The sequence below is a fragment of the Streptomyces sp. Edi2 genome, from assembly GCF_040253635.1.
GTDB lineage: Bacteria > Actinomycetota > Actinomycetes > Streptomycetales > Streptomycetaceae > Streptomyces.
This window is the reverse complement of record NZ_JBEJGX010000002.1, coordinates 1-54,983: the sequence shown is the minus strand read 5'-3', so window position 1 is coordinate 54,983 and position 54,983 is coordinate 1. Positions and strand designations below refer to the sequence as shown.

The 54,983-nt window shown below is 72.2% G+C and carries 64 protein-coding genes; 5 read left to right on the top strand and 59 right to left on the bottom strand.

The features are described from left to right. Nucleotides 1-190 precede the first annotated feature (190 nt). Together ABR737_RS02115 and ABR737_RS02110 are read left to right on the top strand one after the other, a co-directional pair. Nucleotides 191-868, top strand: a complete 678-nt coding sequence (locus ABR737_RS02115) for a RapZ C-terminal domain-containing protein (protein ID WP_350248448.1) — start codon at nt 191-193, stop codon at nt 866-868. Nucleotides 869-1,057: 189 nt separating this feature from the next. Then, the gene (locus tag ABR737_RS02110) at nt 1,058-3,826 is read left to right on the top strand and encodes a protein kinase domain-containing protein (protein ID WP_350248447.1); all 2,769 of its coding nucleotides are present in this window, start codon (nt 1,058-1,060) and stop codon (nt 3,824-3,826) included. A 154-nt stretch (nt 3,827-3,980) separates the two neighbouring features. Here the strand turns inward: ABR737_RS02110 and ABR737_RS02105 are convergent, their stop codons facing one another. The 13 genes from ABR737_RS02105 to ABR737_RS02045 form a co-directional block, all read right to left on the bottom strand. Beyond that, a complete protein-coding gene (locus ABR737_RS02105; RefSeq protein ID WP_350248446.1) occupies nt 3,981-4,484 on the bottom strand; it encodes a hypothetical protein in 504 nt (167 codons plus the stop codon). A gap of 142 nt (nt 4,485-4,626) precedes the next feature. Next, complete coding sequence (locus tag ABR737_RS02100; RefSeq protein WP_350248445.1) at nt 4,627-6,120, bottom strand: nuclease-related domain-containing protein; 1,494 nt, start codon at nt 6,118-6,120, stop codon at nt 4,627-4,629. A 161-nt stretch (nt 6,121-6,281) separates the two neighbouring features. Continuing rightward, on the bottom strand, nt 6,282-7,340 hold the full coding sequence (locus tag ABR737_RS02095; protein ID WP_350248444.1) for a hypothetical protein: 1,059 nt from the start codon (nt 7,338-7,340) through the stop codon (nt 6,282-6,284). Beyond that, nucleotides 7,337-7,876, bottom strand: a complete 540-nt coding sequence (locus ABR737_RS02090; protein ID WP_350248443.1) for an HD domain-containing protein — start codon at nt 7,874-7,876, stop codon at nt 7,337-7,339. Before ABR737_RS02090 ends, ABR737_RS02095 begins: the two co-directional genes overlap by 4 nt. Nucleotides 7,877-7,997: 121 nt before the next feature. Then, nucleotides 7,998-8,393, bottom strand: coding sequence for a DUF3307 domain-containing protein (locus ABR737_RS02085; protein ID WP_350248442.1), 396 nt, complete (start codon nt 8,391-8,393; stop codon nt 7,998-8,000). A 221-nt stretch (nt 8,394-8,614) separates the two neighbouring features. Further along, nucleotides 8,615-8,851, bottom strand: a complete 237-nt coding sequence (locus ABR737_RS02080) for a hypothetical protein (RefSeq protein ID WP_350248441.1) — start codon at nt 8,849-8,851, stop codon at nt 8,615-8,617. 85 nt (nt 8,852-8,936) lie between these two features. Further along, nucleotides 8,937-9,899, bottom strand: a complete 963-nt coding sequence (locus ABR737_RS02075) for a hypothetical protein (protein WP_350248440.1) — start codon at nt 9,897-9,899, stop codon at nt 8,937-8,939. A 36-nt stretch (nt 9,900-9,935) separates the two neighbouring features. Next, nucleotides 9,936-10,376 (bottom strand): hypothetical protein, encoded by a 441-nt coding sequence (locus ABR737_RS02070; RefSeq protein ID WP_328973575.1) that lies wholly within the window; start codon nt 10,374-10,376, stop codon nt 9,936-9,938. Beyond that, complete coding sequence (locus ABR737_RS02065; RefSeq protein ID WP_350248439.1) at nt 10,373-10,762, bottom strand: hypothetical protein; 390 nt, start codon at nt 10,760-10,762, stop codon at nt 10,373-10,375. Before ABR737_RS02065 ends, ABR737_RS02070 begins: the two co-directional genes overlap by 4 nt. Nucleotides 10,763-10,842: 80 nt before the next feature. Then, nucleotides 10,843-11,709 (bottom strand): hypothetical protein, encoded by an 867-nt coding sequence (locus tag ABR737_RS02060; protein WP_350248438.1) that lies wholly within the window; start codon nt 11,707-11,709, stop codon nt 10,843-10,845. A gap of 42 nt (nt 11,710-11,751) precedes the next feature. Continuing rightward, entirely contained in the window at nt 11,752-12,591 is an 840-nt protein-coding gene (locus ABR737_RS02055) for a hypothetical protein (protein ID WP_350248437.1), read from the bottom strand. After that, nucleotides 12,588-13,445, bottom strand: coding sequence for a hypothetical protein (locus ABR737_RS02050; RefSeq protein ID WP_350248436.1), 858 nt, complete (start codon nt 13,443-13,445; stop codon nt 12,588-12,590). The genes ABR737_RS02055 and ABR737_RS02050 overlap by 4 nt, the downstream gene beginning before the upstream one ends. Nucleotides 13,446-13,523: 78 nt before the next feature. Further along, nucleotides 13,524-13,796, bottom strand: a complete 273-nt coding sequence (locus tag ABR737_RS02045; RefSeq protein ID WP_350248435.1) for a hypothetical protein — start codon at nt 13,794-13,796, stop codon at nt 13,524-13,526. Between the two features lie 408 nt (nt 13,797-14,204). On the opposite strand from ABR737_RS02045, the gene ABR737_RS02040 reads away from it, so the two are divergent. Then, nucleotides 14,205-16,217 carry a hypothetical protein gene (locus ABR737_RS02040; RefSeq protein ID WP_350248434.1) on the top strand — a complete coding sequence of 671 codons (2,013 nt, stop codon included), beginning with the start codon at nt 14,205-14,207 and terminating at the stop codon, nt 16,215-16,217. Between the two features lie 54 nt (nt 16,218-16,271). Here the strand turns inward: ABR737_RS02040 and ABR737_RS02035 are convergent, their stop codons facing one another. From ABR737_RS02035 to ABR737_RS01975, 13 genes are all read right to left on the bottom strand, one after another. Continuing rightward, the gene (locus tag ABR737_RS02035) at nt 16,272-16,700 is read right to left on the bottom strand and encodes a DUF3592 domain-containing protein (RefSeq protein WP_350248433.1); all 429 of its coding nucleotides are present in this window, start codon (nt 16,698-16,700) and stop codon (nt 16,272-16,274) included. A 105-nt stretch (nt 16,701-16,805) separates the two neighbouring features. Then, nucleotides 16,806-19,343 carry a CpaE/TadZ family protein gene (locus ABR737_RS02030; RefSeq protein ID WP_350248432.1) on the bottom strand — a complete coding sequence of 846 codons (2,538 nt, stop codon included), beginning with the start codon at nt 19,341-19,343 and terminating at the stop codon, nt 16,806-16,808. 477 nt (nt 19,344-19,820) lie between these two features. Then, on the bottom strand, nt 19,821-20,051 hold the full coding sequence (locus ABR737_RS02025; RefSeq protein ID WP_350248431.1) for a hypothetical protein: 231 nt from the start codon (nt 20,049-20,051) through the stop codon (nt 19,821-19,823). A 58-nt stretch (nt 20,052-20,109) separates the two neighbouring features. Next, a complete protein-coding gene (locus ABR737_RS02020; RefSeq protein WP_350248430.1) occupies nt 20,110-20,427 on the bottom strand; it encodes a hypothetical protein in 318 nt (105 codons plus the stop codon). Nucleotides 20,428-20,527: 100 nt separating this feature from the next. Further along, nucleotides 20,528-21,826: a hypothetical protein gene (locus ABR737_RS02015; RefSeq protein WP_350248429.1), complete on the bottom strand. Its 1,299-nt coding sequence runs from the start codon at nt 21,824-21,826 to the stop codon at nt 20,528-20,530. Between the two features lie 513 nt (nt 21,827-22,339). Beyond that, the gene (locus ABR737_RS02010) at nt 22,340-22,633 is read right to left on the bottom strand and encodes a hypothetical protein (RefSeq protein ID WP_350248428.1); all 294 of its coding nucleotides are present in this window, start codon (nt 22,631-22,633) and stop codon (nt 22,340-22,342) included. A gap of 92 nt (nt 22,634-22,725) precedes the next feature. Next, complete coding sequence (locus tag ABR737_RS02005) at nt 22,726-23,544, bottom strand: toxin glutamine deamidase domain-containing protein (protein WP_350248427.1); 819 nt, start codon at nt 23,542-23,544, stop codon at nt 22,726-22,728. 204 nt (nt 23,545-23,748) lie between these two features. Continuing rightward, nucleotides 23,749-25,800 carry an NAD-dependent DNA ligase LigA gene (gene ligA, locus ABR737_RS02000; RefSeq protein ID WP_350248426.1) on the bottom strand — a complete coding sequence of 684 codons (2,052 nt, stop codon included), beginning with the start codon at nt 25,798-25,800 and terminating at the stop codon, nt 23,749-23,751. A 139-nt stretch (nt 25,801-25,939) separates the two neighbouring features. Further along, nucleotides 25,940-26,311, bottom strand: a complete 372-nt coding sequence (locus ABR737_RS01995; RefSeq protein WP_350248425.1) for a hypothetical protein — start codon at nt 26,309-26,311, stop codon at nt 25,940-25,942. Between the two features lie 95 nt (nt 26,312-26,406). Continuing rightward, nucleotides 26,407-26,859: a hypothetical protein gene (locus tag ABR737_RS01990; protein ID WP_350248424.1), complete on the bottom strand. Its 453-nt coding sequence runs from the start codon at nt 26,857-26,859 to the stop codon at nt 26,407-26,409. A gap of 100 nt (nt 26,860-26,959) precedes the next feature. Beyond that, nucleotides 26,960-27,646: a hypothetical protein gene (locus ABR737_RS01985; protein ID WP_350248423.1), complete on the bottom strand. Its 687-nt coding sequence runs from the start codon at nt 27,644-27,646 to the stop codon at nt 26,960-26,962. A gap of 26 nt (nt 27,647-27,672) precedes the next feature. Further along, on the bottom strand, nt 27,673-27,969 hold the full coding sequence (locus tag ABR737_RS01980; protein ID WP_350248422.1) for a hypothetical protein: 297 nt from the start codon (nt 27,967-27,969) through the stop codon (nt 27,673-27,675). A 93-nt stretch (nt 27,970-28,062) separates the two neighbouring features. After that, on the bottom strand, nt 28,063-29,082 hold the full coding sequence (locus tag ABR737_RS01975; protein ID WP_350248421.1) for a DUF932 domain-containing protein: 1,020 nt from the start codon (nt 29,080-29,082) through the stop codon (nt 28,063-28,065). A 228-nt stretch (nt 29,083-29,310) separates the two neighbouring features. Between ABR737_RS01975 and ABR737_RS01970 the strand changes: the two genes are divergently transcribed. After that, complete coding sequence (locus tag ABR737_RS01970; RefSeq protein WP_350248420.1) at nt 29,311-29,538, top strand: hypothetical protein; 228 nt, start codon at nt 29,311-29,313, stop codon at nt 29,536-29,538. A 325-nt stretch (nt 29,539-29,863) separates the two neighbouring features. Here ABR737_RS01970 and ABR737_RS01965 read toward each other — a convergent pair whose 3' ends face one another. From ABR737_RS01965 to ABR737_RS01805, 33 genes are all read right to left on the bottom strand, one after another. Beyond that, the gene (locus ABR737_RS01965) at nt 29,864-30,163 is read right to left on the bottom strand and encodes a hypothetical protein (protein WP_350248419.1); all 300 of its coding nucleotides are present in this window, start codon (nt 30,161-30,163) and stop codon (nt 29,864-29,866) included. Between the two features lie 198 nt (nt 30,164-30,361). Beyond that, nucleotides 30,362-30,670 (bottom strand): hypothetical protein, encoded by a 309-nt coding sequence (locus ABR737_RS01960; RefSeq protein WP_350248418.1) that lies wholly within the window; start codon nt 30,668-30,670, stop codon nt 30,362-30,364. A 63-nt stretch (nt 30,671-30,733) separates the two neighbouring features. Beyond that, a complete protein-coding gene (locus tag ABR737_RS01955) occupies nt 30,734-31,720 on the bottom strand; it encodes a hypothetical protein (protein ID WP_350248417.1) in 987 nt (328 codons plus the stop codon). 101 nt (nt 31,721-31,821) lie between these two features. Then, nucleotides 31,822-32,136: a hypothetical protein gene (locus ABR737_RS01950; RefSeq protein WP_350248416.1), complete on the bottom strand. Its 315-nt coding sequence runs from the start codon at nt 32,134-32,136 to the stop codon at nt 31,822-31,824. Nucleotides 32,137-32,141: 5 nt separating this feature from the next. Then, nucleotides 32,142-32,732, bottom strand: coding sequence for a hypothetical protein (locus tag ABR737_RS01945; RefSeq protein ID WP_350248415.1), 591 nt, complete (start codon nt 32,730-32,732; stop codon nt 32,142-32,144). An 84-nt stretch (nt 32,733-32,816) separates the two neighbouring features. Then, nucleotides 32,817-33,323 (bottom strand): hypothetical protein, encoded by a 507-nt coding sequence (locus ABR737_RS01940; protein WP_350248414.1) that lies wholly within the window; start codon nt 33,321-33,323, stop codon nt 32,817-32,819. A gap of 264 nt (nt 33,324-33,587) precedes the next feature. After that, the gene (locus tag ABR737_RS01935) at nt 33,588-34,403 is read right to left on the bottom strand and encodes a hypothetical protein (RefSeq protein ID WP_350248413.1); all 816 of its coding nucleotides are present in this window, start codon (nt 34,401-34,403) and stop codon (nt 33,588-33,590) included. Between the two features lie 94 nt (nt 34,404-34,497). After that, nucleotides 34,498-35,049: a hypothetical protein gene (locus tag ABR737_RS01930; protein WP_350248412.1), complete on the bottom strand. Its 552-nt coding sequence runs from the start codon at nt 35,047-35,049 to the stop codon at nt 34,498-34,500. Nucleotides 35,050-35,194: 145 nt separating this feature from the next. Beyond that, on the bottom strand, nt 35,195-36,388 hold the full coding sequence (locus ABR737_RS01925; RefSeq protein WP_350248411.1) for a hypothetical protein: 1,194 nt from the start codon (nt 36,386-36,388) through the stop codon (nt 35,195-35,197). Nucleotides 36,389-36,448: 60 nt separating this feature from the next. Then, a complete protein-coding gene (locus tag ABR737_RS01920; RefSeq protein ID WP_350248410.1) occupies nt 36,449-37,114 on the bottom strand; it encodes a hypothetical protein in 666 nt (221 codons plus the stop codon). A 58-nt stretch (nt 37,115-37,172) separates the two neighbouring features. Further along, nucleotides 37,173-37,493 (bottom strand): hypothetical protein, encoded by a 321-nt coding sequence (locus ABR737_RS01915; RefSeq protein ID WP_350248409.1) that lies wholly within the window; start codon nt 37,491-37,493, stop codon nt 37,173-37,175. A gap of 93 nt (nt 37,494-37,586) precedes the next feature. Next, a complete protein-coding gene (locus ABR737_RS01910; protein ID WP_350248408.1) occupies nt 37,587-37,976 on the bottom strand; it encodes a hypothetical protein in 390 nt (129 codons plus the stop codon). 477 nt (nt 37,977-38,453) lie between these two features. Continuing rightward, nucleotides 38,454-39,380 (bottom strand): hypothetical protein, encoded by a 927-nt coding sequence (locus tag ABR737_RS01905; RefSeq protein WP_350248407.1) that lies wholly within the window; start codon nt 39,378-39,380, stop codon nt 38,454-38,456. Between the two features lie 96 nt (nt 39,381-39,476). Next, nucleotides 39,477-39,683 carry a hypothetical protein gene (locus ABR737_RS01900; RefSeq protein ID WP_350248406.1) on the bottom strand — a complete coding sequence of 69 codons (207 nt, stop codon included), beginning with the start codon at nt 39,681-39,683 and terminating at the stop codon, nt 39,477-39,479. A gap of 855 nt (nt 39,684-40,538) precedes the next feature. Beyond that, the gene (locus ABR737_RS01895) at nt 40,539-40,892 is read right to left on the bottom strand and encodes a hypothetical protein (RefSeq protein ID WP_350248405.1); all 354 of its coding nucleotides are present in this window, start codon (nt 40,890-40,892) and stop codon (nt 40,539-40,541) included. Nucleotides 40,893-40,946: 54 nt separating this feature from the next. After that, a complete protein-coding gene (locus ABR737_RS01890; protein WP_350248404.1) occupies nt 40,947-41,540 on the bottom strand; it encodes an LPD29 domain-containing protein in 594 nt (197 codons plus the stop codon). 190 nt (nt 41,541-41,730) lie between these two features. Further along, a complete protein-coding gene (locus ABR737_RS01885; RefSeq protein WP_350248403.1) occupies nt 41,731-42,144 on the bottom strand; it encodes a hypothetical protein in 414 nt (137 codons plus the stop codon). A gap of 193 nt (nt 42,145-42,337) precedes the next feature. Then, a complete protein-coding gene (locus ABR737_RS01880; RefSeq protein WP_350248402.1) occupies nt 42,338-42,865 on the bottom strand; it encodes a hypothetical protein in 528 nt (175 codons plus the stop codon). A gap of 300 nt (nt 42,866-43,165) precedes the next feature. After that, complete coding sequence (locus ABR737_RS01875; RefSeq protein ID WP_350248401.1) at nt 43,166-43,567, bottom strand: hypothetical protein; 402 nt, start codon at nt 43,565-43,567, stop codon at nt 43,166-43,168. A gap of 45 nt (nt 43,568-43,612) precedes the next feature. Then, nucleotides 43,613-43,909, bottom strand: a complete 297-nt coding sequence (locus ABR737_RS01870; protein WP_350248400.1) for a hypothetical protein — start codon at nt 43,907-43,909, stop codon at nt 43,613-43,615. A gap of 362 nt (nt 43,910-44,271) precedes the next feature. Further along, entirely contained in the window at nt 44,272-44,805 is a 534-nt protein-coding gene (locus ABR737_RS01865; protein ID WP_350248399.1) for a hypothetical protein, read from the bottom strand. Nucleotides 44,806-44,891: 86 nt separating this feature from the next. Beyond that, nucleotides 44,892-45,317, bottom strand: a complete 426-nt coding sequence (locus tag ABR737_RS01860; protein ID WP_350248398.1) for a hypothetical protein — start codon at nt 45,315-45,317, stop codon at nt 44,892-44,894. 142 nt (nt 45,318-45,459) lie between these two features. After that, nucleotides 45,460-45,669 (bottom strand): hypothetical protein, encoded by a 210-nt coding sequence (locus tag ABR737_RS01855; protein WP_350248397.1) that lies wholly within the window; start codon nt 45,667-45,669, stop codon nt 45,460-45,462. A 73-nt stretch (nt 45,670-45,742) separates the two neighbouring features. Then, nucleotides 45,743-45,937: a hypothetical protein gene (locus tag ABR737_RS01850; RefSeq protein ID WP_350248396.1), complete on the bottom strand. Its 195-nt coding sequence runs from the start codon at nt 45,935-45,937 to the stop codon at nt 45,743-45,745. A gap of 142 nt (nt 45,938-46,079) precedes the next feature. Continuing rightward, complete coding sequence (locus tag ABR737_RS01845; protein WP_350248395.1) at nt 46,080-46,649, bottom strand: LPD29 domain-containing protein; 570 nt, start codon at nt 46,647-46,649, stop codon at nt 46,080-46,082. A gap of 51 nt (nt 46,650-46,700) precedes the next feature. Then, a complete protein-coding gene (locus ABR737_RS01840) occupies nt 46,701-46,964 on the bottom strand; it encodes a hypothetical protein (RefSeq protein ID WP_350248394.1) in 264 nt (87 codons plus the stop codon). Nucleotides 46,965-47,031: 67 nt separating this feature from the next. After that, entirely contained in the window at nt 47,032-47,307 is a 276-nt protein-coding gene (locus ABR737_RS01835) for a hypothetical protein (protein ID WP_350248393.1), read from the bottom strand. Between the two features lie 144 nt (nt 47,308-47,451). Beyond that, a complete protein-coding gene (locus tag ABR737_RS01830) occupies nt 47,452-47,712 on the bottom strand; it encodes a hypothetical protein (protein ID WP_350248392.1) in 261 nt (86 codons plus the stop codon). A 78-nt stretch (nt 47,713-47,790) separates the two neighbouring features. After that, nucleotides 47,791-48,024: a hypothetical protein gene (locus ABR737_RS01825; RefSeq protein WP_350248391.1), complete on the bottom strand. Its 234-nt coding sequence runs from the start codon at nt 48,022-48,024 to the stop codon at nt 47,791-47,793. Nucleotides 48,025-48,493: 469 nt separating this feature from the next. Next, complete coding sequence (locus ABR737_RS01820; RefSeq protein ID WP_350248390.1) at nt 48,494-48,799, bottom strand: hypothetical protein; 306 nt, start codon at nt 48,797-48,799, stop codon at nt 48,494-48,496. A gap of 870 nt (nt 48,800-49,669) precedes the next feature. Then, nucleotides 49,670-49,927, bottom strand: coding sequence for a hypothetical protein (locus ABR737_RS01815; protein ID WP_350248389.1), 258 nt, complete (start codon nt 49,925-49,927; stop codon nt 49,670-49,672). An 89-nt stretch (nt 49,928-50,016) separates the two neighbouring features. After that, nucleotides 50,017-50,679, bottom strand: coding sequence for a hypothetical protein (locus ABR737_RS01810; RefSeq protein WP_350248388.1), 663 nt, complete (start codon nt 50,677-50,679; stop codon nt 50,017-50,019). A gap of 80 nt (nt 50,680-50,759) precedes the next feature. Continuing rightward, nucleotides 50,760-51,455, bottom strand: coding sequence for a hypothetical protein (locus ABR737_RS01805; RefSeq protein WP_350248387.1), 696 nt, complete (start codon nt 51,453-51,455; stop codon nt 50,760-50,762). An 849-nt stretch (nt 51,456-52,304) separates the two neighbouring features. On the opposite strand from ABR737_RS01805, the gene ABR737_RS01800 reads away from it, so the two are divergent. After that, nucleotides 52,305-53,063 (top strand): transcriptional regulator, encoded by a 759-nt coding sequence (locus ABR737_RS01800; RefSeq protein ID WP_350248386.1) that lies wholly within the window; start codon nt 52,305-52,307, stop codon nt 53,061-53,063. Nucleotides 53,064-54,983: the final 1,920 nt, after the last annotated feature.

The window sequence follows — 54,983 nt, the reverse complement described above, 5'->3', positions numbered from 1 at the left end:
CGCAGCGTGCGCGAACTCCTCGAAGTTCGAAGGCGCGGCCGGGACACCGTCGACCCCACCCGCCCCGTAGGGCTCGGCCGCTCCACCCGCGCAGGCGGCATGAGCCCAAGTCGCTGCCCCGCAGAAAGAGGCAACAGGCAACGCGCCCAACACCCTTCACGACCAACCGAGTTGATCCGAGACTGACCGCATGACCAGCGACCTTATGGGCTCCCAGTCCCCGCATGCCCTCATCCAGACCGTGATCATCAGCTACGGAGAAGGCCACCACGACGCACCCCGAGGCGACGCGCTCCGCGTGGATGCCCGCCCGCTGCGCAACCCGCCCGAGGACCCGGCCATGCGCGACCGGATGCTCCACTCCACCGGCCTGGATCCCGAGGTGCGCGCCTACGTCCTCAGCTCGCCCGGAGCGGAGCGCCTCATCGACCGCAGCACCCGCCGCGCGCTCGCGCTCCTTGGTCAGGCGAGGACCGGCCGGCGCGTCGACCTGCACGTGGTGTGCGGGGGCGGCCGCCATCGGTCGGTCGCGGTCGCCGAAGAGGTGGCCGAGCGCCTGCGCGCCGCCGGCTACGGCGTGGAGACCGAACACCCGCACATCGCCCGGCCGATCCTGCGGTGGCATCCGCAGCTCACCGAGCACGAACTGGCCGCGCTCCGACTCCTCGCGAGCGGCCAGCACCATCTGGAGGTCGCCGAGGATCTCAGGGTGCGGCCCGAGACCGCGGGCCGGCTCCTGCATCGCGCGCAGATCCATCTCCGCGCGCGTACCCTCTACGAGGCCGTCGCGCAGGGGTGCGCGCTCGGCATCATCGACCCCGAACCGCCGGGATATCCCCACAGGCGCAGCGCACCCCCGGCACCCTGACGCCGTCACGCTCACCGTCACCGCCCGGCACCAGCGCCAGGGGAGCGGGACGCCGACGGCGAGCAGGGCCCGGAGCGGTCCGCGGGTGGCTGGAGGATCCCGGTGATCGCGCACGTCGCGCCCTGCCGTGCGGGACAATCACCGCGGCGGGCACGAAGCCCGGGGCCGGCACGATGCACGGGCGGGGCGATGGAGGACGTACGGGAGCTGCTGGCCGAGTACGGCCAGGTCCACAGCGACGAACTACCGGCGCAGGACCGCTACCGGCTCCTGGTCGAGGTGGTCGCGGCGCTGATCCGGCGCACCGACCCCGACGCGACCCTCGCCCACCGATCACCCGACGAGCCGGCCGTGTTCTTCGAACTCGCCGGACGCGACTACGCGATCACCGTGTCGGCCGCGGCCGGCGACGACGCGCCCGAGGCGGCCCGCGACGCGGTGCGCGCCCGCGAACGCGACCTCGGGCCGGGGGTGCGATGGATCCTGATCTGCGCGAGGGTCACGGGCCAGGAGATGGACGACGCCGTGAGCAGCGCCCTGTCGACGCAGGGCGTTCTCCTGGACCGTGACCATCTCGAGGCCGCCGTGTGCGACCTCGTATCCCTCGCGTCCCTGATCCGCGCGGCCTTCCGCCCGCCGCGGCCGCCGCACACCCTGCTGCACGAGCTCCTGCTGGAACAGCCTCCAGAACAGGCCCCAGTACTGGCTCTGGCGGCCCGCCCGGCCGGGGCGGCGAGCGTGCCGTCCCGCCCGGCGGCGGGCATCGACCTCTCTGTCGTCATGGCGGGCGAGTCCTGGCCGCTGCGGCCGACCGGGCTGGCCTGGGAGTCCGCGAACCGCGCGCTGATCACCACCGAAACCGGTCTGGCCGAGGTGGACCTGCAGCGGGGAGGGACCAGGTGGCGGCTGCCACTTCCCGGCGTCCACGGTGATGCCGCGGTGCTGCCCGACGGCACGGTGTGGGTGCTGTGCGGGCCGGCGGTGGTGAGGTGGCGCGAGGGCGTACTGCAGGCGGCCGGCGGCGGATTCGAGGCGAACGCCAACCTGCTGCTCGGCCCCGACGCGAGCGTGTGGGTCCTGTCCGGATCCGGCGCAACCCTCGGCGCCGGCACCGGCTCGACCCTGGCCCTCACGCGGCTCGCCCAGCAGGTGGGCGACCAGCAGCGGTTCTCCCTCGACTTCGACGCGTCGGTCCGCTCGGCCGCCTGGCTCGGCGAGCGTCGCTTCCTCCTCGCCGCCGGCGGACACAGCGCCGTCGTCGACCTCGCCGTCAGCACCAGCGCCCGGGGACGCGAGAGCTGGATGCTGACTCCGGTGTCCTACCCGGGACATCTCGCATACAGCGGCGGCGGCACCGTCCTGGTGGCCGGACGCTCCGGCTCGGGGGTCGGCGTGGAAGTGCACGCCCTCGACGCGGCCGGCCGCACCAGCGACGTGGTCGCCGAGGTGCAGCTCGGCGACGTCCACGGGCTCCTCCAGAGCCCGGCGGGCGGCCCCGCGTACCTGCTGGGATCCCTGCCGACCAACGACGTCAACGCCGTCCACCCCGTCCTCATGAAGATCACCGGCCACGTCCCCGCCAACGCACCAACGGCCGGGGACCTCGCGCCACCGCCGGCCGCCGACCCATACGACGCGGTGCGCCGCCAGGCCCGCGGGGTGAAGAAGGACTACGCCCTGCAGAAGTTCCCGCTGCCGGACGGCCAGGGCGGCATGGGCATCGTCCACGAGGCCGTGCACAAGGAGACGGGCACCGTCGTCGCGTTCAAGAAGCCGCGCTCGCTGCGCGAAAACCTGACCGCGAGGATGCTGCGCGAGATCGAGGTGGCGCAGAAGCTCGGCGCCAACCGCCACGTGATGCCCGTCCTCGACTCCAGCCCCCGGGCCGAGTGGTTCGTCATGCCGATGGCCCAGAACACCGCCGAAGGCCTCCAGCCCGAGCTGCAGCGCGACGAGGCGCAACTGCGGGCCCTGGTCGACGCGGTCGCCTCCGCCCTGGCCGACGCCCACCGCCTGGACTACCTGCACCGCGACATCAAGCCCGCCAACATCCTCCTCCTCGACGGCCGGTGGGTCCTCGGCGACTGGGGCATCGTGCGCCGTCCCCGCGGGCAGACAACCAACCCCAAGCGCACCGGCACCACGATCGGGACCGTCGAGTTCGGCGCCCCCGAGCTGTCCGTCGATCCGCACAACGCCACGCCCGCCAGCGACATCTACAGCCTGGGCAAGGTCATCGGCTGGCTGCTCACCGGCCTTCCCCCGGAGGTGAACGTGCCGCTGCTGCCGGCCGGGCCCTGGCGCGGCGTCGTCCGGCGGTGCACCTACCGCGATCCGCTCCAGCGCCCGCAGACGATCGCCGACTTCCTCGACCTGGTCGAGCAGGAGACTGCACCGCAGATCGACCTGCCCGTCGCGCGGGCCCACCAGGTCCTGGCGGCGGCCCAGGAGGGAGACACCGACGCCGCCCGCCGGCTCCTGGCTCTGGCCGCCGACCACGGAGACGACTACGAGCTCTACCTGGACGTCCTGCCCGGCCTGGACATGGACACGGCCGCGCCGCTCCTGCTGGACCACCCCGAGCAGACCCGCACCCTGGTGGAGGCGATGACCGCTCACGTCCGGGGCGACGGCACCGGCTGGCCGCACTGGAACGAGTCCAAGCGGGCCATCGCCTGGCTGCGCGGCGTCGCCCGCCACGCTGCCGAGGCGGAGCAGTGGGACCTCCTGGAGGAGGCCGCCCGCGGCATGTGCACCTGGGACGAGGCGTCCAACGAGTTCGACCAGCAGATCGCGACGCGGGACTGGCTGCGCCGTCTGCACGGCCAGGCAGCCCGGATCCTCGCCGGGGTGCTGCACGAGCATCCCGGCAGCGCCCGCTACTACTACGAACTCGCGGGCGAACGGGCCGTGGACATGGCCATCCGCAACGCCGTCAACCCCTCGACCAGCAACTGACCGCACAGCGCTGAGGCACCCACGCTGCACGGCCGGTGGCGTTCGCGAAATCCGCCTGGCCGGCGGCAACGGATGCCGGCGCGCGTACGCCTCGCGAGGCGGGGCACCCTCGGATGCTGTGCTGGCTCCGAGCCTCGAAGCAGGGCAGCGCCGGCTATGCCTTCATCTGGGCCAGCTCCCCGACGGCCTCCAGGGACGCGGTACTGAGCTGAGCGGCCTCTGCCTCGCCGAGGACACCGCGAGCGAAGCGCAGAGTGGCCTGCCGTGGAAGAACACGCGTGTTGAACGCGCTCCTGGCCTGCAACAGGGAGTTGCCGAAATGGCGTGCGCTGTTCCGTAGGTCCGACGGGTCGCCGGACCGGGCAGCGGCGACCAGGACGAGCGCGTTCTCGGCGACCTCCTGCTGCTCCCTGCGTACGGTGCGCGCCGCGTCGACGGCGAAGTAGAGGGTCACCGGGACGAGCGGGAGGAGGGCCGACGCGGCGAAGTCGGCGGTCAGCATCTCGTCCCAGCTGATGTCCATCCACCACATGAGCAGGGGGGAGACGGCGGCGGTGAGTATCGGCCAGGCGATGGCCGACCCCCACGCCGCAGCGGCGAACCGCCGTCGCACTGCGGCCGGGGTCAGCGCCGGGGCAGGTGCTTCCTCGTCCTTCATGAAGAGCATCATGCCTGCTCACACGGTCAGGCCGTCGACGAGGGGGCGGCCTGACCGCGGGAATCGAGTGGTCGGCACGTTCGACGGCGAGGGCGCCGGACGTGGTGTCCCCCCGGACAGGGCGCCCCATTCGCGCACGGTGTCACCGGGCTGGCCCCCTGCCGGGGCCTCGGGGCCGCGCGAACGGAATGGCCGACCAGCCCTGCTCCAGAACCGCGTTGTGATCCAGGAACTTGTATCCCTGGAAGAGCGGCCGCAGCGCCGCGCCACCGTCGGCGGCGCTCGCGCGCAGCACGTCGGCCAGGCTCGTGCCGGTGATGGTGACCGCGTCCTCCAGTTCCTGGATGGCGGTCACGGTCACTGGCACGCTGGTCGACGGCAGCTCGCTCCGGTGTTCGGGCGTGTTGATCTGGTGGAACTGCTCGGCGGTGACCACCATGCCGACCATCGGACGATCCCGCGGGATGTGGTCGAACTCGGGGTGCGCCCCGGAGCGGATGCGGTCCGCCGAGTTGTCGACCTGTTTGAAGGCCTTGCGGAACTGGCTGTCCAGGATCGTGGTGAAGTTCTCCGCGCCCAGGCGCAGCGCCTCGCCCGGCCTGGTCGACTTGACCTCGACCAGGAGCACCAGGTCCGGGAAGACCACGATCCAGTCGACCGACTTCCCCTTCTGCTTCTTGGGCAGCTTGTACTCCACCTCGGCGTGCACCTCGGCGTCGGCGAGCAGGGCGAGCTGGCGGCCCACGTACCGTTCGAACAGGTGGCCCAGGTCGCGAGTGAAGGCCTTGCCCCGCTCCGAGTTGTTGTCGCCCCCGGTGTAGTACAAGCCGAGCGGTGTGGCCTTGGCGAGCACCGCGGCCGGGACCGGCACGAGGTACCCGCCGGGCATCCCGCTGACCAGGGGGCGGGACCGCAGCGGGTTGTGGGTGTAGCGCCTCACGAGAGGGTCGGCACCAGCGGGGAAGCTCGTACGGAGCCTGAGCTTGGTGGTGGCGAAGTGCCGCCGCAGCACAGCCTTGACCTGGGCAGGAGAGCGCAGATGGTCGAACTCGACGTAGTCCCGGGCCGGGTACCACTCCACGGCGAACCGGCCCCGGCGGCGCGGGTCCGGGTGGTGGGTGGCGCAGGCCCAGACGAGCTCGGCGAGGCCGACGTAGTCGGTCAGCGAGCAGCCGAGCAACTCGTGATCCCATCCGGGGCGGACGACTTCCAGACCGTCGGGCTGAGGCGTCTGCTGGAGCAGGGCGACGGACCGGCTGAGCTGCGCGTAGTCGCTCTCCTGCCAGCCGCCCTGCTGGTGGGTGACGCGCTGGAGGAAGCGCTCCAGCCGGAATCCGTCGTCGGGGTCGTGGGTGACCGGGTCGTCCAGGGCCAGGTAGAGGCCGACGATCTCCGCGAGGTCGTCGCTCGTTGCCGCCGGCCTGGCGTCGCTTCCCAGAGCCAGGGACACCCACGCCGCATCCTGCAGGGCCCACGGACCGTACGGGCCGAGATCCCGCTTCCCGAGGTCACGGACGGCCGGAAGCCCAGGGCTGGTGGCCGCGATCAGCCGGACCAGCGAGTCCGGCGAGTGGCGCAGAACGCGCTCGATGTACCGGTGCTCCGGCACGGGGCGCGAGGGAAGGAGATGCCGCATACCCGGGATTCTTCACCCCGCCTGACCTGCCGCGTACCGAGTTTCCCGCCCCCCAGAACACTACGAAGCCTCCGCCTGCCGGACAAAGCCACCAACTTCCTGCGCACTGCCGCCCTGGAGTCCGCCAACCGCAGCGCTCGATCAGGCGTCACCGGTGGGCGCTACACCGAGCCCTCGGCCTCCAGAGACCGGAGTGCGTCGTCGGCCGCAGCTGCGAGGGGATGCTCCGGGGCCGAAACCTGAACGGTGTGTGCGAGGGCGAGGCGTGCGGTGTCGGCACGGCCGTGCAGGTGCGCGGCGATGCCCAGCGCGTACTGATCGTCGACGTCCGCGAACACCTCCCGCGTCCGCTTCCACGCGCCATCGTCGAGGGGACGGGCCTTATGCCCGTGATCTCCGTTGTCGGCGCCGGCCGCGTAGCCGAGCACCCGCCAGGCGTCCGACTCGCCGCCGCGTGCACGGAAGAGAAGTCCCGTTGTGGCGCCCTCGGGGATGGAGCTGGCCCAGTCCAACGCGCGCCGGAACGCGTGCAAGGAGTCGTCGCAGCGACCCTGTGCCTCCCACAGGCTCTGCAACTCGTCCTCGTGGAGCGGGCGATGGACACCGCAGCGACGTACGTCGACGACGGCCTGGACCAGCCGATGCCCGTCGGGGTTACTCCGCGCTCCGCGCCGGTAGTGCTTGATCAGGTTCTCGCCGCCGACGAGCGACTCGGCGATCCCTTTGCTGACGGGGTAGCCCATTTCCCTGAGCCAGGACCGCTCGCGCGGGGTCAGCGTGAACGGCACCGTGATGCGGTTCGCGTATTCCAGGAGGACCGTCCGGGCAGGGGCGGTGGCTGCCGAGCTGTCCCGCAGTACGCGGTCGGCCCAGAAGGTGTCGATGCTGGCCAGCACCAGGGCGCGGGGGAGGACCTGATCGAGGATTCCGCGGCCGAGCAGGACGAGGTCGGCCGGCGTCAGGCCGTCGAGCCACAGGACGTGCGGGCCGTCCCCGCTGAACAGGCTTGGAAGGTCTGGCCGGGCCGCAAGGTCGGCAGCGGTGAGCCGGTACAGCCGCCCGTGCGGGAGGCAGCTCTGGACCGCCTCGTACATCGACCGCGTGATGCCCGACAGGGGAGGACCGACCAGCAGCACCATGGGGTTCACGGGGCCGGCGGCCGACTTCAGGAGCCGGGTGACTTCCTCGACCGGATCGTTGCGGTCACCGGGCTGGGTCACGCGGGCCCTCCCACAGGAGCCGAGGACGAGCCGAAGACTTCATCCAGCTCGGCGAGCAGCGCAGGATTGACGATCCGCACGATCGCCTCGACGTCGGCGCGGCTCGCTGCCGGCCACAATGCGGCGCGCGCCGTGCGGTACTTCGCCGTCAGGCGCTCCCGCTTCTCCGCCGGGAGCTGGGCGGCTCGGTCGGGGCGGCTGTTGTGGGCGTTGTCGGAGATCTTCAGGAGCGTCGCCGACCGGTCGGCGGTGATGCGCCGGATTTTCTCCTCGTACGTCATGCCCGCCTCGTTGGTCACCGCCTCGACGATCCCGACGACCCGCTCGGGAATCCCGGCGCCCGCCAGCTTCCCGGCGGTCCAGTCGGTGTCCTCCACGACGTCGTGCAGGAGGCCCGCCATGACGAGCTCGTCGCCGAACGGCGCGAGCCCGGCGGCCACCGCGCGGACATGCTCGATGTAGGGGACGCCGATCTTGTCGACCTGGCCGGCATGCGCGCCCTCGGCCAGAAGGTCGACCTCGCTGACGGACAACATGATTGCTCCTTCACCGGGCGGCACCCGGCTTCGATCTCGACCGTCACACGGCCTGGTTGGTTGGAAAACACCCTGCCCTACGCCGAGCGGCGCCGGGCACGGAGTACGGCAGCGATGCGGATCAGGCGGCGGCCGCAAGGGCAGCCAGGACGAGCGCGGTGACGTGACCGGCCTGGTCGACGAAGGCGGCGCCGCCGTTGGCCGCGTACTTCGGCGCCCGGCCGACGTGCTCCATCCACCACAGGACAGGCCACCGGCGGTCCAGAAGAGCGTGCGAGGCGCCGACCCACGCCAGGGAGACGGCCGTGATCGGACCGCTCACCGGCAGGTTCAGCACCGCTGTGCCCAGGGCCAGCAGCACCGCCGAGACGAGTACGTGTGTCGCGGCGTGGGACAGGTTGGCGCACCATCCGGTGATGCCGGGCTCGGCCTTGTGCTCGGCCTGGTGATCGCTCTGCAGGGCGTAGTCGGAGAGCAGATGCGCGGCGTACAACAGAACGAACACGGTGGCGAACATGGGGAAGTGCCTCCATAGCCGGGTGAGTTGCGCGCTTTGGGGTGCGCTGACTCACTGTGCTCGCGCCTTGCCTGTCGCTCTGCTCCCGAAGACCAGACGGGGCGTGACGCCCCTCACAGCGGCGCAGAGGCGAGCGGACGGCGCACGCCGATAGTCCGAGTACGAGGCGGGCGGCGGAGGCGGGGAGCCGGGCACGGGGCGCTCAGTTTCGGTCCAGGTGGTCATCCTGCCGTCGGGTCCTTGGCGCCTTCGGCACCTTTGCGGATCGCGCGGGCCACTCCCTCGAAGGCGTCGAGCGCGCGGGCGTCGAAGCGTCCGTGATGGGTCTGGATGTCCTGGCCGAGTTGGTCGTAGAGGCGGGCAGCATCACGGAACCGGCCCTGCTCTTCGGCCTGCGCGGCGTTGGCCATCCGAAGTTCGACCTCTGCGTCGCTGAGGTCCTGGTCCTGATCGCTCATCCGGTGATCTCCTGACTTCCTGGGGCTGGGAATGCCGTCGCGCGGAGGTGGGCGCCCTGGGCGTAAGCGCCGGGCGGGTTGTTCCTCACGGTGTTTCCGTCCCGCCGGACGGAGCCGCGGGGTGCGTGCTCGTCGCCACCGGTGAGGGCAGCGCCACGGCGGCGGCATCCTGTGCCGACTGCAGCGCTTCGTTGAAGAGGTCGAGGGCTTTGGCGACCTCGTCGCTCATCCCCTCGATCTCGGCGACCGCGAGCTCATCGCGGGCGGTGGATGCGAGGAGGTCGAGGAGTTCCTCGGTCCCCGTGGCCAGTTGCCGCAGCTGCCTGAGCTCGTGATGCCGCCGTTCGGCCTCGGCGATCTGTGCGGCGTAGTGCTCCAAGGCCTCGACGCGGCGCCCGATACTGGCCAGGCTGATCCGCAGGACCTTGTTGCGGGGTTCCAGGGCCTGCGCCACCACCGCGCTCACCGCCTGCGTGGGGCCTTGTCCGGCCACGCGGCTGTAGGTGCGCAGCGAGTCGGCGATTTCCCACACCTGGCTGTCCAGCCGACGGTCGTTGTGCTGCTTGTCAGCCGGGTCCAGCCGCTGCACCGAGGAGCGCTGTACGTGGGAGACGGCCCGTGCGGCACGGGCAAGCAGCTCGCCTGCGTCGGAGTCGAGTTCCTGGTTGAGGACGAAATGGGCGTGCACAGCGGCTATCCGGCGCAGTGCCGACAGGCGCCGTCGGCGCTTCGACACCGCGATCGCGGCGGCCAGCCCGTAGGCGCAGACTCCAGCTTCGGCCATGGGCACGCTGCGGGCGAACGCACTGAGCAACATCCATCCGAACCACCAGGAGGCGCGACGCCCGCCGAGCGGGTCGGCCAGCCCCCACCACTCGCTGGTGAGGTCAGAGCTCAGCGCTGCGCGCAGCTGCGCGGGCTCGGCCTGCCGCAGGAGCTCTTGGACAGGCGCCGGCAGTTCCGGGTCCAGCGTCAGCCGCGGCACCACCATGCCGGTCTTCTCTCCGTCCGCCGGCTGCACGCCCGCGGGCTTCCACCATTCCGTCACCTCGGTGACTCCCCTCCTCGCAGGTGTGGCCGGTCCTCAGCCCTCGTGGTGCGCGTCGGCTACGACGACGGCGGGCGGAGCGAACGAGGCCAGCGCGCGCAACACCTCGTCGTAGACGACCTGCTCGCCGAAGACCTTCAGCTCGAATCCCTGGACACCCCGCGCGAACCTGGCCTCGTGGGCCGGGCCCTGCCGTACGACGAATCCCTTGCCGCCGCGCAGCAGCGCGGCGTCGATCTCGGAGATCCACGTCTGCTCGTCCGCCACTTCGGCGGCGGGCTCGACCCAGATCTGATGCCACTGCGTGGAGGCCTCCGGCCCGTACACGAGATGGAAGCGCCGGCCGAAGTGGCCGCCGTTGACGACCTGCTGCTGGCGGAACTGGCGGCTGAAGACCACCGCGTAGGCGCCGTCGAAGGACTCCACTTCGAGGACGTCGCCGTCCCCCGCCCAGACCTGCCCTGCGCCCGGCCTCACTGGTCCGTCTCCGAGCCAGCCGGAGCGAGGTGCTCCTTCTTGGCGCGGCACGGACCCTGCTCGGGCAGCGCCAGACCGCAGGTGCCCCACCCGGTCTGCGCGGTGCACCGCTCCAGCCGGATGTCGCCGAGCTCGCGCAGCGCCGTGGAGAGAGCGGCCGCGGTGGTCACGACTTCCTGCCAGGTCTGCTCGGTGCGGGTGCGGGGCCACTGTTTGTGCCGCGCCTGGCTGAACGCCTGCTGGGGCTCGGCCAGCTGCGGGTAGCGCGAGGTCCAGCCCAGGCTCGCCTCGTCAAGCATCGACAGCGGACCGGTCAGCTCGGGCGACAGGTCCTTGACGCGTTCCAGAGCATCGGCAAGCTGGCCGGAGGTGAAGTCCTTATACATGTGCGTCCCTTCTTCGGTGCGGGATAACGGGGAGGGCTGTGCGGACGGTGCAGCCGAGGCTGCGGCCGCGGGCTCGGGCGTCATGCGCCGGTGAGCAGCAGGCGAGCTTCCGGCTGCGCCCGCTCGTGGAGGGGTTCACGCGGCTCCAGCTCCCCGGCGATGACGCGCGCCGGGCCGACTGCATGGACCCGGCCGGCGATGACGCCGCACCGGCGCAGGTAGTCGAGGAGATGCAGGGCGAGAGCGGGCGGTACGTGGGTGAGCTTGACCTCCACCTCGCTGGCGTCGTGGTTCAGCGTCACCCGCCCGTCGACGGGCAACGCGACCTGGCCCTCGGGCACATGATCACGGCCGGACCAGAATGAGGTGTCCCGGTCCGGAGCGGAGCGCGGGTCCAGCCCGCCGATGCCGTGAAGGCCCGGCACGAGCTGTTCGATGAGCTCGTTCAGCCCGGCCCGCGCACGGCGCGCCGCTTCCCTGCGGCCGGCGGCTTCCAGCGCCTCGCGGAGGGTGTCCTGGTAGGCGGGCATCAGCCGGCGCAGCACGTCCCCGGCGATGGCATCCGGGTCGCGGTCCATCGACACGGTGATCGGATCGGCGCGCCATCCGCTGTAGCCGTGCGGGTATCCGGTCTCCACGGTGAGGCGGCGGCCGGCGGCGCCCTTGCGGGAACGCCCGTGGTGCCGGAAGGAGAAGTGCATCCCGTCGCGGTGGCCCACCGTCACGTTGCCCCAGTGAGCGGGCGTCATGGTGTGCGTCCAGCCGCCGCCCTCGACGCCACGGGCGTTGAAGGCTGCCGCCACGCCGCGCCCGAGAGCGTCGAAGTGGGTCAGGGTCCGGGCCAGTTCGGCCTTGCTGCGGGCGTCCTGAAGGAAGTCGTCACTGGGGGAGACGACCGCCATGAGGGCCTGGTCGAGTGCGGGGTCGGGTTCCTGGTGGTGGGCCAAGTCGAGATCTCCTTCATGGGACGGGGACGGGGACGGCGAGGGCTAGCGCGGGAGCTGGGCCGCGGCCGCGTGCAGGTCACCGAGCTCGGTGACCGCCGCGGTGAGCTCCGGGAGCTCCTCCCAGGCATCGCGCCGCGGGTCGGGCAGGGCGGCCAGGGCATGACGCTCGGCGAAGGCCCGGCCCTCGGCGGTGAGCTGCAGCTGGGCCTCCTCCTCGGCGAGGCCGCAGGCGATCGCCGCGCGCACATCGGTGTGCAGGGGCGCCTCGAAGGTCGTGTAGCGCCGGAGGTCGCCCTCGGCCAGGCCGAGCAGGACCTTGAGGACGTCGGCAAGATCGAGGTGGTCGTCGGTGTTCGGGCTGGCGAGCACGTGGGTGACCGCGTCCGCGAACGCCGTCTCCACGGCCTGCTGGTCGACTCCGTAGGCCTTGACCTCGATTACGCCGCGGGGGCGGAACTCGATGGCCCGGCGCACTGCCTGGGGGGTGTACCAGCTCTGGAACTCCCAGACGCTGCGGACGTACGGACCGCTGGCCTGCAGCTCGCGCCGGCGGGCGAAGCCGGTGAAGCTCGCACTGCGCGCATGCTGCGTGTGGAACGCCGGCACCCGGGTCCATACCGCGGTCATCCCGCCCGGCCCGTGCCGGCGCCAGTGCTCCTGCGTGCAGGACTCGACGTGTCCCGTGAGCCGGTCCGCGGATTCGGGGTATCCCTCGGCCCGGTCGCGGTCGATCGTGCCGGCGTGGACGCTGTTCCACTGCTCGACGAGCTGCTGCGCGTGGCCGGCGTCGAAGAACGCCTCGCGGTGGCCGTTGAGGACGGCGATGTGGAGATCCGCATCCGGACGCGCTGCGGCTACCTCGCCGGCCGCGGCCGCGCTCACTTGGACCCCTCGCGGCCGGCGGCGCCGGTGGACGGGGCGGTGATGCCGGAGTGGCGCTCTCCCTTGCCCGTGAGGGAGACGACCAGGTCCTCCTCGTGGCCGGCGTCCAGGTCCTGCATCTCCTTCTTGTAGATCCGGCGGGTGCGGACCAGGCCGTGCTCCAGGAGGGTTCCGAGCGCCACGGAGATGTTGGAGTCGTCGGGCTGGGCGTGCAGGTGCAGCTGGTGGCCGTTGCCGACAACGCCTTCAATCGCGCCGGCGGCGACCTGGTGGCCGGCGGCGGGGGAGGGCACCTCGGTGCCGAAGGACGTCGCGGCGAGGGTTTCCAGCAGGGCGCGCTCGAGCGGGCTCAGGGGGATCTCGGTGCGGCGCACCCCGGGCGTGCGGTTGTACTCCTTGTCCGCGAACCTGCGCACACCCTCGGCGAGGTAGACCGGCCCGGAGGCCAGCTCCTGGACGAGGTAGGGCTCCAGCGCGGGGCGCAGCTGGCTGGCGCGCTGCTTGGTGTTGCCGGTGATCTGCGCGACCTCGGCCATGCCGGCCAGTTCCGGCACGAGCGGCAGGGCCTGCTGGCGGTCGAACTCCTCCTCCGTGAGCACTTCGAAGCCGCTCATCTTGTCGGGGTAGATCTCGTGCTTGAGCAGCGCGCCCTGGACGTACTCGACGCCGCGGGTGCCGGCGTCGACGGGGCTGTCCGCGTCGAGGAACAGGCGCACGGTCAGTCCGCCGGCGGGGGAGGAGCCGACGGAGGCGTCGTAGCGGGACAGGTCCTCGTGGACAGCGCTGATGATCGTGTCGGGCGGCAGCTCGCTCACGTCGTACTCGACGCGCACGTTGTAGCTGGTCTGGGTCATGGCTTCCTCATCTCGGGGGCAGGGCAGTGACGGCGCGGTCGGCCGGGCGCCGGGTGTGACCCCGGCGCCCCCGGCCGATCAGTGAGCGCGCTGGGGCTTGGCCTTGCCCTTGCGCTCGGTCTCGTAGACGAAGCCGAAGCGCTTGAGGTCCGCCTTCGCGTTCTTCAGACCGCGGTACTCACTCGGGGTGCTGGGCATCGTGGTGACGAAGGTCAGCTCCTCGTTCTGCTCGTCGGTGGCCTCGGAAACGACGAGGTACACCTTGTAGTGGCTGCTCTTGGTCTCTATGAACCGAAATCCTTGCTTTTCTGCCTTCTTCTTCAGCTGGTTCAGGTCCTTCTTGGTGGCCATGTTCTCCCCTAACACTTAACGCCGTCAAGAAATATGATCTCACACATCACTAAACAACGTCAAGCATTATGAAAATCTAGCTCGGGGGGTGGGGAGAACGACCCCCGGCGGAGCTGCCATGCGGCCCTGACGCGGCCTCGGACACCACCCCTGATCCGGCAGGGCGCAGCGCGGCGGCCACGTCCGCGCACGGCGGTCGCTGTGGCCGGAAACGGGCACAGCCGCTTCGAGGCGAGCGCTATGGTGTCCCCGGGGCAGAGACTGCTGCCTCCGTCCGCACCCGGTGGCCCGGACCCACAGGTGCGCCAGCGGCGGGAAGAGACGAATCGTCACGTCAGTTGCACCGCCACCCCTTGCGTCTGCCGGCGCGCCGGTCCGGGCAGTCGTGCCGCGGAAACGGATCCCTCCATGTCCAGGGACAGCAACACGATCCTGCTGCGCCAGCAGTACACCGGCGAGCCCCGCCAGGCCGCCCACGCCTTCTACCAGGCCCGGGGCCTGTACTTCGGCCTCGTACCCGACGTCACCGACCCCGCCCAGCAGCTCCTCGAAGCCGCCCTCGTCCGCACCCTCGCCCGGCCCCACCCGCAGATCCCCGCGCCCTCCACTGCGGGCACCTTCTTCGGGCTGCGCGGGGTCTCCCCGGACATCGACACGCTCGTGCTGTGGCCCCACCCCGACCATCTGACCCAGCTGCTCGGCCGGATCCTGCCGGTCCGCACCGACAGCGGGATCGCCGGCATCCCGGGACTGCGGGCCCGCCCCCACCCCAGCCGCACCGACACGCTGCTCCTGGCCCGCCCCGGCCACCGCGCCCACCTCACCCTGCGCGCCCGACCGGCCGCCCTGCAGCAGGCCGAGGACCACATCCTGGCCGCCGGCCTCGAACCGCTGTGGCCGGCGCGCACCTCACAGCCCGGCGAGCGGCAGGCATGGGACCGCCTGGCCGGCGCCCTTCCGCCCGAGGAGACGGCACTGTGGAGCCGCGCCCTGCGCCGCGCCGGCCTCCACACCGGCCAGACGCCTAACTGGACCAGGACCGCGCCGGAGCCCGGACAACTGGACGGCCCCAAGCCCCAGCGCATCGCCGCCCGCCCCGTCGGCCCGGCCGGAGACCCCGCCCGCGGCATCATCGCCGTGACCAGCTCCCGCGGACAGGGCGGACTCGGCTGCACCACCACCGCACTCACCCTCGCCGGCGCCCTGGCACGCACCGGCGCCCAGGTCGCCCTGATCGGCGCCGACGACCCCAACGGCCTCCACCGCATCCTGGGTCCGGCGACACCGCAGCCGGGACAGTGGCACGACCTGCTGCCCGACCTGCCGGGGCCGGGCACCCTGCGCGGCATGATCCTCCCGCCGGGGACACCGAACGCCGAAGTGCTGCTCGCCGACGCGGCCCGAGGGCACGACACCGTGGTCCTCGACGCCGGCACCGCCTTCCAGCTCCGGCACCTGGCCGGGCACGCGGACGCGGCCGTCGTCATCACCGACCTCGACCCCGAAGTGTGGGGAGCCACCGAGATCCTCGACCGGCGCCCCGACTGGGCGCAGATGTGGGACTGGCTCAACACCCGCTACCTCACCGCCCGCGCCCGAGCCAGCGACGCCCACTCCCAGCTCCTGCGCTTCCTGGACGAGACCTTCGAGATGTACGTCTGGGACCGGGTCTCGGACAACAACACCGACGTCTACGACGCCGACGACCCCGCGGACACCGACGCCTGGTGGGACGACTTCCAGCCCGACCCCGACCCTGAAGACGACGAGCCGCTGCCGTTGCCGCAGGACGTCGACGCCGAGCTCCTGGACCTCTGGCGTCAGCACTTCCTGACCTTCCTCGGCCGCGAAGGGGCCATCCGCCACCCGCACACCTGGGCCGCCGTCGCCGCCGTGTGGATCGACCACAACCGCAACCTCGACCTTCCGGGCAGCACGGGCGACGAAGCCCTCGTCAAGGAGGTCCTGCGCGAGGCCGCCCCGACCGCCATCGCCCGCTGGGGCGAGCAGACGTGGCAGGAGCACCACCCCCGGTGGGCCGCGGCCAACGCCCACACCCGCAAGGACAGCCTCACCCCCTGGCAGCACCTGATCGAGGAGACGATCCAGCCCGCCGACCCGGCCGCCACCGCGCAGTTCCTCCTCGCCCACCTGGACCGGCCGGACAACATCCCCACCGCACTCGCGATCGCGCACGTCGACAACGCCCTCGACGCCGAGCAGCACCACCTCGCCGCCCTTCGCGACGCCCTGCGCGCGGAGGGCATCCCGGCCCTCACCGTCCTGCCGGACCTGCACGATCAGCCGGCACGAGGAGAAAACCTGCAGTTCCTGGCACGGCCCTCGGGCCAGGAAGCCGCCGCCGCCAACCGCCTGACCCTGGTGGTGGCCGACCTGCTCGCGACCCGGGCACGCCCCTGACCGCGCCCCGTGTCCCACCCGCCGACCCTGCCGGACGGCGGCCGCGACCGCGTGCTACCGGCTGAGCTCGCCCACGCCCAGCCACACGAACAACAGGCCCAACAGGGTGAAACAGCCGCTGACACCGATCCCGAAGAGCTGCCCGAACAGCGGCGACCACGCACCGCCCCGACCCATGACGGTGGCGGTGCGCGCCGGATTCTTCCCGAGCCGGTAGCGGACCATCACCGCCTGGCCCTGGGCCATCAGCAGCGCGTCCTCCTCGAACTCCACGTACCGGCCGTCCGCCATGGTGAACCCGTAGACGTGGTGCCAGTAGGTGTTGCCCTCGCTGCCCTCCGAGGAGTAGCGGCGCACGCACACGCTTTCGGCGACCAGCCCGCCCAACAGCGACCGGAGCCGTCCCACCAACTGCCGCACCAGAAAGCCGCACAGCACGCCGAACGTCGCCAGAAGGAACCCACCCGCAGCCGCCATCTCCATCCGCGCAGGCTAGGCGGCCGACGGGCCGTGCCTCCAGCACGAATGTCGGGCACGGCGGACACCCCGGGGGAGTCCCGGGATCTCCGCAGCTGGCGAAGGCAGCTGTCATCCCCGACCGGGTGAAGCCGAGTCCTTCCGGGCGTCCTTCAAGGCGCTGCTCAGCACCGCCCCGAGTTCCTCCTGGACCGGCCTGACCCGGTCGTCGTTCCAGGTCGAGGGCGCGAAGAGAAGTTCCTCGAAGGCCTGGCGCTGGTGCACCGTGCACAGGGCGACCACGCCGTGGCCGCGCAGAGCGGCAGCCGTCTCGGCGACCGCTTCAGGGCCGCCCATGGGCCGGTACATGTTGGTGATCAGGACCACGGGCATCTGCGGGTCGACGCCCAGGGCACGAACGCCGCGCAGGAGGGCGGCGGCGGTCTCCTCGCCGGTGCCGGGCCGCTGGTGTCGCTCGATGAGGTCGTCGAAGTCACGGACCCGCGCGGCCTCGCTGCGCACCCCGGCCACCCACCGGCCGGTGACCGAGTCCCCGTCCACGCCCGCGCCCGTGATCGGGGCGAGGGCAGCGGCGAACTGCTGCCGAAGTTCGGGAAGTTCATCCTCGGCGGGAGCGAACGGTTCACGCCCGCCCTGCTCCAGGCGCCGGTGGTGCTCCACCCAGTGCCCGCGGACCTCGGACCACACGGCGCCATGGCGCCGGGCCCCCTCGTCCTCGACCGCCGCCAAGAAGGCGGCCCACCCCTGCTCCCGGACGTCCGCGTCCTCGTCACGACCGGGCGGGAGCGGGAAGGCGGTGCCGTCCAGGGACCGGGCGGCCGCGGCCGCATCCCACCAGTCGTCGCCCGTCACCTCATCGGCCAGCGCCGCGAATCCCTCGGCGTGGTGCGGTCCGTACGCGAGGAAGCGGGCGTCCAGAACCGCCATCACCGTCTCCGCCGCAGACCGGGGCAGGTACGCGGCATCGTGGCGCAGGTGTGCGTTGAACCGGGCGTCGAGCCACCGCGTCAGCTTCGCGGTGCGCCAGGTCTCCTGCTCCTCCATGGTGGCCGCGCGCGGCTGTAGGTCGCCCTCGGATGCCAGGGTGGCGAGGAATTCGGAGGCCCGCACGGCCAGGTCCTCGATGGGATCCCCGTCGGCGCTGAGGCGCTGCAGGTTACGCAGCCGGTTGTGCGTGATCCAGGTGTCGCGCACCGCGTCCCAGCTGTCCGGGTGCCGGCGCTGCCCCTCGGCGGTGATGAAGTCCAGGAAGTGGCGGCGCCACAGGTCCAGAGGTGCCCCGTCTTCGGGCGGCAGGATGTCGTCGGGGTGTCCGGGCGACCCGTCGGCCCCCAAGTCCCACCACTCCTCGACGTCTTCGGCATCGTCGACGTCGTACACGTCGACCTCGTCAGGGGCCGACAGCCGGGTCATGGCGTAGTAGAAGAACTCCCGGTCCAGCGCCGTCCGCAGCCGGTCGGCGTCGAGCTGCTCCGACGAGGGGCGCCGCCACCGGGCGAAGCGCTCGTCGAGCGCGGCGAAGACCCGAATCTGCTCGGGCCTGCGGTCGATGACGTCGACCTGGACCCAGTCCCGGGCGCGGTAGTTGTCCGTCAGTACGGTCAGGTCGGCGGCCGGGAGATCGGCGAGCTCGGCGGGCGGGCGACCGCCCACGTCGAGGACCACGATCTCACCGCGGCTCGTCGCCTCCGCGGCGCGCACATCCAGGTGATCCCCGTAGTAGCCGTGCGAGGCGGCCAGCAGCCGGCCGCCGCCTGCCGGGGCGAACGGCTCGTGCCACACCGCCGTATCGTCGGCCGCGTCCTTGGCCACATGCCGCAGCATCGCGCCGTCGGTCACCAGGGCCACGGTGCGCCCGGCGCGGGTCAGCCCGTAGGCGATCTGGACGCTCAGGGTGCTGCAGCCAGTCCCGCCGCGCGTCGAACGGACGTGCACGATCTGCGGGCGCCGGGAGACCGGCCCGTGCGGGCGCGGCATCAGCGCGGACTCGTCACCGGCCAGCTCGGTAAGCGTCGGCTCCCGTGAGACCCAGCTGGAGGCGACCTCGCGGGCGAGGAGCGGGCGGCGCAGCGCGCGGCTCCAGGCGGGCGCCGACTCGGCGAGGGAGATGTCGATGACGCGGCGGGGGGTGTCCTCGAACGCAGTGTCGGCCTGGTCCCACAGCGGCAGCAGATCCGCCGCCGAGCACAGGCGGCCGGCCTCCCGTACATCGCGGGGCTGCGCGGCGAGCAGGACCTGACCCGCGGCGCGCACCCGGGTCAGGGCCAAGTACTTGCCGTCCCGGACCCAGCGCAGCCCGGCAACGCCGGTGACCTTCGAGACGTCGCCGCTCGTGCGGCTGGGCAGCAGGCGGGCCAGGACCTCGGCCTCGTACCCGGTCGCCGGCCACAGCCTCAACTCGTCGCCGGGTCCCGGGCTGGCCTTGGCGATGCCGAACAGGCTCCCGCTCGCGGCGAGGGGGTGAAACGGGCCGACCGGCCGGGCGAGCGCGAAGAGCAGCGCCGCCTCCAGAGCCTGCTGCTCGGCGGACGCGGCGTCGGGGGCCAAACCATGAAGGAGGCCGTGAGCGCGGACCCAGGACAGAGCCTGGGCATGGTTCTCGCCGGTGACAGCGGCGCGGGCGGCAGTGTTGCGATCGGCTTTCGCCATGATGTCCCGATTCTCGGCGTGGCTCCCGGACCGGCACGCCGTGAGTGGGCGCAGCAGAAAGTCAGCTCACTGTGGGGATCTCCCCCTTAGCGCCTGGGATGCACGCGGGTCCGGGCCGCAATGCGAGGCGGGCGGCAGCAGGTCTGCCTGCCCGTCATCGTAACGGCCGCAGACCGCGCGCACAGGCAGACCGCAGGGCTCGGGAACGGGGGAGACGGGGGGATGAGGCTCGCGGCGCACCGCTCAGGGCCGGACGCCGCCTGATCCCGATCGCTCGGCGCCGGTCACACCTCGTGCTCGCACACCCGGGCGGCGAGGCGGGAGGCGACGTTCTCGGCCAGGGCGGTGCGCAGGGGCGACGTGGACTCGCCCTTGGTCAGCACGGCCAGACGCTGCCGGACCGGTCGAGTTCGGCGGCGAACTGCGCCGCTGCCACGGCAAGTTCGAGGGCGTCAGGAGCCGCCGGCTGCGCAGGGGTCATGAACGGGCGGTGTCGCGCTCCGCCTTCTTTGCCTTCGCGGCGTCTTCGGTCGGGGCGGAATTGCCGGCGGAGTCCTGAATCGACAGGTCCAGGTACAGACGCGCCAAGGCGATGTACTCGGCGCGCCGCCGGGAGCTGATGTTCTCCCACGATGCCTGGGCGGCGTACGCCTGGGCCTTGTCCCGGTTGGTCGTGTAGTAGTCGAAGTTCGGCTTCATGTGCCGCATGACGCGGGTTTCCTTCCGAATGCGCAGGCGCTCGAGACTGGTCGGTGCGGCCGGCCGTTCAGAGGTTGATCAGGTCGCGGATCGCGTCGGGCAGTTGGGCGATCTGGTCGGGGCGGTCGAAGTAGTAGTCGCGGATACGGTCGGCGAGCTCGGCGTCCACGGTCACCTGCTGCGGGGCCGCCGGCAGTCCGAGTGCGTCGCGTGCGGCGTCGTCCAGGTGCGCGGCGAGCGGCTGGTAGTTCCGCCCGTCGGCCTGGGCTGTCAGCTCGTCGAAGCTGGGGCGCGGTCCGACCTTCGGGAGCGGTCCGACCGGCCGCAGTACCGGCTGGTCCGCCAGCCGCGAGTCGCGGGGGGTGGGCTGCTGCTGGTCTGTCATGTCGTCCTCCAGAGTCCGGTGGGGAGTTTCGGGTGCTCCTCACCCTTAAATGCATCCTACCCACATTATTAAACTTTGTCAAGCAATACGTAAAAGTAGGTCAGTGGCGGGGAACCTCGTTCATGTCGACGAGCTGGACCACGACGCACTTGCGGCCCCGGATCGTCACGTTCTCCTGGATGCCCACGGAAACCCAGTTCGAGCCGCTCTCCTGCAGCCGCTCCCGCTCCAGATTCCCGTACTGCGACACATGGGCCACCGCGGCCCCGCGGCGCGAGACCATCTCGAACACCACGGCATGGTCGGCCTCGCCGTAGCGGCCGTCATCCTCCCAGTCGGTCCGCGCGAAGTACGGGTCGGCCGCCACGTTCGGGCAGTGCGACGAGGAGAGGAACGACGGGCTGTGATACCGGCTGCCGGCTGGGAAGTTCTCCCTCGCCCACTGCGCGACCCGGTTGCCCTTGCGGACCTCCAGCGGGGGAGTGAACCCCCGGAAGGTGTGGTGTGGGACCTCGGTCGTGCCTGCCGAGCGGATCGCCGAGTTGACGTTCTCGGTGACCACCCGCATCGGCACGTCCATCTTCTCCGCCGGCTCATCGAGGCTGCGCCCGTTGTAGAGGTGGGCGTTGATCTGCCGGTACCTCGAGCCGGTGTAGGTGGCGACCCAGTGGTGCTGCTCGGAGTTGAGGCGGGAGGCCCAGGCAGCCGACTCTGGCTCCAGCGCGCCGGCCCGCTGCTCGTTCAGCTGATCGCGCTGCGCAGCGCGGCCCAGGCCGTGCCGCTCCCAGGGGCGGGCCGCCTGCCGGCTGCGCGCCGCGGCGATGATTTGCTCGGCGTGATCAGCGGGGACGCGGTCGTAGATGACCTGCCCGTTCTCGACCCGGTAGGGCCAGGGCGAGTCGGCCAGCGCCTGGTAGCGGCCCTGGTCGAGCCGGTTGAACACGACCCGGGCGTGCGGCGGCTCATCCCCGTTGGCCGGATACACGGTTGCCGAGCCGGCGAAGTCCTCGCCGCGCCAGGCCACCGTCTGCCCGCCGTCGGCGCGCGGTACGAACGTGGCGGCCCCGCCCGCCCCGCTGGCCCGCGCGAACGCGTCGGCGGCCCGCACGTGCTCGGGGTACTCCGGCAGCTGCGCCGCGCCCCACTCGTCGTCGGCCGGCTCGGGCGCCGGTGCGGGCATCGCCCACGCGACGCGGGGGTCAGCGGCTGCGTTGGGATAACGCGGGGTCTGCTTGCGGTCGCCGAGCATGGTGCGCGTCGCGGCCGCGGACAGCTTCGCGTTCTCCGCATACAGCTTGGCCTGCTCGTCCTCGCCGACCTCGGCGGCCTGACGGGTCTTGGCCTCCCACATCTGGGCCGTGGCGTACGCACCGAGCGCGGGATGCCCGGGGCCGGCCACGGCGACGTCCTTGCGCAGCGCGGTCGAGGCTGCGCGGCGCGCGGCCCGAACGGCCGGGTGGGACGAGCTGCACCTGCGCCCGCCCTTCGAGTGCGACCTGCACACTGGCAGCGCCCTCCCCTCCTCGCCCGCGGTTCGCGGGGCTGCCTCGGCAGGCAGCTACGCGATCTTGGAAGGGGTGGCCTGTGGACAGAGGACAGGCAATGGCGCAGGTGAGAGCCCTCTACACAGCGGCGGGGAGTGGCGCGGGCCGGCTGCTCGAGGGGCTCGCGGGAGCGAGAGCATCAGAGTGCGGGGCGCCGGTTCCCTTCACCGGCTCGCTGCAGTGACTCCCGTCCAGTCGGTCAGACGATCTCGGAGGGGGCTGTGTTCGGACGCCGCCGAGCGCCGTCGTGTCTGGGAGCGAGACGCTGAAGGGGAGGGGGACGCAAAATGGCGGGGTAGCCGCATGCGGCTACCCCGCCACAGCGGGTTGAGGATCGAAGGCCGGAGACGCCCGGAATCCAGCTGGGGTCAGTGGAAGACCGGCGCGGGGTTGGGGCGCCGCTGGACGGACTGATCGAGCGCCACCTGCACGGAGGGGAGACTGTCGACGCGGCCGTCCTTCTTGTAGACCACGGTCACGCCGCCCACGATCTCGAAGGAAGGATCACGGTCCTTCAGGAACTCGCGTGCACCAACCTCGAAGACGTACATCTCGTCGTTCTCCACGATCGTCCGGTCGTCGATGGTGAAGGTGCCGGTACTCCAGGTGGGCTCAAGCTCTGCCCGCACGCGGTCGCGAGCCTGCTCGTAAGTGATGGTCATGGGGTGTCCAATCCTTCGATCCGTTCTAGCTAATGTACTCGACTAGGGGGCGTATGTCAAATTTACGTGTAGCTCATTCGCGGTGTTGAGGTTCAGTCCGCGATGAAGGACTTGAGCGCCTTCTTGGAGGGCGTGGGTTTGTCGTCGAGCCGCAGGAACCCGGACTCCGACGCGAGCGAGAAGTAGTGCGCGGCGTCGGTAACTGGAGGGTTGGGCTGCGCGTCGATGAAGCGGACCTTCCCGCCGACGTTCTCGACGTTGAAGGCGTGACCGCCACCGTTCTTCCAGCGCACCCTGACGATGCCGCGGGAGCCGGGCTCGGAGAACGCGCGCTCCACCTGCGACCGGCCGACATCCGATGCCGAGCCGCAGTGCGTGAACTTCTGCCAGCCTCCCCACGGTTCGCTGTACTCCATGTAGTTGCGGCCGCCCGTCGTATCCGGCGCCGCCTGGACGTCCAGTCCGCGCCTACGCAGCTCATAGGCCTGCGAGACGTGGGTGCAGTTATGCGAGTACGCGCGGACACCTGCCTGGTACTTCGGATTGGCGCCGGCGAGCGCCTTGTCTACTTGCTTGGTCGTCCGCCGCGCCTCGGCGGCCCGCGCCACACGCCCCTGTGTGTGGTGCCGGGCCAGGAAGGCCGCGTGGTTCATCTGGTTCTTCGCGTCGAGCGCGGCGCGCTCCGCCGCCTCGTGATCGCCGGATTCCGCGGCAGCGCGGGCGCGGTCTGCACTGGACCGGGCGCGCTCGTGCGCTCTCCAGGCGTCGCCCCCATAGGCGACGGCGTCGTCGTCGAGGGCCTGCCGAAACTGCTTCGCCGCCGCGGAGGTGACCGTGGCGTACTTCGCGCGCCGCACCGCCAGACTGCTCCCCCGGCAGCGCCGGCCGCCCTGGGCCAGTGATCTGCACACGTCTGCTCCCCTTCTCCGGGCCAGTCGCCTGGCCGTTCACGGAGCAGGCTGGATTGCCCGGCCTGTGGACAGAGACCGACGATCACGGCCGGGGAAGCACAGGCCGATCAGAGCCGGTGGCACCGAACACGTTCGGGTTCGGGTGGATGCAGCGAGGCGGGGCAGCCGCGTACAGCTGCCCCGCTTCACCGGAGAAGAGAAGGGTCAGGAGAGGTAGTTGGCGACGCGCGCCGCGAACTTCTCCTCGTCCAGGACCGTGATGCCCAGCTGCTGGGCCTTGGCGAGCTTGGACCCGGCGTTCTCGCCCGCGACCAGCAGCGTCGTCTTCTTGTTGACGCTGCCCGCGGGTTCGCCGCCCGCGGCCTCGATCAGCTCGTTCATCGCGGTGCGGTTGCGCCCGGCGAGCGGGCCGGTCATGCCGCCCGTGACGGCCACCGACTGGCCTGCGAGGGGGCCGGAGGTGTTCTTCACGGGACCGTCCGGCTGCTTCATGTTCACGCCCGAGGCCTCCAGCTTGGCGATGACCGGGCGCAGCACCTGAAGGTGCGCGGCGATCTTCGCCGCGTTGGCGGAGCCGACCTTGTTCACCCGTACCTTCACCTGCGCCAGGGCCGCGGCGTCGGCGGCCAGGACCTCGTCCATGGTGCCGAACTGACGGGCGAGCGCCTTGGACACGGACCGGCCGGTGCGCACGATCCCGAGGCTGCACAGCACCCGGTCCAGCGGCTGCTCCTTGGCCTTGGCGATCTCGCCGAGCACCGTCTTCGCACGCTTCGCGGACCCCGTGGCCTCGGCCAGCTGCTCCTCGGTCAGGGTGAAATAGTCCGCGACGTCGCTGAGAACGCCCATGTCGAACAGGGCCTCGATGTAGGTGTCGCCGAGTCCCTCGATGTGCAGCTGCTCGCGGCCGACCGCGTAGATGAGTCCGGCGAGCGCACCGCAGCTGCCGTTGATGCCCTCAGCGCACTCCCACCGCTCACCGGAGGTGTCGACGTCGCCGCCGCACTGCGGGCAGGACGCGGGGAAGGCGACAGGCGTCTCACTGCCGGTGCGCTTGTCCGCCGCCACGGACAGGACCTGGGGAATCACGTCCCCGGCCTTGGCGATGACCACGGTGTCCCCGATCATCAAGCCCAGATCGCGGATGAACTGCGGGTTGTTGAGCGTCGCGAACTTCACCGTGCTGCCGTCCAGTTCGACCGGCTCCAGCACCGCGCGGGGCGCGATGATGCGGGTCTTGCCGACGTTCCACTCGATGCCGGTGACCTTGGTTTCCGCCGTCTCCGGGGGCAGCTTGAAGGCGGTGGCCCAGTGCGGGCGGTCGCTGGCGTTCCCGGCCTCCTCCTGCTCGGCGACCGCGTTGGCCTTGACCACCACGCCGTCGATCCCGAACGGGAGGTCCGGCCGCATCTCGGCGATCTCCTCGACACGCTGCTGCGCCTCGGCCAGCGTCGCGACCACCCGCAGTCCGGTCGCGGAGTCGGCGCTGGTCTGCACGCCCGCTTCGGCCACCAGCGCCAGCAGAGCCTGGTGCGTGGGGGCGGCCGGGGTGAGCGGCACTCCGTCGAGCTGGATAGCGCTGTACGCGAAGAACGTCAGCTCGATGCGGTAGGGGCGGTTCTTGGCGGCCAGGGTGCCCGCCGCTCCGGCCCGCGCGTTCTTGAACGGCTTCGCCTTGTGCGTGCGGCGGATCTCGTTGGCCGCCGCAAGCTGGGCGCGTGTCAGCAGGACCTCGCCGCGGATCTCGACGGTCAGCGGTGCGGACAGCTGGGTGGGCAGACCGTCGATGAGGCTGACTGCGTGGGTGACGTCCTCGCCCTTGGTGTGGTCGCCGCGCTTGATGAGCTGTACCAGGCGGCCGTCACGGTAGAGGGCCGTCACGGCCAGCCCGTCGAACTTCCCCTCGACCGCGTACCCGCCGCGCACCGGCCCGCCGATACGGCGCACCAGCGACGCCTCCCACTTCAGGAGTTCCTCGGCCGAGTACACGTTGCCGAGCGACAGCATCGGCACGGTGTGGGCGATGTCGCCGGTCGCCACGCCGCCGCCGACCTTCCCGATGGGGGAGTCCTTGCGGAGGTGCTCGGGGTGGAGGAGTTCGTACTCCCGGATGTGGCGGGCCAGCTGGTCATAGGCGGCGTCGGAGAAGGTGGTGTCCCCCGGCCCGTAGTACGCCCGGCAGGCGGCGAGAGCGGAGTCGACCGCGGCGTTGTAGGCGGCGGGATCGGCCAGGGGAGCAGCGAAAGCAGTGGTCACGCAGGGTTCCTCTCGGAAAGGGATAGGGACGGGACGCTCCGCGCAGGGAGCGCCCGGGGGGCAGCGGCCGGGATCGGCGGGCTGTCACCTGGGTGCCGGGGCCTGACCCCCGACCGGGGAGAGCAGGCCGCGGTGAGGGCTAGTGCTGGTCGCACACCCAGTGCTGCACCCAGCCGTGCTCGACGCGGTCGACGAGGACTTCGTGGGTGTTGGTGCCGGGATCACACAGCGAGCACTCCACCGTCTCGGGGCGCAGCAGCTGCACGGCGGGGAAGCGGGCGGTCGTGGGGAGGGTCCATCCCTCGGTGCGGATGGTGTCGTTGTCGTAGGGCCGGTAGCTGACGAAGACGCGGGTCATGTCCGGCAGGACGTGGCCGTCGGTGCCGGTCACGGTGACCTGGGTGCCGCTCACGCGCAGGAGGTCGCCCTCGCGCAGTTCGCGGGCCTCGACGGCGGTGACGACGGAGCCGGTCAGCACCCACATGCCCGACGGAAGGTCGGCGAGAAGCATGGAGAAGCGGGGTCCTTTCAAGGCGGTGACGGGAAGCGGGACCGGTGGCCGAGCGGGGCGGGCCGGCGACCGGTCCGCCCCGCACGGCTCCCGGGCTACGCGACCGCCGCGAAGGCGTTGCGGATGGTCGCGAGCTGCTTCTCGGCCGCCGTGGCGCGCGGCTTCCACTTCTCGACCTCCTGGGTGGCCCGGTCGAGCTTCTTCAGTGCGGCATCGAGCTGGACGCTGTACCAGGTGGCCTTGCGGGCCCGCTCGATGACCTCGGCGAGCGGCAGCCCGTCCACGTCGATCTCCGACGGCTCCGCAGGGGCCTTCGTTGCCTTGGTCTGGTTCTTGTGTGCCTTGACGTGCGGCCACACCCCGCTCGCCTTGGGCCGGGTGAACTCACAGTTCTGCCAGACGCAGTTGTAGACGACGGTTCCGTCCGCCAGCAGGACCTTGAGGACCTCCTTGTAGTAGCGGGGGTTCTCGGGAGTGCTGCGCGGGGTCTCGGCGAACTCGAACTCGATGACCTCAAGACCGTTGAGAATTCCGTTGGCGGTTGCCACTGGTGCAGTTCCTAACGTGGGCAGAGTGAAGGGAAGTTGGGGAAGAAGGCCACGGGGCGACGGGGACGGGACCGGCGCCCCGTGGCCGGTCGGTGAGCCGCTACACGGCCGCCAGCTCGGGCGGCAGGCTGTGGCGGCCGACGAGGTCGAGGACCCACGGCGGCGCACCGCGCAGGGAGCTGCCTCCGGAGGTGGGGTAGTACGGCTTCTGGCCCCGGTTCTGGTTCGGGCCGGGCTGCTGCCCGGTCGCCACCCACGGCCCCTCGAATTCGGCGGCGTCGAGCCGCCATGCGTTGTCCTCGGCGACGTAGTTGAACCGGACGCGGTCGGGCCGCAGCGGGTTCGGTGTCGGCATGTTCAGCGGGTGCCACTGGGGGATCTCGCTGTCGCCGCTGATCTCGAAGGCGATGGAGCGGCGCGCACTGTCGTGGGTGCGTGTGAACCCGGCCAGATGGCGGGGGAGCGGTGCGTCCGGGTCGGCCGCGGTGTCCATCAGTGCGTTGAGCCATGCGGGGCGGCCGGTGCTGGCGTGGTGGGGGTAGTGATCCTGCTGGCTGCGGAACGTGCGTCCCACCTCGCCGTTGGGGGCGTGATTGCCCTTGCACGTCACGATCTCCAGGTCCCACGCGGTGCCCCGGCGACCGGTGTACGTCAGCCGGAGTCCGGTGACGGCCAGCGGCACGATCCGGGAGGGCAGATGCGGCACCGAGACGTCGGTGGACGGGGTGATCGTGTACTCCACGATGCGGGTGGCGTGGTCGTTGATGAGCGTGAGGGCGGCGGTCACAGCGGTAGAGGTCCTGTTCGGTCGGCTCAGCGAATGCGGGTGTGGCGGGCGGCGATGTCGGCGTTGCTCAGCGGGCAGGCCGGGCAGGGTCGGGGTGTGGTGGCGGTCGGCGGACCGGTCTTCCAGGTCAGGCCGCGCCCGCACCGCGACCACACCGACGAGATCCAGTAGCTGGCGCGCTCCTCGGCCCACAGGCTCTGGGGGTTGCCCGCCCAGTGCCGGGTCGACCAGGGGCCGGCCGCGATGTGGACGTAGTGGCCGTCCTCGTGGTCGCTGACGCCGTACCCGTACAGGGCGGCGTACAGCTCGGCGTCGGGGGACACGGAAATCTCCGTCGCTTCAGTCGCTGCGGGGCGGGGGGAGGGGGGCCGCCGGGAGCGGGTGGGGGTGCTCCCGGCGGCCGGTCGAGGGGCCGGTCAGGCGGCCAGGGCGAGGAGCTGGCGGTGGGCGGCGGTCTTCTTCTTGGTGACGTCGCCGATGTCGGCCAGCGAGCGCGCCGCGCGCGCCGAGAGGTCCTTGGCCTTGGCGTAGTGGTCGAGGTACTCGCCGATCGCGTTCCAGCCCGCCCATGCGGTGCCCCGGATGCTCTCCTGGGTGGCCGCGTTCTCGAAGAGGCCGCGCAGGGTGTCCATGCGCGTCTCGTAGTTCTTGCGGGTGCGGGTGGTGGGGCTGGTCGGAATGGGCCACAGGTCGCGGCTGGTGACGAGCTTCTCGAACTGGCCCAGGCTCAGCGGGGTGTTGATCATCCGCTCGGCCTCGCGCTCGAAGGCGTCCTGCCAGTCGAAGAGGACGGCCAGCTCGTGCTCCAGGGTGACGAGCTTCTTGAGGGCCGAGGCGGTGTGCGGGACCGAAACCTTGTGCTTGGCGCCCGCGATGATCAGCCGCTGCATGTTGCCGCAGTCCAGGCGGGTCTGGCCGATGTGCAGGGAGTTGGACGAGGAGCCGTCATGGCTGCCGAACAGGGTCAGGTGGGCGTGGTGCAGGTCGACCCCGCCGATACGCGTGCTGCCGGGCAGGCTCATCGAGATGAAGAACTTCGTGCCGCCCGCGTAGGCGCCCGCCTTGTGGAAGACGGCGCCGGACTCGGTGCGAGCCAGGTCCAGAACCTTCTCGTACGCCTCGATCTGGACCGGGGTGTACTTGCGGCCGACGGTGCCGAGGTACTCGGTGCCGCCGGTGCGCGGGTTGGTGCGGACAGTGGCGCGGGTGTCGGGCATCTTGACCTCGTGGGTCGTGACGCCGTCCTCGTGGATCTCGGTGTACTTGGCGGTGACATCGCCCAGCAGGCGCACGTCCCAGTCGCGCATGTCGGCCATTTCCAGGGCCTCGCGGGCGGTGTTCGCCTCGCTGACATCGGTGCCCAGGATGGTCCAGGCGTCCTTGCGGCCCGGGGCGCGAAGGGCGGTTCCGTTGGTGGGGATCTCAAGCACGGTCACAGGCAATAGCTCCTCAATCGACTGGGAGCCCGTCCGACTCCCTGACCCTTTTAATATTACGCATGACGGGGGGTTGCGTCAAGTTAAAAGGGTCACGATGATTGAGGCACCCCCCACGCCGCGGCGACGACACATGCCCGAGACGGACAGGTCGTCGACCGGTGGGCGAGGGGACAAGGGGTGCGGCACACTCACCCGTGGCGCAGGACAGACTTCGGAGGAATTGACATGGTGGGGCGTACGGACAGGCCGGCCAGGATCTGGGCGAGCGCGGTCGTGGTCATCGGAGTCGTGGCCTTCGCGGCCGCGCTGGTCGCCAACGCGGCGCACCAGGCCGCAGTGACCTGGGCGGGGATCGCGGTCGTTGCCGCGTGCACGGCGTGGCTGGCCTGGGACGGCTGGCGCCGTCGGCAGAGCGAGCGGGCAGACCGGCCGGGAGGCCCGGCCCAGCAGTGAGGGGATCCGCCAGGACGCGGACAGCAGAGTCGGGGCCGGACGACAGACCGAAGTCTCCCCCGTCGGTGAAGAAGGGGGTTTGCAAGGCCGTCCGGCCCCTCACCACGACACCACCCACGCGCCGAAGCGCTGGGACGAGGTGAACGCGCTCCCTACTTTAGCGGCCGCGAGCCGCACCCCAAGCCCCGCCGCTAACCGCGACGGGGCTTCGCTGCCGACAGGCGCTCTCCGCGGCGCGGAGCGTGGTGTCCCCTCGGCGACCAGCGATGATCTCGAGAGGCTGACCGCGGCTCGTAGCCCGCGCGCACCACGAAGCGTCTACCGGTCAGACGGGATCGGTGTACGAGATCGGCTTGCCGGTGGCCTGGGCATATGCGATCTCCCGCCCCGTGGACTCGCCGACATACCCGCCGGGGTTGACGACCAGAACCCGGTCAGCAAGGTCGATCCTGCGCAAGTGAAGGGCGCCCAGCGCCTTCCTCTGCTCGTCGGTGATCAACCCGTCTGCTTCGACCGGCGCGACAACAATGATCCCCTCGAAGGCCAGATCACGGTTCGCTGCACGCATCTCGTCCGCGAACCGGGCAGAGCCGCAGATGCAGACAATCTCAGGTCGGTCGGGCACGACTCAGTTCCTTCGGTCGAACGGGAAACCCGTCAGTGTGCACGTTGACATCACAGGCAGGCACACCAGCCAGCAGTTTATGAGCGAGATGGGCACCACGCGGCTGCACCGTCGCAGGCGGGAGGCGTGGCCCGCTCCCGCGTCCCTCGCGGGGCGCCCGCGTGCCGATCGGCGTCGGCACGCGGGAGTTCGGGGCTGTCAGACGGCCTCGCGGAGGATCCGCTCGGTCTGCTCATGTCCGTTCTGGGCGACGAGGTAGGTCACCTGCTTGTCCACGCCGGCGTTGTTGACGGCGGCGGCCTGGCGGCCGGCCTCGTCGTAGGGCTCGTCGTCGTCCTCGGCACCGGATGCGGCGCTGGCGTAGCCCGCGGCCGCGTCGTGCACGGCCATGTCCAGGTCGGCCGGGTCGATGCCGAGGGATTCGGCGAGGGCGAGGAGCCGGGCGGCGTGGCCGGCGTCGTCGGCGCTGAGCGGCGCGTCGGCTTCGATGTCGAGCAGGGTGATCACCTGGGTTCCTCTCGGCGCCCACGACGGGCGGTGGCGGGGGAGTGCAACGAGTCGGGCCGGGGGCTACGCGCCGGCCGCCGGGGCCTCGGCAGGCCGGATCTTGCGGTTGCGGATCAGCCACTCCCTGACTTCCGCGACGTCGCGGGCGCTGGAGGAGTCCTTGGCCGGGAAGGGGTCCTCGGACTTCTCCGGCGTGTACACCCGCGCGAAGTGCTTCACCGACTCGATGTTCAGCCCCAGTTCGCGGGCCAGCGCGGTGGGCTTCAGCCGGCGCTGCTCCTGTGCCAGGTGGGCGCTGGCCTCGATGCTCGGCGCAACAGGCGCGGTGTCCGGCTCGCTGAGGAGCGTGTCGAGCCACTCCGCCTGACCCGGCTCCTCCAGGTGGAGCACCTCCGCCAGCCACTCGATCGGCACGCGCACCTGGCGGGCACGGGTGCGACGGGCGCGTTCGACGACGTCGCGCTGGCCGGTGGTGAGCCCCAACTCGTCAAGGTAGACACGGCCGTCGACAACCTCGGTGCCGTCCTCGGCGTGCCGCAGCAGCCACGCACGCAGATCCGCCCAGTCGGGAGTGCCGTTCTCGCCCGCCGTGGGCATCGGGTCGCTCCTGCGCAGGAACCAGGCCCTCAGCTGGCTCCACGAGCGCTTGCCGTCGGCGTCGGCGAGAGGAAAGGGGTCATCGGCCGTCCCGGACGGGTAGCGCTCGGCGTACTTGTTCACCGCGCGCCGGGTCAGGTCCAGGAGCTCGGCCAGTTCCGCGGAGTCCATCAGCACCTGCGTGGGGCGGGCGGCGAGAACCTGCGCCTCCATCCTGCGCGGGCCGCGCCGCTTGCTCGGCTCCTGGGTGTGCCGGGCGGCGAACCAGTCCAGGACGGCGTCCCGGTCGCGGTAGACGGTGCCGTCCTTGCGGTCGACCTCGCCGGGGAAGGTGGGGTCGGTCCTCACCCAGTTGTGCACGTAGGGGTAGCCGGTGGCCTCGGTGATCTGCGCGGTGGTGATGTGCGCGGGCAGCTTCTCGAATGCCTTGCGGGCTTCGGCAATGTTCTTCATGAGGGGACTCCGGATGGGCGTATCGGCAGGCAGTGGCAGTACTTGGTGAGAGATCCCACCCTTCCTCTATTCTCTAATGTTCTCACGAGAGGGGGTGTGTGTCAATTTTGATGGTCGTCCGCGAGTGGTGGCAGGGGGCGGCCGGCTCGCTGCGCGCGAAAAGGGCCGCCGGCCGCGCGGACGCTCGCGCGCCCCGCGGCGGTCAGCCGCAGAAGGTGAGGGTGGCCGCGGTGCTCACCGTCGGGGTCCGCCTCGCCCAGGCGGTGCCCGCAGCCGTCGAGGAAGCCCACGAGGCCGAGCGATTCCAGGGCGCGTACGTCTGCCTCGCCCACCAGCATGGGGTGAAGGCTGCCCGAGGAGCGCACGGCGGCATCGCGCAACGCGGTGAGCCGGCCGGGAGTCAGCCGCGGTGGCATGCCGGTCAGCCCCAGACCACGTCGCGGCCGCGCGAGGCGCACCACTGGGCGAGGTCGTGCAGCTCGAGCAGGCGCCGCTGCAGGTAGCCGGCACTGCGTCCGCCCAGGTGCACGCGGCCGCTCCAGTAGCCGTCGACGCCCGCGTCCTCGGGGGTCAGGGAGAGGGCGAGAAGGACCCGGCCGAGGAAGTCGCCGGCGGGGATCTGGCCCGCATCCCCCGCCGCCGAATCCGTGCCGGTGCCGGACGTGGTGTCCCCTTCGTAGCGGGTGGTGCCGGGCGCCGCAGCGGGGCCGGCGAGCTCCACGGCCGCGAAGCCGAGCAGGTCCGCCAGACGTACCGCGTTGTGCGCGCTGACGTTCACCTCCGGGACGTCCCCGTCGGGGTCGACGTCGTGCACCATCAACGGGTACTGCGGGCAGATGTCGGGCATCTCGCAGCCGGGCATCGCGTCCCGTTCCAGGGGCGCGGCGAGGACCTCGGCCAGGGCCGCCTCATACGTACGGTGCCGCGCGGCGAACTCGGTAGCCCGCGCGCAGCCGCAGCTGGCGGCGAAGCGGCTGGCCGGCCGGTGGGCGGCGGTGAAGGTCACGGACACGGATACCCCTGCGGTTGTTGTGCGACGGATGACTTCCGCGGCGGCGGGCGGGCGTTGCGGACCTCGCAACACCCGCCCGCGTGGTCACAGGCGTGCCGCAGCCGGGCCGATCGCGTGGACGTCCGGGGTGAAGGGGCTCTCCATGCCGGGGTCGGCGTTGAACAGCATCCGGTGGATCGCGCGGGCGTGGACCCAGTGCTCGTCCCAGTCGCCGTCGCTGTCGATCGCGAAGCAGTCCGGGGCGAGTGCGTGGGCCCGCAGCATGACCGCGGTGACCGCCATGTCGTACGGCTTGGGCCGCACGTTGCCGGTCTTGCAGAACGAGTAGGTGAAGCCCCGCTCGTCCTGGAACCGCGGGTCCAGCTCGATGGCGAAGGTCTCGTAGTCCTCGTCCGCCGCCACCAGGCCGTTGAAGACGATGGCGTCCTCGTCGATCCGCGGCACCCCGGTGCCCGCGCCGCCCGCGAGCGCGATGTTCTGGGTCTGCTCCACCAGGTCCAGGATCGCCGCCGCGTCCAGGCGCAGCTGCAGCCAGCTGGACCGGAAGTTCTCCGCCTGGGGCGTGTAAGCGAAGTAGTTGGCGTGTCCCATGGGGCAGAGCTCCTTCGTCGGTGCGGGGCCGTGGCGCGCTGCCCCGGCGCTTGCATCGCCCGAACAGCTATTGATTAATGTACTCCACAAGGGGGACATGGTCAAGCTATGCGGGTCAATGTGCCGACGTGTGCGCTGGCCGGCCGCCAACCCCGGGCGGTCCACGTCCTCGCACCAACCGCCAGGACCGCCACCAGGACCGCGGATTGGCTCCGCCGTGACGGAGACTGCTCCGGGTGACGGTTGCCCGTCACCTGGGTTGTTCTAGCGGGCCGCTGCGGCTTCTTCGGTCATGCCGCCGAGGATGCGGAGGTGGCTCTCGCAGCCCTGCGCGAGCGTGCGCAGGTGGGCGTCGAGCGTCTGGTAGTCGGCGCCGTCCCCGAGCCGCAGGCCGTGGGCGGCCTGCAGCGTCCGCTGCTCTACGGCGGTGATCGGGTAGCCCTTCGCGACGGCGACGTCGATGTGGGCGCACAGCTCCGGCACGCTCATGCCGACGAAGGGGAAGGCCGGACAGTTGTGGGTGTGCAGGCCAGGCGTGGGCGGGATCCCGAACGTGTGGTCGCGGCGGTACGTCTCGCACGCCTGCTCGGAGCGGTCCGCGATGCCCGAGAGATCCGACACGTGCTCACCAGCGGGGACGCCGCAGTTCTCGCAGGGGCCCGCGTGGAGCTGGTACTCGCTGCACACGTCGAGGTGCTGGGCGCGGGCCGCGTCCTCCGCCTCGCGAAGGGTGCGGAAAGTGTCGGGCTCGTCCCAGTCGTAGTACTGGGCGTTGACGTAGTAGTCCTGCTCGAACTGGCCGTTGTACGACCACTGCCCCTCGGGGGTGTAAGCGGTCGTCGTGAGGCCGTACGGGTCGAGGATGAGCCCGTTGTCGGCCCAGACCTGGGCCGTGCAGCCGCATTCGGGGAACCGGCGCACCCAGGAGGCCGAGACCATGTCATCGCCCAGGGCGGCCGCTTCGAAGGTGAACGGCTCCGGGTGCCAGATGCGCTTCACCTGGTCCCACGCGTCGGCGGGGGTGATGGATGCGGCGATGCCGGAAGCGGTCAGGATCAGCGGCAGGGCGGGCGGGGTCACGGTGCTCCTCAGCGGTTCAGTGTGCGGGAGGGTCGGCCATGGTCGGCCGTGTGGGGCGGCGGGCCCGGCGAAATCGGTGCGGGCCCGCGGCGGTTCACTTGCCGCCGACGAGCCGCACCGAGGCGACGCGGGGCAGATGGAGCTCCGGCGCGAACGCGTCCGCATAGTCCTTCACCGGCCCGTCGTAGATGGACGACATCTCGAACGCCTCCTGCCAGGTCAGCGGATCGATCCTCCCGCCGTCCACCATCCAGGCCCTGAGCAGGAAAGACCCGTCGTCGTTCCTCGTGTGCACGGTGACAGCTGCGCCGAGTTCCAGCGTGCGCGAGGCGGTGGCCACGTAGCGCATCAGGTCGTCCTCGGCGGTGACCTTCGTTCCGTCCGTCAGCATCACGCGTGCGAACAGCGGCTCCTCGCCCAGCTCGCCCTCGTGCTGGAGATGCATGGTCATGAGGTGATTGCCCTCGCCGAGCCCGCTCCACAGTGCCCGCAGCAGCAGGTCCGGCATGAAGCCGAAGCGGTCGGTGTACTGGTCGTGCGTGATCCCCAGGGCGGCCGCCTTGCCCTCGATGAGCTTCCGGCACGCCGTGCGGACGCGGTCAAGACGGGCCTGGGTCTGCGGGTTCTGCGACTCGCTGGCGCTCATGTGCTGTGCCTCCTGAAGTTGGGTGGTGGGCCGGGATCCCCGAGCTGATCATTAATGTACCTGCAAGGGTTAATAGCTGGCAAGTTAATAGGGTCACCAGGGGTGGGCGGGTCCGCGTGGGCCTGCGTCAGGCGGGGCAGAGGTGCTAGAGAGTGCGGTTCTGGCGCAACGCTTCCTCCCGTGCGAGGTGCGCGAGGATCAGCGCCGCGGCCGCGCCCTCGGGGGAGTGGAACGGCTCCGTGATGCCCGGCCCCGTCCACCGGCCGTCGGCGCTGGGGCGCACCGGCCCGAGCTCCGTGGAGCCCATGCGGACGGACTGCTCGCCGCTCCCGGCCGGCACGCCGAGGCGGGCGAGGCCGAGCGCGTCGTTGATATCGCGGACGGTCCCCACGCGGCGGCTGTCGTCCAGCACCAGCGCGGTGGCCTCCAGGCGCTCCCCGGTCTCGGCGCTCAGGGCCGACAGCTCCCGTAGCAGGCTGCCCGCTTCGCTCTGGCCGTGGTCCGCGGTCGGCGCGGCGGCCTCCTCGGCAGCGGCCCGGACCACCTCCAGGCGCGCGGCCGTCGCCCGGCAGCTGACCGCCGACCCGGCGAACTTGTCGGTGGGAAGTGCGTCCATGGCCGCGTCGATCCCGGACCGGTCGACCCCGCGCGAAGGCGTCGACCGCAGGTCCTGCCAGATGCGGTGAAGCGTGGCCAGATCCGCGTCGGCGCCGTGCCGCGCGGTGTACCGCCCGTGCAGATCGGCGGGCGGCTGCTCGGCGGTCGCCTCCAGGCGTACCCGGCCCTGGTGGCAGAACGTCAGCAGCCGGGCCAGCGGCAGCGCGAGCCACTCCCGGGTCTCGCCCGTCGACTCCTCCAGCAGCGCCTGCGCGGGGTCCTGGACCAGGCGGAGCAGCCGCGCGACGCGCCGGCATCCGGCGCGGCTGCGCACGGCGTCCCGCTCCGCTCCTACGATCTCGAGTCCGCTGAGGATCGCGGCGACGTGCGGCTGGCGCAGGGCGTAGAAGGTGAAGGCCCGTGCCGTGGTGTCGATGAGCTCCTGGCGCTGCAGCGGGACGAGGCTGACGGCGACCCGGGCCTCGGGGGCACCCGAGTACGCGGCGGCCGGCTCGTCCGGCAGGCCGTGGCGGGCGACGTGGAACATGACGGCGTCTCCGCCCGCGCCCTGCAGGCTCTGACGGGTCGGCCCCCTGTCGGGTCCGACCCGGGCGAAGTGGCCGCCGCCGGTCGCCAGGACCTGGCCCACAGGACGTCCGTCGGCGCCGAGGACGTCGTGCGTGTCCCCGTCGGCCAGACGCAGCCGGAAGGAGGGGAAGGCGTCGAGGGGTTCGGTGTCCATGAGGTGTGACTCCTGATGAGGAAGGTGTGAGGGGGAGCGCCTGCTGCCGCCGACCGGCGATCAGGCGGGGTTGCCGACGGGGGCGACGGGCGCGCGACGGGTGGTGCCGAACCAGTCGGTCTTGTATTGGAAGTCGGCGAAGGGGCCGGTCAGCCGCATGCCCCAGCGCTCAAGGTTGGCGGCAAGGCGCCGGTCGGACTCGGCGTCCTCGAAGCGGGTGACGTCGTAGAACATGCGGCGGGGCTCGTGGGAGCAGCCGCAGGCGCACACCAGCCGCACGGCGATCGTGCCGTCGGTGCAGTAGCGGGTCAGCTCGACGCACACGAACCCCGTGGCGCACTGCTCGGCGCGCTGCGCCTCCCAGATGTCGCGGGCGGCGTAGAGAGCGGTGCGCGCGTCCTGCACCATCGCCTCGGTGATTCCGTCCGCGGCGAAGTCGTCCCAGGTCTTGCGGCCGTCGGTGACCTCGTAGACCAGGTTGGACAGGGCGACTGCCACACAGGTCAGCTCGAAGCCCAGGTTGAAGCCGTCGCCGTAGCCGGCTCCGGTCTCCCGAGCGGGCCGGTGGCACAGGAGGTAGGCGCTCCCGTCGTCCACCGGCTTGGCATCCTCCAGGACAGCCCGGACGACCGGGTAGTCCCCGGACGGGCAGTGCTGGGCGATGTCGTGCGCGTACAGCGCGGCCGGAATCCTGAAGGCGCCGACCGGCGCGGTCGTGGCGGTCATGGGGGTCCCTCGTCTTGTGTGGGTATGGGCGGCCCGTCGGCGGGCGCGCGTTGCTTCGTCAGGCGATGCGGAGCAGCAGCCGCAGCGAGCCGGGACGGACCTCGTCATCCCGCACGGCCGAGCCGTCCGGGGTCGCCCAGTACGCCTCGGTGCCGGAGTCCCGGACGACGACGGTGCGCATCAGGGTGCGGGTGCCGTCAGTGACGACGTCGCCGGGGCGGAAGCGGCCGTCGATGACCTCGACCTGAAGGTCGTCCTCGGATTCGAACTCGATGTACGTGCGGGGCGAGAGCTCGAGGCATCCCGGCCCGGAGCGCACGAGGGTCGCAGAGACGGTGACGCGGACGCGGTCGCCGGGGGACAGGTGGGGGATGGGCACGAAGCCTCCTTGCATACGAGGTGGGGCCGAGGGCCGGTCAGTTGGTCCGACCTGCGCGGGAGAGGTGGTGTCCCCCCGGCGGCCCCCGATGACTCAGACGGCCAGTGCGATCGCGGGATGCGGCACAGCGGGGCCACCCGGCGCGGGGAGAGCCGCGGCAGCGATGATCATGACGAGCTCGTCCGGGCACCACACGAAGGACTCGCCGTCCAGCGCCAGCGACTCGCCCTCGGCGTCCATCACGGGCATGGCCTCGAAGGCGGCGTAGGTGTGCACGCCCCAGAAGATCCCGCGCCGGGCGGCGGTCGGCTGCTCGCAGTCGCCGAGGTACCAGTCGCCCGGCTGCACGTCCCGGGCGGGGATCACGCGCAGGCCGGCAGGGTCGATCCCGGCCGGCTGCTGCTGGTAGGCGTGGCCCAGGGAGTCGGTGAGAGGGCGAGCGGTCACGATGACCGGGATGAACGCGGCGTCGATGACGGCCATGGGCAGGCTCCTCGGCTGGGCGGTGGTGTGCGTGGTCTCCGGCCCCGTGCTTGCTTCACCGAACCCGATAACTTCAATGTACTCCGAAAGGGGGTTACGCGCAAGCTAACAGGGTCGACCCTCGGGGCTTGCTGCAGCCCCACGCAAAGCCCCTCGCCGGCGCTGCAGATGAGGCAGCGGAGCAGCGCCCGGACCTACCGCGCCCTGGCCGGCACACCAGCCCGCACCCTCCGCAGCGCCTCCGGGCAGCCCCCGCCGCTGCGCCCTGCTGCGCCTGTGACCTGCGTAATCACATACCGCTGCACGCACCGGCGCGGGCGAACGCGGGATGCAGCGCCGGGCAGCGCGGGCGCCCGCTGCCCGGGGACGACCGGAGCCGGCCACCGTCTGCTGCGCGCTGCCCGGGTGCAGCACGATCTGCTGCACCCGGGCAGCGTCCGGGCCACTTTGCGCCTCGCCGCTGCGACGCGGACTCCTTCAGCTGCGCCGTACCGGGTGTGCTCCCCGCGCCGTCGAGGCGCCGACGGTCCGGCCGACGAGCGAGCCCCCACCACGGCACCTGGGCGCTGCGCCGACGCCCGCGGCGGACCCGGCGAGGTCGCCGGCGCCGAGCGCGAGGGTGTCCTGCAGCGGCGGCCGAGAAGCGGAGATGGTTCCCATCGACAGGTGCCGCTCGTAGGCCATGGCCGGCCCCAGTTCGTAGTCCCAGCCGCGCGGCAGATCGCCGAGCGTGACGTCCTGATAGGTGCGCTCGATGACCACCTCCATCGGCGTCAGGTCCTCCGGCGCCCGGGTGCACCGACGGCACTCCCGCATGTCTCCCTCGCCCGGGAGCCGCTGGAGCATCTCCCAGTCGGTGCGGCCGTGGTCACGCCGGTGAACCTCGGCCAGCCGGGACAGCTCGGCGCGCACGGCGTCGCCGGTCGCCAGCACGGTGGGCCCCTGGCCGTAGAACCGGTAGAAGCGGGAGCTGTCAGGGTTGGGCGGCGCCGGAGTCGGCTCACCCGGGCCGGGCAGCGCGTCCAGCCCGATCGGCCGGGACGTGGTGATCGTGTGCTCCTCGGCCAGGCGGTCCACGACGCTCCACGTCTCGGCGAACGCCCAGTGACCGCGCACCGCGTAGGGGACGCTGATGCGCGCCCGGTCCGTGGTGGTGCGGGAGCGGTAGTGCCGGGAGTGGATGATCCACGCGACGTGGTGAAGCCGGGCCAGACGAAAGACGCGGCCGGGATCGACCGTCATACGCGGAGCGTGGAGGCGCGGCTCGTCCGGCGCGAAGAGGATGTGGACCGCGTCGCTCAGATCGGAGCCCTGCCCGTCCAGCGCGGCGACGGTCTCCGGGCGAAGGTCGTTCATGACGACGACGGCGCCGACGTACAGGTCCTTGGCTGCGGTGCTGTGCATGTGCTCCTTCAGGCTGTGGCGGGGTGCGGTCCGGCTCGGCGGTCCTGTGGCCGGGTGTGGCTCCGGCTGGGGGCGGACTGCCGGGAGTCGCCCAGGTCAGCCCGTGTTGGCCGTGGCCGAGCCGGCGACGGTCGCGTCGAAGACGAGATCCCGCGCTGCGCGGGGGTCGAGGAGTGCCGAGACGCGGAGGTCCTGGATCATCTCGGTCATGTCCCAGGGGCCGAAGACGCGGCCGGGCAGCGCGGAGAACTCGGCGGTGTAGCGGCGGCGGTTGGCGTGGACGGTGACGGTGGAGACGGGCACGAAGTGGAACTCCTTCGGGGCAGGTGGGCGGGGCCGGCGCGGAGCCCGGAGGGGGGTGGTGTCCCCCTGGGCGCAGAGCGGATCGAGGGCAAAAACACCCCCTCTTGCGATCTACTAATTTACTCCACGTCGCCTTCAAGTCAAGTTAATAGGGTCACCGGTGAGCGGGCGAAGAACAGCCTGCCGATGCCGATGTCTGCAGGATCGGGACGGAGCGCGGCCCGGGGCCGGGAGGGCGGCGGGAACGGCGGGGATCGGGGGAGAGGGGTACTGCAGCGCATGCGTGCCGGCCGCGGAGGCGGGGCACGCACGGGCGCGGGCGTCGGCGGAGCTGCGAAGCCGTCGAGCACGCGGCGCCGGGTCCGGCCGCCTCCCGTGGCCGAGTCCGCCAGCGATCCGACGCCGGGAGCCGGCCGAAGGCACTGTGCGAGAGCGATGAAGGCGCGAGAGCCGGTGCAGCGCTGCACCCCCGCGCCGGTGCGCCGGGCCGGTAATGCTGCATGCCTGGCCGGGTGCAGCACGCTGCTCTGCAGCGGGCCGCCGGACCCGCCCGCTGCCCAGGCAGTCGTAGGTCGTGCTGCACCCCGTTCTTCGTGGCAGCGCGGGGCGGGGTGCAGCGGAGCGGCGCGCGGTCTGCTGCGCCGGCGACGGGCAGGTCGTGCTGCCGCCGCTGCTTCCAGTCGCTGCCGCCCTGATCTGCGGAAACTCTGTGCAGCGCTGCTCAGCAGCAACCGCGCAGGGCCGTGCAGCACGGGGAGGTGCTGCCCGGCCCGCTGCACGCTCACGGACGGAGTGCGGGGAGTGCTGGGCGCCGCTGCTGGTGCAGCATCGCGGTGTGCAGCAGCAGCGGTCCGGCTACCAGGCCACGTTGATCAGGTACTCGCCCGGCTTCAGGTGTCCGCTGCACGCGAGGTCGTGCAGCAGCTTCCCGACATACGGGTCGTAGTCGAGGGTGCCGGCCCGCCACCTGTCCAGCACCTCGGCGACCTCGGGGTCCAGGCCCTCGCGGCTGCTGATGCGGCTTCCCTCTTCGGCATCCGGGTCGTAGTGCTCGTAACTCGTGGAAACCTCCACCGCGTGGAGTGCGCCGTTGTGCGCTCCGAGACCGCGGATGACGCTGTACGGCCGGCCGTAGTGCGCGGTGATGAATTCCTCGAGGGCCTTGTAGTCGACTGCGCGGTAGGTCTTGGACGTGGTCTTGAGGGGCAAGGCGGTCCATTCGTTCAGGGGAGGGCCCCGGCCGGGTGGCCGGGGCCGGACAGGTCAGGCCGTCGTGTGGTTCAGGTGGATGGCGAGGGCGCTGGGCTCGCCGTAGTGGCGGCGGCCGTCGACGGTGACGGACACCCACGCCGGGCGGCACTCCTCGGGGTTGCCGTACTGGGCCAGCAGCGGCGCTGCGACGGTGGCCACGGCGGTGCGGCTCGGGCCGCCGCTCCAGGTGACGGTGATCTCGAAGCGCTCCAGGTAACGCTCCTTCGCCCGCTTGGGGCCGCAGCGCACGGAGAACTTCACGCCGGGGAAGGCGGCACGCAGCAGCTGGCGCAGGTAGACCGCCGTGGCCTTGGTCGACAGGTGCATCGCCGCGTTCATCCGCTCGTCCTCGGTGGGCTCGGGGACGACGGAGGTGTGGCGCACGTGGGAGACGCCGGTGGGCTTCCCGTCGGTGGTGCGCAGTTCGTAGCGGGTCGCGGGGATGCCGCGTACGACGTCGGCGGCGCAGACGCGGCAGGAGCAGGGCTGGACCGTCGCCCGGCCGTGGAGGCGGGTCGCGGTGCCGATGTAGCGGACCGCCGCGCCCGGAGTCAGTCGCAGGGCGAGGTAGGCGGCACTGAGGCGGCGGGCGGTGGCGGAGGTCATGGTGCGCGTCCTTCGGTCGGGGTGTTCGTGGTGGCCGGTCGGGCGCTTGCATCGCCGTTCCTGCAATCACTAATGTACCCGAACGAGGGGTGTTGATCAAGTCCTGAGCGAGAGTGATCCCGGGGCCCCACACGGCTGGCGCACCCGGCACGGTGCTCCTCGCGCAGGGGGGACGTCCTGCTCGTCCGTCCTACTCGTACGGCTGCAGCCAGTCCTCGGCGCTCGGGTACTGGTGTGCGTTCTCGCCGCCGTGAGCGCGGACCAACTCGCGGAGCTGGTCGGCCGGGACCTGCCCGAACCAGATGGTGGCCGTGGTGTCGTACGGGTCCCGGCGCGGGTGGGCAGGGAGTGGTTGGGGCCACCCCTCGGGGGCGCTGAGCGGCGGGACCAGGCCCACCTGGAGCGTGTCGTAGGGTCCCGCGAAGCCGACGGGCGCGCTCGCGGGAAGGTCCCACCGTGAGGGGTGAGGTGAGGCGGGCCGGGGGCTGCACTGGCTGGTGTGGCCGGTGATGATCTGGATCTCGAACCAGTCCTCCAGGCGCACCTGGAGGACGGTGCCGGCGGTGCCGTCCGCGATGGCGGCGTCGGTGAGTTCGGTGCGCATCGGGTGCTTTCCTGTTGACTCGGGCCGGGGTCTCGTGGCGATTGCACAGGGGCAGGGCGGAGGGTGTCACGCCCCCTGTCACGCGGGGTGTCACGTCGGGTGTCACGGCGTTGAGCGTGACAGCTCTGACCTGCAAAAACACCCCCAGAAGGCCGGTTTTCCGGCCTTCCGGCGGGAGCGTGACACAGGCCGCTCAGACCTGGCGCGCGAAGGGCCGCAGCGCGGCGGGCGGCACCGGGTACGTGGAGCATCCGGGGTGGAGCTCGCGGTCGGCCTGGGGCTGCTCGAACTCGGTCGCGTCATAGAGCCACGGGCGGCGGCGGCCGTCCAGCGTGCGGTCGTAGTCGCGGGCGATCCAGCTGAGGTGCGCGTCGCGAGGGCCGAAGGCGTAGTCGTGCGAGTTGGCCCACGCGCCCTCGGTTTCTCCGCCTCCGAGGTGGCTCAGGCAGGTCCAGGCGAGTTCGGTGTACCGGCGGCGCAGCGGGTGCTTGACCTTGTCCCAGTCGTTCTCGGCCGACCAGAGCGCCGCGTCCAGGGACTTGAGCTGGTTGATGCTCGCGCCGAAGTGGTGCAGGAGCGTGGCGTTCAGCTCGACGGGCTTGCCGTGGTAGACGAACAGCCGGTGCTCGGGGTGACCCTCGTCCGCGCGCAGCGGGTTCTCGTCGAGCAGCTGGTGCAGGGCGTTGTGGAGGTCGGTGGTGGTGTGGCGGACGCGCGGCACTGTCGGCTCCCGGGGCAGTCGGATCGTGGTGGCGCCGGGGCGCTTGCATCGCCCTGGCATTCATTAATGTACCTCAAGAGGGGGTGTGCGTCAAACGCGCGAGCGGTCGCGGATGCGCCGCCAGCCGCCGTCAGCTCCCCCCGAGGGCCCGGCGTCGGCGCTCCTCCGCCTCGGCGTGCGCCGCCGCCGACCGGGCGGAGAACAGGCGCCGGTACCGGTCGGGGTCGCAGTCCTTGAGCGCCTGCGCCATGGCGGCGCTGTACGCATCCCAGGAGGAGGGGGGTCGCGGCCCGTCCGCGTTCACCGGCCGCCTGCCTCGTCGGCGTACCGCGTGGCGCAGGACGGGGATCCGGGCTCGTCGACCCAGGCCAGCACGCGGCGCGCGCTCCCACGCCACCCCGGCGCGGCCTTCACCCGGTCACCCCACCGGCTCCGGCCCTCCGCACACACCGTGCACAGCAGCCGGCCGTGGACCTCCCAGACCTCGGGGTCGGTGGTGAAGCAGACCGGGCAGCACCCCTTGGACCAAGCCGGAGGATGGCACGGCGTGATCACCAGTCCCGTGATGATCACGCGGCCGCAGTGCGCGCACAGGGTGCCGTACAGCGCGTGCCGGTCGCAGCGCGGACAGAGCTGCGCGCGGCGCGTGCTGGCCGTGACGGGGGGCGTCGTGACGCTGGGGCTGACCGTCGTGACGGGCATGGCGGGACTCCTCGGTGAAAGGGGGCGGGGCGGTCGCGCGGGTGCTCAGCGAAGCTGGCGCCGGGTGGTGACGGAGTAGCGGGTGAGGCTGATCCAGTCGCAGCCGCCGTGGACGTACAGGTCGCAGGTGTCCGGGTCCTCTCCGGAGCGGTCGACGTCGAGGCTGCTGTAGCGCGCGAGGTCGCGTACGAGGTCGAGGAAGTCGTCGGCCGCCAGGTCCCGGTCGGTGTAGACGCCCTTGACCGAGCCGCCCTCGTAGTCCTCACCGGCTTCGAGGATCCACACGCTCGGCCCGTGGCCGTCGGTGGAGCGCTCAGTGGCGGTGGTGGCGAGCTCGGGCATGGGCGTTACTCCCTTTCGTGGCGGGGCCGTGGTGGTGGAGGGGGGCTTGTCTCCCCCCTCTCTTCATTAGTTAATGTACCTCAGAGCCCATTCATCCGTCAAATCTAAAGGGCACCTATGGAGTTGCGGAGGCCCCGCTGAGGTCGGGCCGGGCGGCGGCGGATCTCTGCGGTTCTCGGGGCGGCCTCGGTCCAGGCGGTGGACGCCCAGGCTGGCGCACGGTTGTTTCGCCGGCCCCGTCGCACGGAGCCGGCGGCCGCGGGCGCCAACGTGGTGTCCCCCTGCCACGGGCGGCACGCAGGGCGGGCCCAGGGGCAGGGGGAACGTAAAGGGCGGAGCGCTCGATGCGCTCCGCCCGGTGGTCACTTGCTGTACGCGGCCAAGTCGCCAGGCTCCCAGACGAAGCTCTCGCCCATCCAGTCGTCCTCGTCCTCGGTGACCGGTTCGGCGGCCACGGTCGCGACCGTGGCCCGACGGTGGGCAACGTGGCGCAGGGCGAGCAGCGCCGACACGGCGCCGAGCGCGGCAAGCGTGCCGAGGGTCGGCGGCGGGACGGCGGCGTAACTGCGGTCGACAGCCAGGGCCGCCATCAGTGCGAGCGCCCCGAGCAGGGCCAGGAAGTCGGCGGCGAACGCGAGGGCGGACCACGCCGGGCGCACGGTCAGCCGGTGCTCCCAGGGACGGGGCGTGCCCTCGGGGGCAAGGGCGTGCGTCAGCAGGACCACGCCGAACTGGATGCCGCCCAGCAGGACGAGAAAGACCGCCGTCGCCGCGCCGCCGTAGATGACGGCCGTCAGCAGGCCCGGCAGCAGCAGGAGCAGAGTGAGGTGGTGCAGGAGGGTGCACTGCCGGTGCGGGCAGGCGCGGGTGGGCAGGTGGCCGTGGGCGGCGTTCATCGCGGAGTCTCCCGGGGCGGAGTCGAAGGGAAGGCGGGCGCAGGGGCCGGGGCCGGGCATGGACGCCCGGCCCCGGCGGGCGGGGCTCAATACCGGCGGGCGCGGCGGTGGGAGCGGCGGTGCGCGACGTGGTGGACGGCGCACAGGGCAAGGAAGCCCGCCATCGTGATGACGCCGCCGGAGGAGAAGAGCACCGCCCCGGAACCGCCGCCGAGCTGCGCGCCGATCACGAGTCCGGCCGCGATGAGCAGCAGCAGGACGTCCGTGGTGAGCGCCACAGTGGCCCGCACGGGGCGGATGTGGTGCTTCGGGGCGCGGTGGGCGGAACGCATCGCCCCGACCACCATGAGCAGACCCAGGACGGCGAACGCGACCAGGGCGAGCGCCGTGATGTTGGCGCTGCCGCTGAACAGGGCGGGCAGCAGGCCCAACACGAGGACCGAGCGGCTGACCGGGGTGCACCAGCGGTGCGGGAAGGACTGGGCGATGCCGTGCTGTGCGGTGCAGCTCATCAGGAATCCGACTCCTCGTAAGGGGTGTTCGCGGCGTCCGGAGCGGGTGCTTGCTTCACCCGCTCTCGACATTTATTAATGTACCTGAAAAAGGGAGTCGAGGCAAGCTATTAGGATCACAAGGGGTGTGCGGATATCCGGTTCAGCGACGACCGGCCCCGCGCCGGGCGTGCCGCCGGGCCAGAGCTGCCTCGATCGGACGGGCCGCGCCCGAGGTCGCGCCCGCAGCGCAGAGCCGCGCCCACAGCGGTGCGTGCTGGTGTGCCGCGAGATACCAGCAGATGTCGAAGGCGACGCCCATGGCGAACCAGATGAGGAGGTGGGCGGCGCTGAAGCTGCGTTCGTAGAGCAAGGATTGCCTTCCGTCTGGACCGGTCGAGAGGGAGCGGGGGCGGCCCCGGCGGGGCCGCCCGGAAAGGAGTGGGTCAGCAGGGCATCTCGGCGTGGCAGGCGTGGCAGCAGCGCCCGCAGCTCGCCTCACAGTTGATCTGGACCCGCTCGCCGCAGCCCTCGCAGAGGACGTCCGCGTCGTCGGGGGCGAAGAAGCCGCCGATGCCGCTCCCGTCCTCGCAGGCGCACAGGTCGGCGGTGGCGCGGGGGGTGGTGGCGATGGGCTGCATCTCGACTCCTCGGGGGCGGCGTATCAGTGGCGATCGTCCGGGCGCTTGCCTCGCCCTTTCGACATTCACTAATGTACCTGAAAAGGGGGGAGGGGGCAAGTTTGAGGGGTCGCGCGCGAGGGGTGGGGGCCCGGGTGGGGCGTCAGCGGCGAGTCAGGGTGATCGCATCCACAAGGGGGGTCCCGTACGTCGCGCGTCCGAACCGGGTGACGGTGACCGGCCGCGCCCGGCGGCGGCCCGGCGTGGAGTAGTCGGCGAGCAGCGGCGCGGCCACGGTCGCCACCTCGGTGTCCGAGGGGCCGCCGCTCCAGCTCACCGAGAGCCGCCAGCCGCGCCGGGCCCGCACCGAGAACCGCACGCCGGGGAAGTGTGCGCGGAGCAGCTTGCGCAGGCAGGCGGCGCTGTGCGGCAGCGGCAGGACGGTCGGGTAGGTCTGGAACAGCTCGTCGGGGTGAAGGTGGGGGACGACCGAGGTGTAGCGAACGTGGACGAGGGGCGCGACGTCGCCGTCACGGGTGCGCAGTTCGTAGTGCGTGGCGGGAACGCCGAGGAGCGTCGCGGACATGCAGAGCGTGCACGTGCAGGGCTGCGCGATCCAGATGCGGCGGGTCTCGTCGTCCTCGTGCCGCACCCAGGTCCCGGCGGGAAGCCGTAGTGCCAGGTAGCCGGCCGTGTGCGGGCCGAAGGCCGTCGCGGTCATGGTCGCCGTCATGCTCGTGTCCTTCTTTCGTTGTCCGAGAGGGGGTGGGTGTCGCGCGGGCGGCTACGCGGATGCGGGGCGCAACGCACGGACCAGGGCCTCGTCGAGGTCGTAGCCGACCGCCTCTCGGGCCGCGTACTCGGCGTCGACCACCTCGCGGGGAAGGTCCATGCCGTAGCCGTACGAGGTGACGTCGGGCCCGGTCTGCGCCGTGGCGGTCACGTCCAGGAGGTCGCGGAGGGCAGCCCTGGCCCGCTCCAGGGTGAGCGCGTCGCTGTCGATGAGCGTGCGGATCTCGGCCTGGCGCTGGATTGCTCGCTGGTCCATGGGTTCCTCCTCAAGGCTGGTGGTGTGCGGGGCCGGGGCGGCCGGTCGGCCGCCCCGGCGGGTGGGGTCAGACGACCCGCATCCCGAGCAGGCGGGGCGTGGTGTCGCGGACGCCGCACCATTCGTCGGCGCAGTCCGGGCACATCAGGTGGGGGCAGCCGCAGTCGTCCAGGTTGAGGACGTGCCATCCGGCGTCGTGCGCGTCGTCGGTGCCCTCGTCGTCGTCGTCGAGGAAGGGGGAGAGCTGGCCGCACTGACCGCACTCGATCCGCTCGAAGTCGGTGACCTCCAGGACCTCGGTGCCAAGAAGGCGGAACGGGGTCTCGGTGAGCATGGCGGTCATGGCGCACTCCTCGCGGCGGTGGTTCGTGGTGGCCGGTCCGGGTGCTTGCTCACCCGCCCCAACAAGCTCTAATGTACTTGAAAAGGGGGTGTGAGTCAAATTAAAAGGGTCACCTTGGGTATGGGTGACCCGCGCGGGCGGGCGTCAGGCCGGGAGTCCGGCGGCGCGCAGTACGGACTGCGCTCCGGCCCACAGTCCGAAGATGGACGTGTCCCGGGGCTGGTCGGCAGTGCTGAGGAGGGTGGCGAGCCCTTCGGGGTCACGCTTCCAGTGGTCGTGAATGGATGTCGTGGCGAGCTGCGCCCGGAGGGTCGCGGTGTCGGTCGCGTTCAGGTGGTCGACGGCGCGCGCGATCGTCGCGAGGCGCTCGGTGCGGACCTGGGTCGGGGTGGTCGAGGGGGGCATTGGCACTCCTGGATGCGGCGGGTCAGGTCGGGTGGGGCGGGCCCGGCGGAGCCGGTGTGGCCCCGCCGCTCGTCGCGGTCAGGGGGTGGGGAGCAGGCGCAGCACAGCTGAGGCGTGCTCGATGTAGCCCCCGGTGAACAGGTGGAGCGCCGCCCGGTAGCCGTCGCGAACTCGCTCGTCGGTGGCGTCCTCTGCGGCCACGTTGAGGTGGTCGCCGATCCAGGCCGCCGGGTCGGTGTGGGGGAGGCCGAAGTGGTCGTAGAGCGAAGCGAGGGCCTTGGGGGCGTTAGTGGTGGTGATGTTCTGCGTCATGACTTCTCCCAAGTGGGGTTGTTCGTGGTGGCCGGTTGAGCCTTGCTTGCCGCCCCAGTGTCATTAATGTACCCGCATCGGGGGTTGAAGTCAAAGGTATTGCGCCTCTCGTGGGAGCGGCGGCCGGTCGGCGGTGAGCCGATGCTGAAAGTGCCGCATCGGTCGGCGGGCCGCCCGCCACCGCCCTCCAGGGAGGGCTGCATGTGAAAGGGCGGCGCGTTACGCGGGCGGGCACAGTGGCGCCGGCCATCCCGTCGAACTGCTCGCGCGGGGGCGGGAGGAGCCCGCCGCAGTCGGCGCAGGCGCCGCGCAGATCGCCCACGGACCATCGGGGGCGGCGGCGCTTCCAGGAGTGACCGCACCCGGTGGGGAGGCGGGCGCCGATCGCGGTCCGGCGGGTGCCTGGATCTTCGAGCGTGAAGGTGGGCGAGGCTCCGGCGAGGCGGGGCTGGGGGGCGCAGTGGGGTGACTACGGGCGGGGCCGGTCGTCGCCGGGAGGTGCACCGAGCACTCCGGCACGGGACAGGAGCTCGGCCTCGACGGGGTCGCTGGCGTAGTCCCATCCCTCGGCCTCGCGGTATGCCGCATAGGTGTATGCGTGGCCGCGCTCGCAGCGGTAGCCGGTCTCGGTGCGGCGCACGACGGCGCCGCACTCGTAGGCGGTGGGGCCGTCTTCGTCGTATCCGGCGATGAGGTCGCCGCACTGCTCGGCAGTGTCGTCGGCGGAGGGTCCGCGTCCTCCCCGAGGTGCTGTGGCAGGGGTCTCGGCAGGCATGCGCACTCCTTGAAGAGGGGGCTGGATGTAAGTGCTCGGAGGCGTCGTGCGTCGCCGCGAAGACGGCGTTAACGGCCGGACGCAGCGAATACGAGCGTACGCGTAAGGGTGGTATGCGACAACCTAATAGGGTCGCGCGCGGAGGGGTGGGGATTGGTGTCCCCATCCTCTCTGTCCGCGACTCAAGGGCAGGGCGCGAGGAACCCACCGCCGGACTACTGGCGGACGCTTCGCCTGCCGCAGGCGCTCCGGGCCACCAGAGGGGACTCCTGGACGCAGGGGCACAACTGCCGCTCCGCTGCGCCCTGACGCCCCCAGCCCGGCACGTCGCCTTCGCCCCCGGGGTGCGGTCGCATGCCCAAGCCCTGCGGGCGCGGCCGCGCCCGCAGGGCTTGGTACGCGGCACGCTGCCCGCCCCAGGGCCCGGAGCACGTGAGGACCCGGTGCGGGGCGAAGTCCGCGCGGCCGCGACCTGACCTGGGGCGCGCCCCTCTAGAAGCGGGCACGGGGGCCTCCCTGGGCCGCGCCAGGGAGGCGGTTCGAGTCCGCCGCCGATAGTGACAGCCAAAGCCTTCCCTGAGCGGCTGTGCCTCTGCCGTTGGGCTGAGGCACAGCCGCGTCTGTTCCGTGCCCGAGCATTTGGCCCCGTCCCGATCGGCCTGGTCCTGCCGGTTCATGTGGCACGGAAGGCCCGGCCGCCAGGCGCCCGCCGGCCCTGTCACGGTGGGTGTCACGCACCCTGTCACGGTGGGTGTCACGCCCATGAGCGTGACACCCTTGACCTGCGGAAACGCACCCTGGCGTGCCATTTTCGGGGCTTCTCCCGAGGGCGGGCGGGCAGCGTGACACCTGGGCGGGCGGCCTGCCAGATCAGCGGCGGCTGACGCTCTTCGCGGCAGCTTCACTCGCTACGCGGAGGGGGGTCAACCGGACGCGGCTTTCGATTCCACGGCGCAGGCGGTCGTCGGCCGGGTTGTCGGCGAATTCGAGCAGTTCCGTGTGCATCAGCGTCAGAAAGTCGATCGCCTGCTGGGCGTCGGCCAGGGTGCTGTCGGTTTCGAACGTCTCGATGAGCTTGGTGACTTCACCGGCGAGGGTGCGGGCCTGGTCTGCCTCGGACTGGTGCATGGGGTCCTTTCCCGAAGGGGCGGGGCGGGGGGTGTTTCCCTCACCGCTAGTTACTAATGTACTTCAAATAGGGGGTCTACGTCAAACGTTTAGGACTCCCGGGGGTGTGCTGCGCCGCCTGCCGTTCCCGTCCGGGGGCCTGTCGCGGTGTGGTGCGGGCGGGTGTTCAGCGCGGGGGTGCGTAGTTGATGCGGGCGTAGGTGATCGCGTCGCTCTGGATGCCGAGGGTGCGCAGGTAGCGGCGGATGACGTCGTCCTTGGTGCGCCCGGTGACGCGGGCCGGGGCGGGGCCGTCCGGGGGTGGGGCTGATGTACCAGCCGGTGGCGCGGCCCGCGGTGTTGCGGGTGCGGCCCAGGGTGGCCCGGGGCGGTGTGGCGCGAGGGGCGCCGTGGGTGACGGTGACGGTGCCGTGGCCCGGCCCGGTGAGCTCGGCCTCGACGACGACGGCGCGGCCGGTGGCCTCCAGGTGCAGCTGGTGCACCTGGTCGACGGCGGCGGCAGGGACGGCGCTGCCCCAGTGGTTGGCCCGGCCGTCCGGGAGGCCGGTGAGGTGCGCCTCGTACAGGGCGCGCCCGGTGTCGGTCGGGTGCAGGTCGTACGCGTCGCTGCCGACGGTGAGCAGGCCGCAGGCCACGGCGTCGTCGAGGTGGGTGCCCAGGCCGGCCGGGGTGATGTGCTTGATCGCATCGCCCTCGGCGGCGCCCTTGACCAGGGCGAGGATGTGCGTCGGGCTGGCGTAGTACCGGCTCATGGGTCGGCGCTCCTTGTTGTGTCGGGCCGGGAGGCGGGGCGCCTGCTGCGCCCCGCCCTTGGGGCCGGTGGCCCCTTCTGTCAGAGCTGCGGGGCGTGGGGCGCCAGGACCTCGGGGAGGTGCTGGGTGTAGAGGCCTTCGAGTCCGGCGGGTGCGATCAGGCCCCAGGTGAAGGTGTCCGTGTCCGGGTAGAACCAGCCGCGCATCCGGCTGGGGGCGTCGTGGGTGCGGATGACGCCTACGCCGTAGACCTCAAGGGTGCCGTCGTGGAGGGCGTCCTGCTGCTCCTGGGTGAGGTGGTCGACGTTGTAGTACTTGTCGAACTCCTCGTCGGCGACGACGGCGAGAACGGGGCTGAAGTCGTCTTCGACGCGGCCAAGGAAGCTGCGGTAGCGGGCGAGAGAGGCCAGCGCGTCCGCGCGGGTGGCGCAGGTGTCGCGGTAGAGGACGCGGTCCTTGTGGTCGGGGATCTCGTCGGTGTCGTACTGCCATGCCTCGATCTGGTGGCGGGCGTAGGTGCCGACGCCGTTGTGGCGCTTGCGCAGGAAGCCGTAGGGCTTGCCGTCGACGACGACGGGGTGGCGCTCGGTGCAGAACTCGCAGGTGATGCCGACGTGACGCAGGAAGCGCTGGAGGCGGGGGAAGCGGGCGAAGCGGGTGCCGCAGTTGCAGCAGGTGTACACCTCCCAGCTGTTGGGGTTGCCCACCGAGTCGTGGTTGCAGCGGGGGCACGCGTAGGTGGCGCCGGTCTTCCAGTCGATCACGTTGTTGTTCATGGCTTCCTCCTGGCTTCGGGGCGGGGCGCTCACCCCGATGTCATTAATGTACCCCACAAGGGGGAAGGGTCAAAGTAAAGGGGCCGCGCTGGTTCTGCTCCGGCGCGCGCTGACTGCCCGGGGCGCTGAGCCGCCGAGCCGCCGAGCTGCGCACCGGCCACAGGCGCCGGGGGCTCGGGCCCGTATGGGTGCGCCGTCGGCGCCTTCCCGCTGCTTGCGGGCGGGCTGCGTTCCCGCTGGCGGGCGGGTTGTTCAGCGTTGTTCGGCGTTGTTCGGCATTGTTCGCCGGCACCCGGCACCCGGCACCCGGCGGCCTTCGGCGCCCCGGCCGCCGCGGCGAGTCACTGGTCGGGGGGCGCCATGCGCTCGTCGCCCTGGGGCTGTCCGGCGTCAGGGTGTTGCCCGTCCCCGGCAACACCACGGCCGGGGCCTGGCCGGCGTCCTGGAGCTGCGGCACCTCCGCCGCACCGGGGCCCGCCGCTCCCGGGCTCCGGGGGCGCGCGGTGGCGGGTGTGTGCGCCCTGTCCGGGTCGCCAGGCTGCATTACAGTCGCACGAGACGGGCCGAAGGCCCCCGCTCCGGGTCCTGGGCCCAGGGGACGGCAGGGTGAAGGTGGAGGGGGCGGTGGGATGGAGCGCAGAACGGTGCTGGGCGCAGGGCTCGGCGCGGTGGGGTGGTGGGCTGCCGGGGCCGCGCCGGCCGGGGCGATGCCCGCAGGCGGTCGTCTGCGGGGGGAGGGGGTCTGGCGGTGAGCGCGGGGGCTGTTCTCCGCAGGGGAGTACGGCCGGCTGCGCCAGGCGCTCCCAGGGTCTGGGCGCCCGCGCGCGTGAGACCCAGGAGACAGGCCCGGTGGGAGCCGGCCGGGCGGCGCAGGTGTGGGTGCTCGTGTCCCAGCTGGCGGTCAAGGACGGTGACGTGGCCCTCGCGGCCGTCTTCGCGGCCCAGGCGGAGGAGGCGGCCCGCCGCTCGGGCCGGCCGGTGCTCCTGGCGGCCGCGGCGCCGGCCGCCGCGACACCGCTGCGCCGCACCCGGCGAGCCGATCAGGCTCTGCAGCTCCTGAAGGACGCCCACGATCAGCTGGCCGCCGTCGCGGCGCCGTCGGCGGAAGTCCTGGACGCGTCCGGCATGGTGGCGCTCACCGCCGCCTACACCGCCGCCCAGGCCCGACAGCCCGCGGCCGCCGAGGAGTTCGCGGCCTGGGCCGAACAGAGCGCGGCGCGCCTGGCCCACCCCTCCACCCGCGTACGGAGGGACGGGGACCTGTCGGCGGCGCAGTGCACGCTGTACCGGGTCGGGATCCACCGCGAGCTCGGCGAACGTCGACCTGGGCCCTGGCGTACGCCGGCGCGCCTGGACGTAGCCGGCGACCGCCGACGCCGGAGCGCCGGGCCCGGCGCGGCCACCGACACCGCCCGCGCGCTCCTGGCCGCCGGCGACGTCCCGGCCGCGTTCGCCCAGCTGCAGCAGGTGGAACAGGCCGCGCCGCAGGAAGCCCGCCGGCCGCGCACGTACCGCACCCTGACCGCCGAGGCCGCCGCCCGCCGTCCCGACCTGCCCGGCATCACCGCCTTCGCCCGCCGCACCGCCCCACCCCGCAGCACCACCTGAACAACCCGCCGAGAAGCCGTCCAGCGCTGTCCTGCGCTGTCCGAAAACGTCCAGAACCGTCCAGCCGCGACGAGGCGCGCCCCGCCCCGCTGCGCCCGTCCGCATCCCGCGCCGTGCCGGCGTACGAGCGTCGATGTGGGGCGCGGAGCCGGGCTTTGTACTTTGCAAAGTAGGACACGGCGCCCCAAAAATGTGAGGTCTGCCACACGCAAAAACAGTTGATGAACACTCAAACCACCCCAAACGAAGCCCAGTTCAACACAGACCCCGCCGCCCACGACCCGCTCGGCCGGCACCCGACAACACACCCCGCCCCATCCCCTCGCCGCCGAGCGAAGCGAGCACCCCCGCACCCCCGACCACCCGCACTCGGCCCACACACCCAAGAGCGCGGAGCGCTCCACTCCAAGATCAAACAAGCCCCCCGCCACCATCACCCAACGTAACCGGAGCGCGGAGCGCTCCGGCAACCACCCAACCAAGTTCGGATGCGAAGCATCCGAACCGAACGCCCAACTCGGGCGCGCAGCGCCCGAGTTGACACCCCCCACTCACCCAACCAGGGGCGCGGAGCGCCCCGCACCCTCCCCACCAGCGCGGGCGCAGCCCGCGCCGCCCGGCCGGAGGCCGGGAGCGGGGGCCGCAGGCCCCGCCAACTCCCGTGCGAAGCACGGGAGTTAACCGTACGCACCCGCGAAGGGCCGAAGGCCCAAGCCCCCTGGCCGAAGGCCGGGGGTTACCCAGCGTAGCTGGGGATCCTGGTGTCCCGTGGCGGCGGCGGCGACGTCGGGGCGGCGGCGGCGGGGCGGCGGCGGCGGCGGCAGCAGGGAGTGGGGGGGGGGGGGGGGGGGGGGGGGGGGGGGGGGGGGGGGGGGGGGGGGGGGGGGTGGTGGTGGTGGTGGTGGTGGCTGCTGGGTGGGGGGGGGGGGGGGGGGGGGGGGGGGGGGGCGGCGGCGGCGGCGGCGGGGGGGGGGGGGGGGGGGGGGGGGGGGGGGGGGGGGGGGGGGGGGGGGTACGTGGCTGGTGGTTGGTGGCGAGTGGGGCGGGGCGGCGGCGGCGAGGGGGGGGGGGGGCGGCGGCGGCGGCGGCGGCGGCGGCGGGGGGCGGGGGGGGGGGGGGGGGGGGGGGGGGGGGGGGGGGCGGGGGCGGCGGCGGGGCGGGGGCGGCGGGGGCGGGGCGGCGGGGGGCGGGGGGGGGGGGGGGGGGGGGGGCGGGGGGCGGCGGCGGGGCGGCGGCGGCGGCGGCGGCGGCGGCGGCGGCGGCGGGGCGGCGTTCGTGGTCGCCGTGGTGGCGGCGGCGGCGGCGGCGATGAGGCGGCAGAAGTCATCGTGGCGGCGGGGGGGGCGGCGGAGACGGGTGGGGGGGCGGCGGCGGTGGTTGGGGGGGGGGGGGGGGGGGGGGCGGGGGCGGGGTCGCTGGGGGGGTTGGTGGAGGTGGCAGCAGCGGTCAGGAGGCGGAGTTGATCGTGGTGGCAGATCGCGGTGACCGGCGGCGGCGGCGGCGGCGGCGGCGGCGGCGGCGGCGGCGGGGGGGGGGGGGGGGGGGGGGGGGGGGGCGGGGGGGGGGGGGGGGGAGGGGGCGGGGGGGGGGGGGGGGGGCGGGGGGGGGGGGGGGGGGGGGGGGGGGGGGGGGGGGGGGGGGGGGGGGGGGGGGGGGGGGCGGGGGCGGCGGCGTGGGGGGGGGGGGGGGGGGGGGGGGGGGGGGGGGGGGGGGGGGGGGGGGGGGGGGGGGGGGGGGGGGGGGGGGGGGGGGGGGGGGGGGGGGGGGGGGGGGGGGGGGGGGGGGGGGGGGGGGGGGGGGGGGGGGGGGGGCGGCGGCGGCGGGGGCGGCGGCGGCGGCGGGGGGGGGGGGGGGGGGGGGGGGGGGGGGGGGGGGGGGGGCGGGGCGGGGGCGGGGGCGGCGGCGGGGGCGGCGGCGGCG

Bases quoted from the DNA above. Each gene is read 5' to 3' on its own strand.
- ABR737_RS02115 (WP_350248448.1), top strand. From the start codon at position 191: ATGACCAGCGACCTTATGGGCTCCCAGTCCCCGCATGCCCTCATCCAG.
- ABR737_RS02110 (WP_350248447.1), top strand. From the start codon at position 1,058: ATGGAGGACGTACGGGAGCTGCTGGCCGAGTACGGCCAGGTCCACAGC.
- ABR737_RS02105 (WP_350248446.1), bottom strand. From the start codon at position 4,484: ATGAAGGACGAGGAAGCACCTGCCCCGGCGCTGACCCCGGCCGCAGTG.
- ABR737_RS02100 (WP_350248445.1), bottom strand. From the start codon at position 6,120: ATGCGGCATCTCCTTCCCTCGCGCCCCGTGCCGGAGCACCGGTACATC.
- ABR737_RS02090 (WP_350248443.1), bottom strand. From the start codon at position 7,876: ATGTTGTCCGTCAGCGAGGTCGACCTTCTGGCCGAGGGCGCGCATGCC.
- ABR737_RS02085 (WP_350248442.1), bottom strand. From the start codon at position 8,393: ATGTTCGCCACCGTGTTCGTTCTGTTGTACGCCGCGCATCTGCTCTCC.
- ABR737_RS02080 (WP_350248441.1), bottom strand. From the start codon at position 8,851: ATGAGCGATCAGGACCAGGACCTCAGCGACGCAGAGGTCGAACTTCGG.
- ABR737_RS02065 (WP_350248439.1), bottom strand. From the start codon at position 10,762: ATGTATAAGGACTTCACCTCCGGCCAGCTTGCCGATGCTCTGGAACGC.
- ABR737_RS02050 (WP_350248436.1), bottom strand. From the start codon at position 13,445: ATGACCCAGACCAGCTACAACGTGCGCGTCGAGTACGACGTGAGCGAG.
- ABR737_RS02045 (WP_350248435.1), bottom strand. From the start codon at position 13,796: ATGGCCACCAAGAAGGACCTGAACCAGCTGAAGAAGAAGGCAGAAAAG.
- ABR737_RS02040 (WP_350248434.1), top strand. From the start codon at position 14,205: ATGTCCAGGGACAGCAACACGATCCTGCTGCGCCAGCAGTACACCGGC.
- ABR737_RS02035 (WP_350248433.1), bottom strand. From the start codon at position 16,700: ATGGAGATGGCGGCTGCGGGTGGGTTCCTTCTGGCGACGTTCGGCGTG.
- ABR737_RS02030 (WP_350248432.1), bottom strand. From the start codon at position 19,343: ATGGCGAAAGCCGATCGCAACACTGCCGCCCGCGCCGCTGTCACCGGC.
- ABR737_RS02025 (WP_350248431.1), bottom strand. From the start codon at position 20,051: ATGCGGCACATGAAGCCGAACTTCGACTACTACACGACCAACCGGGAC.
- ABR737_RS02020 (WP_350248430.1), bottom strand. From the start codon at position 20,427: ATGACAGACCAGCAGCAGCCCACCCCCCGCGACTCGCGGCTGGCGGAC.
- ABR737_RS02010 (WP_350248428.1), bottom strand. From the start codon at position 22,633: ATGACCATCACTTACGAGCAGGCTCGCGACCGCGTGCGGGCAGAGCTT.
- ABR737_RS01995 (WP_350248425.1), bottom strand. From the start codon at position 26,311: ATGCTTCTCGCCGACCTTCCGTCGGGCATGTGGGTGCTGACCGGCTCC.
- ABR737_RS01970 (WP_350248420.1), top strand. From the start codon at position 29,311: ATGGTGGGGCGTACGGACAGGCCGGCCAGGATCTGGGCGAGCGCGGTC.
- ABR737_RS01955 (WP_350248417.1), bottom strand. From the start codon at position 31,720: ATGAAGAACATTGCCGAAGCCCGCAAGGCATTCGAGAAGCTGCCCGCG.
- ABR737_RS01950 (WP_350248416.1), bottom strand. From the start codon at position 32,136: ATGCCACCGCGGCTGACTCCCGGCCGGCTCACCGCGTTGCGCGATGCC.
- ABR737_RS01940 (WP_350248414.1), bottom strand. From the start codon at position 33,323: ATGGGACACGCCAACTACTTCGCTTACACGCCCCAGGCGGAGAACTTC.
- ABR737_RS01930 (WP_350248412.1), bottom strand. From the start codon at position 35,049: ATGAGCGCCAGCGAGTCGCAGAACCCGCAGACCCAGGCCCGTCTTGAC.
- ABR737_RS01925 (WP_350248411.1), bottom strand. From the start codon at position 36,388: ATGGACACCGAACCCCTCGACGCCTTCCCCTCCTTCCGGCTGCGTCTG.
- ABR737_RS01920 (WP_350248410.1), bottom strand. From the start codon at position 37,114: ATGACCGCCACGACCGCGCCGGTCGGCGCCTTCAGGATTCCGGCCGCG.
- ABR737_RS01910 (WP_350248408.1), bottom strand. From the start codon at position 37,976: ATGGCCGTCATCGACGCCGCGTTCATCCCGGTCATCGTGACCGCTCGC.
- ABR737_RS01905 (WP_350248407.1), bottom strand. From the start codon at position 39,380: ATGCACAGCACCGCAGCCAAGGACCTGTACGTCGGCGCCGTCGTCGTC.
- ABR737_RS01890 (WP_350248404.1), bottom strand. From the start codon at position 41,540: ATGACCTCCGCCACCGCCCGCCGCCTCAGTGCCGCCTACCTCGCCCTG.
- ABR737_RS01885 (WP_350248403.1), bottom strand. From the start codon at position 42,144: ATGCGCACCGAACTCACCGACGCCGCCATCGCGGACGGCACCGCCGGC.
- ABR737_RS01875 (WP_350248401.1), bottom strand. From the start codon at position 43,567: ATGCCCGTCACGACGGTCAGCCCCAGCGTCACGACGCCCCCCGTCACG.
- ABR737_RS01870 (WP_350248400.1), bottom strand. From the start codon at position 43,909: ATGCCCGAGCTCGCCACCACCGCCACTGAGCGCTCCACCGACGGCCAC.
- ABR737_RS01865 (WP_350248399.1), bottom strand. From the start codon at position 44,805: ATGAACGCCGCCCACGGCCACCTGCCCACCCGCGCCTGCCCGCACCGG.
- ABR737_RS01860 (WP_350248398.1), bottom strand. From the start codon at position 45,317: ATGAGCTGCACCGCACAGCACGGCATCGCCCAGTCCTTCCCGCACCGC.
- ABR737_RS01850 (WP_350248396.1), bottom strand. From the start codon at position 45,937: ATGCAGCCCATCGCCACCACCCCCCGCGCCACCGCCGACCTGTGCGCC.
- ABR737_RS01845 (WP_350248395.1), bottom strand. From the start codon at position 46,649: ATGACGGCGACCATGACCGCGACGGCCTTCGGCCCGCACACGGCCGGC.
- ABR737_RS01840 (WP_350248394.1), bottom strand. From the start codon at position 46,964: ATGGACCAGCGAGCAATCCAGCGCCAGGCCGAGATCCGCACGCTCATC.
- ABR737_RS01835 (WP_350248393.1), bottom strand. From the start codon at position 47,307: ATGACCGCCATGCTCACCGAGACCCCGTTCCGCCTTCTTGGCACCGAG.
- ABR737_RS01830 (WP_350248392.1), bottom strand. From the start codon at position 47,712: ATGCCCCCCTCGACCACCCCGACCCAGGTCCGCACCGAGCGCCTCGCG.
- ABR737_RS01825 (WP_350248391.1), bottom strand. From the start codon at position 48,024: ATGACGCAGAACATCACCACCACTAACGCCCCCAAGGCCCTCGCTTCG.
- ABR737_RS01820 (WP_350248390.1), bottom strand. From the start codon at position 48,799: ATGCCTGCCGAGACCCCTGCCACAGCACCTCGGGGAGGACGCGGACCC.
- ABR737_RS01815 (WP_350248389.1), bottom strand. From the start codon at position 49,927: ATGCACCAGTCCGAGGCAGACCAGGCCCGCACCCTCGCCGGTGAAGTC.
- ABR737_RS01810 (WP_350248388.1), bottom strand. From the start codon at position 50,679: ATGAGCCGGTACTACGCCAGCCCGACGCACATCCTCGCCCTGGTCAAG.
- ABR737_RS01805 (WP_350248387.1), bottom strand. From the start codon at position 51,455: ATGAACAACAACGTGATCGACTGGAAGACCGGCGCCACCTACGCGTGC.